This is a genomic window from Bacteroidota bacterium, assembly GCA_018816945.1.
In the GTDB taxonomy this organism is placed as follows: Bacteria; Bacteroidota; Bacteroidia; order Bacteroidales.
Genome location: JAHIVC010000028.1, coordinates 1 through 49,485, shown reverse-complemented (window position 1 = coordinate 49,485; position 49,485 = coordinate 1). Strand labels below are relative to the sequence as shown.

Genomic DNA, 49,485 nt, shown 5'->3' with positions numbered 1-49,485 from the left:
ATTAAATGGATTTATGTACAGATATAACTATCAAAGAAGGCATTCTGCTTTAAATTATAATACCCCTTTAGATAAACTGAAAAAAATCGTTAATTTGTTACCCGAATTATGAAGTATGACACAGCCGGCAGGCTGGTAATCAGATACTTCCCTCATTAATAAAAAAATTTCCAAATTGATACCTCGTTAGCATGCTGCGAAGTAATTCATTAACTTTTAATTTATTGCAGCAAAATTGAGCCTTATGCTTTCGTAAGACTTGAATATTATTCAGAAAAAAAAGCCCTTGTACCGAAAACTGGCACAAGGGCTTTTTAAAAATTACGATTATCCTATTTTTTCTCTTCTATAAAATAACCTTCTCTTGACAAAAGGTGATTTAAATTGGCAATACCAAGCACTACAACGGCAGAAACAACTGAAGAATGGTTCATGTATTCAGGAATACTCATGTTATACAGATCACGTTCAGTATGCCAAATTTCTCCGTAATTAAAATCATAGCCTTTGGGATCGGCTGTTCCAAAAGAAAGAGTAGGAACCCCATTTAAAGCGAAATATGCATGGTCAGAACCTCCGGCACTTTTTGGGCGTGGCGTTGGATTACGTTTGCTTAGGGTGAACGGGAAATCGGGATTAATATCATTTAATGGCTCACAAATTTTTTCCATATCGGCGTACATAGCTTCAGTCACACTCAAACTATTGGCAACAGTCGGCCCTCCATCGCGGTTAAAATAATTGGATATTTTGGCCCATTTGTCTTTATTATTTTCAACCCAGCTTTTCGAGCCTAAAAGTCCGAATTCTTCACCGGCCCACAAGCAAAACAAGATGGTTCTTTCCGGTTTACCGCCTGCTTTCATGATCAATCGGGCAGCTTCCATTGTAACGGCAATGCCAGTTCCACAATCCACACCTCCGGTTGCCACATCAAATGCATCCAAATGTCCGCCGATCATGACATATTCATTGGGATATTTTGTACCGGGAATAATTCCAATTACATTATGATACTTTACAGGCCCCATTTTAAAATGATTTCTGATGTCGAATTCAAGTTCGAAACGTTGTCTTTCTTTAGCCATCTGCTCGATGATTGCATATTGGTGCTCGTCTAATTTAATATCCGGAATGGTTGGAAGTGTTTCGAAAGTCATATTGTCGATATTTTTTCGATCATAAAGTGCACGGATTGGATTTGACGAAGACTGGATAATTCCTAAAATACCAGCATCTTTCATCTGACGATAAAACAAGGCCGGTTCCTCGACCAATGGCAATAGCTGTTTTTGTTCACCTTCAGGATTCCGCCGATTCTGACCCCTGATTTCACCATTCTTTTTTTCTATTTCAGCATTTACAGAGATAATGGAATCTCTATAATGATCTGCCTTTGACGAAATATCGATGGGCCAACCTTCGTTTTTACCTGAAATTAATACCCAGGCACCTTTCAACTTTCCTTTCATCCTATCGAATTCCCCTTGCGATTTGGGTTCAATAACCACATGTCCTTTTTGAACACCCTTGGTTCCTGAAGTATAAGAGGGGGTTGCAAAATGCAAAATCATCCCATTATCACTCAACATCCTGCCAAACCAAGGACCTCTGTTAAATCCTACAGGTAAAGTGCCGGAATAATCCATCTCTACTTGCATTCCCCATTCTTTGAATTTACTGGCGGCCCATTCAGCGGCATTTTCATAAGCATCCGATCCAATGAGCCGGCCCCCGAAACGGTTGCTAAAAACATCCAAATGATTCATGGTTTGATTGTCGGTATTGCCGATTTCGATGATACGGTCAACTACTTTTTTTTGTGAATACGTTGGCACATTCCACAGTAAAAAAGAAACAAATAAAAAGGTTAAAAAGCGTTTCATGTTTTTTAAATTTTAAATACAAATTCGTTTAATCCTATTTTGAATTAATTTATTGTGTGAAATTATGAAAATAATATCACTGAGATGTTTATGGGGACAAGTTTTATACAAGCCCGAAATTATATCAGCCTTACCAGCACTTATATACGACTACCGGGCATTAATTTGTTAGAACGGGGGATTTACAAACAATTCAGATATTATTGGTGTGATTATAATATCAGGTTATATTTTCATAAATTTAAGATCGCAAAGTAAAGGACATCATACTTTTTAAAATAATAATGATCAAAGACAATTAAATGAAACGAAAGGTATCATTAGTATTATCGGGTGGAGGTGCAAGGGGAATTGCGCACATTGGAGTAATTGAGGAAATTGAGAAGCAAGGTTTTGAAATTTTTTCAGTTTCCGGAACTTCAATGGGTGCAATGGTTGGGGGTATTTATGCTTTGGGAAAAATGGAAGCCTATAAAAACTGGATTTGCTCCCTCGATAAAATCAAAGTTTTCAGTCTGATCGATTTTTCATTTAGTACCCAGGGTTTGGTGAAAGGCGACAAAGTATTCAATAAAATGAAAGAGTTTATCCCCGACGTGAATATAGAAGATTTAAAAATAAACTATACTGCGGTAGCCGCTGATATTATGAACAAAAAGGAAGTGGTTTTTACCAAAGGTAGCATATTTGATGCCATCAGGGCTTCCATTTCTATTCCAACCATATTTACACCCGTTAAAACGGAAGACGGATTATTAGTTGATGGAGGGGTGATAAATAATATTCCCATTAATTATGCCCACAGAACCCCTGGCGATATTTTGATTGTTGTAAATGTGAATGCGAATATTCCTATAGATAAACCGGTCATTACGAAAAAGGAAACAGCTATTAAGCTATCTATTTATCAAAAAAAGATTAGAGATTTCTACCATCATCTGAACAAAACCCATCCCATGAGCAAGACTGAAAAACTTGGGTATTTTGAATTGATTAATAAAACCATTGGTTTAATGACCTATCATAATGCACAAATGTCACTCGAAAAGTACAAGCCTGATATTTTAATCAATATTTCACGTGATTCGTGCAGCACCTATGACTTTTACAAAGCAGAGGAATTGGTCGAAATTGGCCGACATGCGGCAATCAAGAGCCTAAAAGAATTTTATGCAAAGTAATTAAATATCAATATTGGATTATAGAAGGTTTTACCAACCATTTTTCGGTAATATGCCCTTAATAAAAAAGCAAGCTTTTTTGTGCCTGCTTTTGCCTTCCTTAAAAATGTTTTAATCAGCAAGTGCCTCCGAAAGGACTTCCCGATATCGCTACGCTTATCGGAATATTTATCCGCCAGTGGCGGATGAATCCCTGATAAAAATGTGTTTTTTAAATAGTTCAATGTCACCTGATATGAAAAATCAGTTTTCTGAGCGAGTAGTGTATAATACATTATATATTTATTGTATTATCATATAAAAATTTCTATTTTTACGTTAAGTAATAAGTGAACTACTATCGACTGATGTTTGAATAAGTCTGTATTTTAGATGAGATAATTGTTCTTTAAAGAAGATGGAAGAATACTACTTCACCTAACGGTGATTATTTTAGCAATGAATCAACTTTAATATACCCTTTATTATGAAATACAATAAAAATTTATTTTTAGTATCAATTTCATCCCTCATTGCGATGAATTCGTGTTCAATAAAAGAGGGAGAAGCAAAAAAGGAGACCTCTGACCAAGCTAAACTTAATTTTTTGTTTATTCCGGTAGATGACCTTCGTCCTGAATTAGGCTGTTATGGCGATACAAATATTAAAACCCCAAATATCGACCGATTGGCAGCACAAGGAGTTGCTTTTAACCGAACGTATTGCCAACAAGCAGTTTGTAATCCCTCAAGGGTGAGTTTACTTACAGGGCTTCGCCCTGACTCCACGAAAGTGTGGGATTTAAAAATACATTTCAGAGATATTTTACCAGATGTGGTTACTCTTCCCCAGTTTTTTAAAAATAACGGATATACCACCGTAGGTTTTGGTAAAGCATTTCACAATAACGATCCCGACACTATATCCTGGTCGGTTGTTCCGGAAAACATTGCTGGATTTCCTTTCGACCCCGATGCCGTTTATGCAAACGAAGAAAACCTTAAGATACAAGCAGAAAAGGCTAAACAACTTGAAAAAGCAGGGAAGAAAAAAGATCAATTGGGATATTGGTATGTTAAAGCAAATGCAACTGAGTGTGCGGATGTTCCTGATGATTTTTATTACGATGGAGCGCAAACTACCCGAGCCATAGAAGTGCTTAGAGAGTTAAAAACCAAAAATGAACCATTTTTCCTATCTGTTGGTTATTACAGACCACATCTTCCATTCAATGCCCCAAAAAAATATTGGGATATGTATGATCGGGAAAAAATACCTTTGGCTGAAAACCAATTTCCCCCAAAAGACAGTCCTGATTATGCGATTCATGGAGATGCAGAGTTAAGGGGATATTCTAATTCTCAGGATTTGCCTCTACCATTTGAGAAATCATGGAGCGAAGAGAAGCAAAGAAAAATCAAACATGGTTACTATGCCAGTGTTTCATATACCGATGCACAAATTGGAAGACTACTGGATGAGCTCAACAGACTTGGATTAGCAGAAAATACAGTAATTGTCCTTTGGGGAGATCATGGATGGAAACTGGGCGAGCATAATGGGTGGAGCAAACACACCAATTATGAAATCGATACTCATGTTCCCATGATTATCAGTGGAGCCGGAGTTGCAGCCAAGGGAAAACATAGCAACGCATTAACTGAATTTGTGGACATATATCCAACCTTATGCGAAATGGCCAATCTCCCTGTTCCTTCATATTTACACGGAACCAGTGTAGTTCCTTTATTAGAAAATCCTGACAAGGAATGGAAATCAGCTGCTTTTAGCCAATATCTGTTGGGCAGATACAGGCCATCACCTTATGTAAAAAAAGAGATGATGGGTTATACTATGAGAACCGATAGATATCGTTATGTAGAATGGTATGATTGGAATAAAGATGACACCAGGGGTAACTTGTTAAGTAAAGAATTATTCGATCACGATACAGATCCTCAAGAAAATCAGAACTTAGCAAATCAAACGCAATACAAGGAAATTGTTGACATGCTTTCACATCAATTGGCTGATGGTTGGCGAAAAGCTATACCAAAAAATTAATTAAAATCACAAATTTGATATACCAAAACATTAATATTTACTGGGCTTAATTTATGGATAACAGATCAGGAATAATATCTTTTAATGAAGCGTTCAAAAAGTATGAAGGAGCCAGAACTTTTACCATCATGCTAAAACCCGTTGGTTCGGTATGTAATTTAAACTGCGCTTATTGTTATTATCTTGAAAAAAAGAACCTTTATCCAAAGACCGCGAATTTTAAATTAGATGAACATCTTTTAGAAAAATTTACCCAGCAATATATTCGGGAGCAAGATGTAAATGAAATAACTTTCGTTTGGCAAGGTGGAGAGCCAGGTATTCTGGGAATTGAATATTTCAAAAATGCACTTGTATTGCAAAAAAAATATGCAGGAAGTAAAAAAATCAATAATGTTTTTCAAACAAATGGCACTTACATAGATGAAAATTGGTGTGAATTTTTTAGAGATAATAATTTTCTGGTAGGCATATCGGTTGATGGACCAGAAAAACTGCATGATTACTATCGCAAAACAAAATCAGGTAACTCTAGTTTTCACAGGGTAATGAAAAGTGTTGAATTGATGCATCGACACAGGGTTGAATTCAATACTTTATCTGTAGTCAATAATTTAACCTCAGCATATCCTTTAGAAGTTTACAATTTCCTAAAATCTATTGGCAGCACGTTCATGCAATTTATTCCAATCGTTGAACGAATTGCTGTTGCACCTGAAACGCTTCAGCTGGTTGATAATACTTATGATAAAGAGGCACATGTTACCGATTGGTCGGTTGAACCCATAAAATTTGGTCATTTTTTGTGTTCTATTTTTGATGAATGGGTTAAAAAAGATGTGGGTCAGTATTATGTACAATTATTTGATGTAACTCTGGCAAACTGGATTGGTGAGCCTCCGGGTTTGTGTGTATTTCAAGAAACCTGCGGAATGACAGCTGTGATGGAGCATAACGGTGATTTATATAGTTGCGACCATTTTGTTTATGACAAATACCGTCTTGGAAACACAAATATTACTTCGCCTGACGAATTAATGCATTCGAAACAGCATGCTGAATTTAGTAATGATAAATTGGAAAGTTTGCCAACCGATTGCCATGATTGTGAGTTTCTATTTGCATGCCACGGAGCATGCCCAAAACATCGTTTTATGGAAACTCCTAATGGGGAACAAGGCTTAAATTATTTATGCAAATCCTACAAAATGTTTTTTGAACATGTAACTCCGGCTATGAATTTTATGATGAATGAAATTAATAATAATAGAGCCCCAGCCAATATTATGAATAAGTTCCAATTTTTAAATTCTGAAGCCCAAGATAAAAAAACATGAAATTAAACATCCTCTATGCAATCTATCGATATATCATAACAACATAAAATAAACATATTCAATTAATATAAAAATCCTAAATTCAATTAACATGAAAGCTTTCAAAAACCATTTTAATTTTAGTAAAAAACCCTTTTACTATTCTAGTTTAATCCTACTAACTTCAATACTCCTTCTCGGCTTCACAATTCATCCCAACGATGCTCTTAAGTTTGGTAATTTGGAAAACATCAATGAAGAAAATACTACAATTCATTTGAATTTAAGAGTTCATATAATGCAAGATATTACAATGATTCATTCAACAGGGGTGATTATGAAGAATTGGATAACCCCTAGTGATATTAAAGAAACTATTATGCCGGAAGTTAATGCAATATGGAAGCAAGCAAATATTCAGTGGGATATTGAATCAATCATTGAAGAAAATGTTGTTAAAGGCGATACGTATGAAGAATCATTAACTTTTATTGCCGGAACCAAAAGAGATTCAGAAGGACGTTCTGATGCAGAGCGACTTCCTCACTTATACAAGCTGATGCAACCACAAAATATGAGCAAAGCAGACGAATTGGATAAAAATCTATTTCATATTTATTTATTCCCATTTATCGGGAATACTTCTCAAGGTAATGCAATGAGACCCTTTAATTGGAGCACGGTTGTAGGAACCTGGACAAATAAACATAATAGAGGAGGTATTCCGGAAAAAACAGCACTTACAGAAGATCACAACTCATTTAAGAGAGGATCACTTTCAAGAACTATTGCCCACGAAATTGGTCATGTATTGAGCCTGAAACATAATGAATGTGAGACCGGCTGTTTGATGGGAGGAAAATCTCAAGGTTATTTGCTTACAGATGAACAAATAGAAGCAGCCCGACTGACTGCATCTAAACGCCTTAAATAATTTTAAGATTTATTAACAATGAAAGCCTGCATAAGCTCATTTTTTTCAATTAAAATACGTCTGTGTTTTTCTTGTTTGCTTTTTTTGGTGTTTGTGTTCTTGAGTAGTTGTTCAAAACGTTCTAATGATGTTTTACCTGATGTTAATCCAAATGATGATGAAGAGGTTGTAGTACCAGTTTATGAATTAAATTTACGAATTCACATCATGAAAGATATTATAATGCTTCATCCGACAGGAGTAAGCATGAATACTTGGGTAACCCCCAACGATGTTAGAGAAATTATAATTCCGGAGGTAAATGCAATCTGGAGCCAGGCAAAAATAAAGTGGGTAATTGAATCAATTATTGAAGAAGATGTTGTTAAGAATGATACTTACGAGCAAGCAATTAATTATATTGTTAATTGCGGAAGAAATTCGGAAGGTGAATCAGATCCCGCTCGTCTGCCGCTATTATATTCGTTAATGCAACCACAATACAGAAGTAAACCTGATGAATTGGGCAAGAATCTATTTCATATTTATTTATTCCCATTTATTGGAAATACTTCTCAAGGTAATGCAATGACTGGCGGATTTGATGGTCATTGTGTTCTTGGAACATGGTCAAATAAACATAATGGCGGAGGTATTCCGGAAAAAACATTACTTACCGAATATCATAATGAATTTGTCAAAGGATCACTTTCCAGAACCGCTTCTCATGAATTGGGTCATGTTTTGAAATTAAAACATAACGAATGTCCTTATGATTGTTTGATGTCTGGAGGTTCCGAAGGTTATTCATTAACCAAAGCACAAATAGAAACAGCTCGACTAGAAGCACTTGAACGTAAATTAAAGTAATAAATATCTTTTATTCTTCATGAAAAATTTAAAATCTAAATAGTTGAATGATGCAAAATGTTTTTTTAATAATGGTCTCTATAGTTTATATCTTTTCGAATGGATGTGGTAGTCCGGCAAGTACTTCTTTTGAAGCTGATGTAAACACTTACGATCCTGAAGCAAAACTTGCTGCCTTAGGCATAATTTTGCCTGAACCACCCCAACCCGTTGCTAATTATGTCAATGGTGTCAGAACCGGCAACCTCATCTTTTTGGCAGGGAAAGGACCTAAGCGATCTGACGGCACAGAAATTACCGGAAAACTTGGTGTTGATGTGAGTATCGAAGAAGGGTATGAAGCAGCACGAATAACAGCGATTAATCAGTTATCTGTTTTAAAGCAAATGCTCGGTGATTTGAAAAAAGTAAAACGAATTGTAAAAGTACTGGGAATGGTCAATTCCGATCCATCATTTATAGATCAACCTAAAGTGATAAATGGTTTTTCAGATTTGATGGTAGCCGTTTTTGGAGAAAGAGGCATGCATGCACGTGCAGCAGTTGGGATGGCCTCTCTGCCTAGAGGTCAGGCTGTGGAGATTGAGATGATTGTTGAAGTTGAAGAATAAATCAATTTTGATCGCAACTTCTTTCGGCTATTCATAATCCACAAAACTTTCTGACAAAAATAAGGGCGTACATTCAAAATATACGCCCTAATAATCCTTAATAAATTCAGGAAGTAAACCCACCAGCACCTATAATTTTATTGTTTCAAGATTTAAATGCTTGAGTCTTTTATTTAACGCCGGTAAATCGTTATTTAATAATCCTTCTAGTTCATCTAAATGTATCTTTAGTTCTGCAGAGAGTTGTTCGTATACCCTTAGGTAACTTAAAGTTGGTTTCATATCACCTTCTTCAAGATGACTTCTCAATCCTGTTAAACGATCATTTAATCGAATAGGATTTGCAATTTTATCCTTCGGGCTCTGATTTTTAAGTTGATATAAATTATCAGCGATTTTGGTTATTTGTTGGATGAATAAATTGGCTTCTTTATGAAGACTTTTATTCTTTGACAGATTCAATCTATTCTCAAGCTCATTCTTTAATTTTCGATACAGAATAACTCCCTCATTTGCTGCACTTTCACAATTTTTTATTTTCATTGCAAGATCAAATTGGGCTTTCAAATCTTCATTTGAAACTTCTATCAACCTTGGATCTTTTTCCACTTTAATATTTTGTATTTGAACTTCTTTGTTAAGAGTGAGTTTCACCGAATAATTCCCGGGGGGAGCCCAAGGACCTCTTCTGGGATTGCCACCTTCGAGAATAATATTTGGAAATGAGGTTGCACCTTCATATCTGAGATTCCAAATAAATCTATACATCCCCGGATTTTGAATTTTTTTATTGAATAACTGAATCACCAAGTTTCCATCTGTATCAACAATCTCAAGTTTTACCTCACGGTCTTTATGCTTTGCATAAAAATCGATGGTTACAGGAACTGCACGTCTGATGGCATTTGTAGGTTTGAATAAATGGAATTCTTTTTCAAAAATATCTGAAGTTGAAATCTGACGAAGCAATTCAATGTTTTCCATTTTCCAAAATGAGCGTCCATGCGTTGCTATTACCAAATCATTTTGTTTTATAGCAATACCCATTACCGGAGTATTAGGTAAATTATTTGCAAAGCTTTGCCAATTCATCCCACTATTAAATGAAACATAAACTCCATGTTCAGTACCCAAAAATAATAGCCCTTCTTTTATTGGATCTTCACATATTGAATGTCCAAAATCATTTTCATCTATGCCATCGACAATTTTATTCCAGGTAAGTCCAAAATCTTCGGTTTTCCATACATAGGGTCTTCTGTCACCCATTTCATACCTTCTTGCTGTTACATAAGCAACTGCCGGATTATGAGGGGATGATTCGATTGAGCTGACCTTACTATTTATTGGCAAATCAGAAGGTGTAACATTTGACCATTTTTTCCCACCGTCGCGGGTCAAATGAATCAATCCATCATCAGAACCTACCCAAATTGTATTTGCATTATGCGGGGATGGTTCGATGGTGTAAATAGTGGCATAAATCTCTGGTCCATCCTGATCAAGAACAATTGGACCTCCTGAATTACCCATTGTACTTCGATCAGCCCGGGTTAAATCGGGACTAATTTTTTTCCAATTTTGACCTTGATCTGATGATTTCCATAAATATTGAGAGCCGACATAAATGGCATCAGGCTCTAAATCGGTTACAGCAATTGGATAATTCCAATTCCATCTTTCGGGCATAACTTCTGCAGCTTCTCCCATTACGATTCTTGGAAATGGCTGAATATCTGTTACTAAACCAGTATTTCGGTCATACCTATCCAAAGCATTGGTTCTGCCTGAATAAAAAATATTAAGTTTAGTTGGATGCTGCACAACATAGCCATTTTCACCACCACCTGCAGCATACATCATTTCTCCGGGTTCTAATCTTTCATTTCTAAGGTAGCCTCCATCAGATGGTACGACTACTGTAGAATTATCCTGCTGGCCTCCTGCAACATGATATGGGAAATCATTGGTAACACTTAAACGGTAAATCTGTGCCGTTGGATATCTCATATGAGTCCAGGTTTGTCCACCATTAACTGACACTACTCCACCTCCATCATTCCCGTTAATCATTCGCTCAGGATTAAGAGGGTCTATCCATAAGTCATGATGGTCTACATGTGTTTCAGGTAAATATTTGAAAGATTTACCACCATCCACAGATTTGATTAATTTAAAACTTAGAATATAAATTACATCACGATCATTTGGATCTGCCTGAATTCTTAAAAAGTAGAAAGCACGTTGCCATAAATCTCTATGATTGTTTATCAAAGCAAAAGTTATTCCACCGTCATCCGATCTGTATAATCCTCCATTTTCAGCTTCAATGTTTACATAAATTCTTTTCGAATCAGCGCCAGAAAGTGTAACCGTACTTTTCCCCCAAATACCTTCTGGTAATCCAGGATTTCTTGTAATTTCTGTCCAATTATCTCCACCATCAACTGATTTATAGAGGCCTGATCCAGAACCACCACTCCACAAAATCCAAGGCTTTCTATATACTTCCCAAAGAGTAGCATACATAATTTCCGGATTGTTCGGGTCAAGTACAAGATCTATTGCTCCAGTCTGATCATTTTTATACAATATTTGATCCCATGATATACCACCATCCTTTGTCCTAAAGATTCCTCTTTCCATGTTTGAAGCAAATGGATGACCCAATGCGGCAACATATACCCTGTTTGGATCGTTCGGATGAATTCGGATTCTACTGATAGCCTGAGTCTCTTCTAATCCAATATGATTCCAGCTTTTACCGGCATCTGTTGAACGATAAACCCCATCGCCTTGCAATACGTTTTGTCGCAATTGAGATTCTCCCATCCCAATATAAACTATGTCGGGATTTGATTGTGAAACTGCCACTGCACCTACTGAAGAACTTTTTAATTGTCCATCGGTTATCGGATCCCAACTATTTCCTCCATCAGTTGTTTTCCATAATCCGCCTCCGGTTGCTCCAAAATAATATTCATAAGGGCGTATAGAACTTCCTGCCACTGCAATGGACCTGCCTCCACGTTTGGGGCCAATATTTGACCATTCCAGGTTTTTAATCATTTCAGAATTAATATTATTCTGATTTTGAGCATTTGCTTCTTTTACCATAGAAAAAATGAGTGTGATAATCATCACACTCATTTTTAAAATTAACTTAACTTTATAATTACAAAACAAACTATTGGAATTTTTCATTTTAGCTACTTTCGTATTCTGAAAAAATATTTTTAATAACAATCATCGATTTAAATAATCTAATTAATGATAGAAGCAGTCGCTTTCAGAAAAATTTCAATCTCTTCTGGCGAATTATAGTGAGAGCCTGAGAGTCTTACAAAACTTGAAATCCCGAGTTGTTTTAACATGGCTGCAAAGAATGGATCATGCCCGGGGGCATGAAGCCTGAGTTGTTTTTCTTTATATAATTCACAAACTCTTTCAGATTCGATACCTTCAATATTAAATCCGACTAGCAACGATTGTTTTGTTAGATCATCTCCCATTCCATAAACTGTAACTTTTTCCATTTGATCAAATCCGGGAGTTTCATCGGTTCCTTTAAGCAAGATTGATAAAAGGCCTTCCTGATGGGCTTTAATTCTGTTCATTGCCGTTACGACAAGTTCTCTTCTGTCGAGAGAGCTGTTAAAAAAGCTCCCAAGCCAGCATAAATAATCGACAACAGCCGACCAGGCTGCATATGATTGGTGTTCAACTCCGCCTAAATCCCAGCTATTTGATGGTTTAAAAATGTATTTCCAGTGGGGCAGATTTGCTAACCTGTCTGAAGCATGGGCGTAACCACAGCCTTTAACGCCATAATTTTTATAAGGAGCCATAACGTAAGCATCAGCTCCAATATCTTCAACATCAACAAGTCCTGATGGTGTGTATTGAACACCGTCAACCATGATAAATAAATCAGGTTTAATTTTTCTTGCCTCTTCAACAATGGTTTTTACATCATATATTTCGCCTGTAACATTTGATAAGTGGGTAACGACCAGAAAACAAGTGTTTTTGTCAATTTTACTTAAAATATTTGAAATCTTAACAGAACCAGTTTCTAAATCGGGTTCTGCGATGCGTTCTTCCTTATGGTATTTTTCTGCAAATTGGGTTAATGCACTTCTTACCGAAGCGTGGTCGAGACCTGTTGTGACTACATTTGTTCCGGGAACTGATGATAACACAGCATCCGTAATTCTGTAAATAACATGACTGCTGCTCCAGCCAGGTATTGTCTGGCCTGATTTTGCACCAAAAAAAGTCATCAGGTCTGCAATTCCTTTAGCCGTAATCTCGTCTGAATGAGCTGCACCTGGATTAAGCCTTCCTTGCTGGTCGGGCAGGGCAGTTTCTTTAGCCATTGCTTCAACAACTCCTTTTGGCCGGCAAGAACCAGAAGCAGCTTCAAAAAATATGCGTTTGCCTGTATATGGATCCCAATCAACATAAACAAACTGATTTCTGATTTCTTTTAATAACTTAGCTGGGAATAATCCATTCGTATTATATTGTCTCATTTTTATTAATTAAATGTGTTAGTAAATGGCTCCTAGAGTTAATTCTTCGGGGCGTAATTATTAGCCATATTATTTAATTTGGGGCACTGTCCATTTGAGAGTTGGTAGTTCCACTTTATCGGGTAATTCAGAACGGTCACCACTTTCCACAAATCTAAGTATGCCTTTTTTAAAATCCTCTGAAACTTGCAACGCAACTTTTATTGCACCATGAGGTCCTCTTTTAAAAGGAATAAATTTAGAGTCTTTAAAGTAAGGAACTAATTCGAGTGCATTTTCATAAGGAGTGCTTCTATCCCATGTACCCTGAACAATTACTGTTGGAATATCTGTTTCAAAATTTTTACGGAAATCATCGCCTAAATCACTGTCCCAACATGGACAACCATTGATGTAACCCCATCCGGTTTCAAGAATTTGAGTAGCAGGGTCTGCCAAATGTTCTTCAAGTCGCTCTGCAGTTATTCCTGATCCGCAATCAAGCACATAATAACTTGCAGTTTTGAAAGTGCGCTCGCTATTTTTATACTTTTTAATCACATTTTCTGCGGCTTTTGTAAAGTCTCCATTATAGAGGGTTATAATGTCGGCCGGCCATGATTCCAGGCTATTTGAATATCCTCTTGAAAGTTGCCTGGCTGAATGGGCATCAAATAAAACATTTTGAACATTGCCGGTTTTAGGGTCTTTAACTTCGACTGTAATGGGTTTGTTTTCAAGTCTTTTGACAATTGTTTCGACTGCGGCAATAAGCCCGCCTTCAGGAATGAGTCCTTGCAGTTCTGGTGAATTCTCTGCTTCTTCTGCCATTCTTTTATAGACATTCCATGTGTGTCCTGGGTGATCATAAGTGTGATCAGGCCCTTCCATACCTCTAAGAATGGCACGTTCAATAATTTCAGGATGTAAACGCATCAATGACATTCCCCAATGTGATCCGAAACTTCCGCCCCATATGGTAATCTTGTCATATCCAAAAGCTTTTCGCACATCATTTACATCTTCAGCAGCTTCAAGCACTGTGAAACCTTTAAGGTCGAGCCCTAAATCTTCCCATTCCTTTCTTTCCTTTGCCAATAATTTTTGCAGACTTTCAATTGCCTGCTCGTTGTTATAGGCAACATCTGGCGGAAAAGTTTCCTGAGTGGTTTCAATTGTTGTAGTAGGTTTTGAAGGGCCAATTCCTCGTTGACTAACAATTACAACGTCAGCAACATCCAGCATGAATTGCCAATTTTTCTCAAAATTTCCAATCTCTTTTAACTGATCTTCCAAGCCCTCAAAGCTAGGCCCTCCATGAAGATAAAAAATGGGAGGTGTATTTGGATTTGCCTTTCCCGATGCTTTAAAGCGATAAACATCCAAAGATATAACATCGCTGTTTTTTACTGATCGATTTAATGGAACAAACATTGTTGCCCGTTCTGCATTATAAAATCCCCCATCTTTAAGGATTATCCGCTCAGGGAATATAAACATACTTCCGGCTTTCGGTGCAGGTGCTTTTGAAGTATGAAAAGTTTTCTTTTGGGCATTCATTGATGTGTTAATGCACAACATTAGCCCTATTATAAATAATAGTTTCTTCGATATCATGATTGTTTTGTTGTTTTTATTTATTAAGCTTCTGTTTTTTTAGAACATCGAGATAGCTGTAAACCGTAACTTTTGATATTTGCATCATTTCTGCAACCGTATCAATTGACCCTTTTATCAGAAAGACTCCCTTTTCTTCCATAAACTGTATGAGTGAAACTCTTGCCTTCCGCTTCATGCTTTTTATATCAACGTTCCCAATAATTCTTCTGATTAAATCGTTGGTAGTCTCAGTAATATTATCAGACGATTCTGGTTCGTTATCAAAGGATTCAGGAATTCTTTCAGCTAATGCAGATTCTCTTTTTACAGTTGTATTGGTTGAAACAAAATCATTGATAAAATTTTGAATCGGTTGTGCCATTGAAATATCGTAATTTATACATAGAGCTCCAATTAAGTAATTCTTAGCATCTCGAATTAAGACGGTAGAAGATTTGATCAACCTACCATCTTTAGCGACAGTTTGATAATTTGCTAAATAGTCATCTTTAAAATCTTTGGAAGACAACACAATACTTAAAAGGTGATCAAAAGGTTGACCAACTTTACGTCCAGTAACATGCCCATTTACAACAAAAACAACTGATTTTTGTGGAATTGAGAGATCATGAAGGATAACTTCACAATTTCTTCCGAAACTAGATCCAATCATTTTGGCGATGGATAAAAATGGTCTTAAGTTTTCTGCAACTATATTTTCTGTCATAACTCTTGATGGTTGTTGTACTGCAATATCACAAATTATCAGAACAATAATTCATTTCTTGACAAGTGGTTTTGATATTAATCTTCATTAGCTAAGAAATTGGTTTTAAAGTTAAGAATTTAATGGAAAATTGTTCATTTTTTGTTATCATAATTTACACCTATAAAACATAAAATTTTCTTAACTAACTTTAGGATTTAAAAGTCCCGCTAAAAGCGGGACTTTTCTACTAACCTCCCCAATTATTACCACTATTTATGAACCAAATATCTAGTAACCTGGATTTTGAATAATATTCTCATTAGCATCAATCTCAAATTTACCAATTGCTAAAACGAAACGATTATCAGGATAAGGAACAGAACACGTTGTTGATGTGCAATTATTTCTGAAAACTCCCTTTTTATTTCTGGTTAAATCCCATAATCTATGACCTTCGAATGAGAGCTCAATTCTTCTTTCAAGTAATATTTCTTCTAGAAGTGCAGCCCCTGTTGCCGTTACACTGGCGGCAGTTGGTAAACCTCTCTTACGAATAAGATTCACATCAGCCTGAGCAGCACTTGCATTATTCAAATGATAGTTGGCCTCAGCTCGGTTAAGATAAACTTCTGAGAGTCGAATTACAGGAGTATTGTCATAACCTAAAGCATTGCTATATTTATTAACCCTTAACCAGCCAAAATCCCCACCACCAAGTTTAGTATCTTCTTTGAACAATGTTTTGCGAACATCACCATTGGGAATAAGATTTACCAGATCCATGGATGGTAAGTATTCGGCATATCCTGTAGCTAAATAATTACCTGCAAGGGAACCGCTGCCATTGTTATCAGTAGGGTTCATGTCAATTTCGAAGATTGTTTCAGCGCTATGATCAGTACTGAAAATTTTGGCATAATTCGCATTGCTTACCAGAGAATATTTACCACTGTTAATGACATCATTCGCCATAGCCACTGAATTAGTCCAATCCTCTTTGTAAAGATATACTCTTGACAATAAGGCTTTTACAACATTTTTTGAAAAGTAAAAAGAGTTTTTATTGTCATTGATCAATTGAAGTGATGAATTAAAATCGGCAATTACCTGATCATAAACTTCTTTGACCGTATTACGCGCAGGTTTTGCTAATGGATCAACTGTTGTAACAATTGGCACACCCAAATGTGATGCATCTGCGGTAAAAGTATAATGCTGTGCATATATACGAACTAAATCAAAATGAGCAAGTGCTCTAAAAGCATAGGCCTGACCTTTAATTTCATTAATATTCAGATCAGTTCCTGATTCCAAAATTCTGTTAGCACGATCAATAACCCTATAACCAATTGACCAGATATTCTCAGCCAAGTTACTTCGATCGGTAGATGATCCTTGGTATGAATGCCAATCAGAAGCCCTGTTAACAAGAGCACCTCCTTTGGCATCATCACTCATAACATCGGGAGTCATAATAAAGAATTTACCATAATAGTTTCCGCTTTGCAATCCATCATAACATCCTGTAATAGCGGCATTAAAATCAGCGTTAGTTTTCAAAGCCTGACTCATTGAAACTGCTTGTTCCGGCTGTAACTCCAGAAAATCTTTTGAACATGATACCGTGAAAAACACAACCAATATTGCTATCAGCGGAGACTTTCCTGATATTTTATTTATAAGTTTTTTCATAATTGTTTATTTTAACATTTCTACAAACGATTGATTAAAATCCCACATTTACACCCAAAGTAATGGATTTGGTTTTTGGCACAGTACCATTAACAATACCATTAGTATCTGATTCAGGATCATATTGATAATGTTTTGATCTGACCCAGGTAAAATAGTTATTTGCTTGTACGAATACCCTTAATGAAGAAATATCAAGCTTTTCAGTAATTGATTTATTAAAGGTATATGCTAAAGTAAGATCTCTTAAGCGAATATATGTTGCATCATATAAGTAACGGGTACTGTTTGTTTGATTACTCTTGGATGAGTTTCCCCATACAAATTTCGGAACAAGGGCTTCCTGCCCGGGTGTAGTCCATCGGTTTTCAAATGCGTACAAATTTGTGCTTCTGGGAGCACGGGCTCCATCACTTTCAATACCTTTGGATTGGTTATTATATACCCATTTATCCCAAACAAATACAATCTGTGCACTTAAACTGAAACCTTTATAACTTAAATTGGTATTAACCCCTCCATAAGCACTTGGCAATGCTGATTTACCGGTAAAGAATGGTACAGCATCTTTTACCTTTTCTGTAATTGTGGTCATGGTTTCATCTTTATACCACTGAGCTTGACCGTTTGCAGGATTTACACCGGCCCAGTGCCACATATAAAATTCATAGTAATCACGTCCTTCTGTATGATTTTGAGCACCATCAATAATTGGTTCATCAAGTCTGGTTACCTCATTTTTCATTAAAGTAATATTAAACCCTAAATCCCAGTTAAAATCAGCTGATTTAACGATTTGGGCATTAGCCTCGATCTCAAAACCTCTGTTCAACATATCTCCAACATTTTGCAGATTACCATTAAAACCAGTAGTTTCAGATAATGGTCGATCTAATAACAGATCATTGTTTTTTCTGTGGAAATAATTAACGGTTGCACTAACCCGATCAAATACAAATAAGTCTATACCAATATCCAAAGTACTTTGGCCTTCCCAGGTAAGATAAGGATTGCCGATGTTAGAAGGTGCTGAACCTGCAATGCCATCATAGTCGTTACCAAAACCATATAAAGCAACTGCATCGAAATTACCAATGCTTGCATTACCGGTTATACCATAAGATACTCTCAATTTCAAATTATTTATCCATTTGATATCTTTCATAAAATCCTCTTGGGTAACTCGCCAGGATGTTCCAAGAGACCAGAAGTTACCCCAGCGAGAGTTCTGACCAAAACGTGAAGAACCATCACGACGGAAACTTGCAGTTGCATAATATTTTCCGGCATAATTATAAGAAAATCTGGAGAACATAGAAGCAAAAGCATAAGATGTTCCTGAACTAGTTGCCACCATTGGATTTGCAGCATTGGCTAGTGTTCTGAGCGTTGCATTTGGATAACCTTCAGCTCTGGCCCTGATCGATCTACTTTCATATTTTTGTGCTTCATAACCTAACAACGCATCGAAGCTGTGATCTTGTCCAAAAAGTTTATTGTAATTCAAGGTTTGGGTTCCAATCCAGTTAAGGGTATTCTGAGTTCCCTCATCTCCACTACCACCCACAAGTCGGGCATCCCCATATCTCGGATTCTGATATTGGAATTCGTTAACTCCAACCATGTCAAAACTCCAGGCGGATTTAAAAACTAAATCTTCACGGATTTTATAACTTGCCGTGAGGTTGTCCGTGATACGCGTTTGTTTTTGCCATCGCTCATCTTCCAATAAAACACCTAAAGGGTTGCTGCCGTTCATTCCTAAAACTAAATGATCACCATAGAATCTTCCATATTCATCATAAACCGGAATTTGTGGGGGAGTAAAATATCCTACGTGCATTGGATTAGTCCATGATGTTTTATCATCGACTCCATGAGCCATTGTTCGTCCAAGATTAATATTATTAGTAATGGTCAATTTATCGGTCAATTTAGCAACAATATTTAATCGCGATGAAAATCGTTCAAAATCAGTTCCGACCACAACACCTTCCTGGTCATAATATCCGATAGAAGCAAAATAGGTTATTCCATTAGCTCCGCCACTTACATCAACGTTATATTGTTTTGTTTTACCGGTTCGATAAATTTCGTCAATCCAGTTTGTATTTGTAGTAGCTGCCTCAGGAAACCAATCGTCGAAACGTGCAGTAGCTGTAGCAGCCGATTCGCCCCTGTTTGTATATCCTTCAATGAATAATTCTTTGTATTGGGCTGCATTAAGAGGCTCCTGCAAATTATTGTACGCATTATCGGAGAAACCGGTTGAAGCACTGAAATTAATTTTAGTTTTACCTGCTTTACCGCCTTTAGTTGTAATAAGAATTACACCATTGGCACCACGTGAACCATAAATGGCTGTTGCCGATGCATCTTTCAATACAGAAATACTTTCGATATCGTTCGGGTTCATGGTTGACATAATATTAGAGCTTTTCCCCTCATTAGAAAAATCAGTTGGTGAAGGAGAGCCAGATTGTACTGGAATCCCATCGATAACATATAATGGCTCACTGGATGCATTGATGGACCCAATACCTCTGATACGGATTTCGGCTCCTGCACCAGGCTGTCCATCAGCATTGTTCATCATAAGACCTGTAACTCCTCCTTGCAGGGCATTTTCAAGTGTGGCTGCAGGAAGCATTGATAACTTTTCACTTCCAACCACTTGAACAGCACCAGTAAGTGCTTCTTTTGTGGAAGTACCGTAACCAATAACCACAACCTCTTCGAGGCCCACAAGGTCGAGCTCTAAAGTTACATTTATGGTTGAAGCCTGACCAACAGTTATTGATTGACTTTTGAAGCCAATAAATGAAAATTTGAGTACTGCATTATTATTTGGTAAAGTTATTTGGTATTTACCATTCACGTCAGTTGTCACACCTGTTGTTGTACCAGTAACCATTATCGTTACTCCTGGGATGGTTGTTCCATCCTCAGCACTTGTAACCGTACCGGTTACAACTTTTCCTTGAGCATATGCTATTTGCATCCCGAGAAAAAAGATTAAAAAAATTGTTAATTTTCGTTTCATAAAAAAAATATTAATTTGATAATGTTTTAATTAAGTTGTAGCTTTTATTTATGCTTTACGATCGTAGATTTCAAAAACCATAAATTAGTCGTTATTTTCCATAGGCAATGAATTTGTATTTTCAAGTAATAAATTCTTTAAACCATTTTATAATCAGTTAAAAAAGTATAATCCTGCTATTTGGTTATTGCCTGAATGGTTTCAGCATACATTAAATCACCGGTTAAGCCGTTGTAATACTGGAAAATAACGTGAGGCCTTGGAAATGGTATCCATCTGTCCTTGCCTTCCTCTACAGGATTATTAAAAACGTTATTAACCTGAACCACACAATAATTAGGAATATACCTTAACGCACCAGGTACATCATTTAGAATAGCTGTTGACCAACGAATATCAACTTCACTTCCCCTTGAATTATATATTCCATTCACAGGACGATTACCTTCTGCCCCAAGAGCATGATTGCGTGAGTTGTGCGGTCCTGAAGCAAATTCCCAAACATTATTAGTCATCTTTACTGCAAAACTGTTGTGTAAATCACCGGTAAGGACAAATACAGGTTTACCCAGTGATTCCCAAAAATCGATCATTTCTGTTCGCTCTTCTACATAACTGGTCCATGCATCATCCCTGCCAATTTGCCCTGTAGCTATCTGATCTGCTGTGCTTCCGCCAGTTCCTCCCTCGTGAGGAATACTAAAATTAACCGATGAAACGACAAAGAAAAACTCAGCATCGCTTTTCAGCATTTCTGACTTTAACCAGGCTTTTTGTTCTTTGCCCATTATTGAGATTCCTTTTTTATAGGGGTCACTCGTATCATGCATGTCCTGGTGAGAGCGGACATCAAGTAAAAAGATATCAGAATTACTTACCCTCATTTTACCATAAGATCTTCGTCCGATAGAATACACAGGATTGCCATTCTTTTTTGCAGATGGATAAACACGGATTTTATGTGCATCTATTACTTCAATGATCTGATAAACCCCACTATTGGGGTTTCCGGGTTGGGTTCCTTTGGGAATGTTTCGGATTCCATCATAGGGTCCACCCCAAAATACCTGGAGGGTAGCGGCCTGACTGAGATCGAGTTTTGTGAAGTCTGTTTCTGTATCAATTAAAATATCACTACCGGCTTTGAGTTTTGCCCTGCCGAAGGTAATACCTTGAGTGAATTCAGTTGGATTACTCCATGCCAGATAATCATGCCATGCCTGAACCCCTATATCACGGTACACTGCCTTGTGGTCTACACGTCCTATTTGTCCGGCTCCATAAGTATTGTCAAAAATTTCATGGTCATCAATCGTATAAAATGAAGGAACGACACGGTGCCACTCTGCAAGATTATAACCTCTGTCGAGATATGATTTGTAATTTTCCCATACACCGACTATTTTTGGAGCAAGATCAACAACCCTTGGAGTTTGTTCCTTTGTAAGTCCAACTTGTTTTAACCAACTTTCTGCAGGATATTCTCGTTCAGCCTCGTACAACCAATCACCATTGAGAATGGCAAAATTAATCTTGTTGCTTATCTTGTCTAACATGGTCCGGAAGGTTGGAAGACTAGGGCCAAATCCATTGCTGCCCTGACTGTTTCCGCAGGCGTATTCAAAACTGAAATTGAACAATCCTTCCGGATTTACCTTAGGATCTTTCATTTCTTCTGTGTCGGGCAGGGTTCGGAACGATCCGGTACGATTAAGCATAGTGGCAGTTCCGCCTTTTACTGTTAATGCATAGTAATACTTAGTATCTGCCTTCAAATTTTTAATCAGAACCCAACCGGTATTGTCGTGCTCAATAGTTGTGGTTGCCCCATCCGATAAATAGTCCATCTTATCTGGTGAAAGCCCGTACCGAACCCAAAAAGTTCCAGGTTTAAACGTGCGTGCCCAAACACCAATCTCATGAGCACCAAGATGTCCTAGCATTGGGCCATGCGAAATTTGTGCGGCTTCTTGCGCCTTAACTTCATCTAATGAAATTGTAGCAATAAGACTGACCGCTAGAAAGATTCCCAGTAATCCGGAGTGTCTTATTCGAGAACTCCTTGATTTAAGTGATTTTTGATTGTCAAACATTTCTTTCAATTTTAATATTGTTATTTATTTATCATTCAATCTTTTAGTAAATTTTTTAAACTAATTTGGCTATTATAAATATTGTTTTTTGATAGAATATACGCGCTTTTATCTTGTAAATATATAATAAATTATACATAAAAGCAAATAAAATAGATAAATTTATATATTATTAATTTTATTCTTATTAACATGAAAACATTAATTTAAAATAACGAACATCAATTTGATCATTTAAAAAATACACAGTATTAATATTAATATCATTTCTGAATAGAATAATCCAACTCTTTTTCACTATGAGCAATAACAACGGCGGCAATAGCATCACCGGTCACATTTACCGCAGTTCGAATCATATCTAAAGGTCTGTCTATACCAAGAATTAAGGCAAGCCCTTCGGGAGGAATTCCAGCTGCATCCAAAACAATAACCATCATGATGATTCCACCACCGGGAACACCTGGAGTGCCTATGGCAGCTAGTGTTGCAGTAAGAACAATGGTCAATTGCTGTATTATCGTTAAGTCCATACCAAATACCTGCGCGATAAAAACAGCAGCAATCGCCTGATAAAATGTTACTCCATTCATATTAATCGTTGCTCCTATGGGTAGAACAAAATTCGCAACACTTCCCGATACACCCAATTCATTTGTACATTGTCGCATATTAATTGGCAATGTTGCATTACTTGAACTTGTAGAGAACGCAACCATTTGAGTAGGTAAAAGAGCCCGAAAAATGGTTTTAAGTTTCACTCTGGTGAATAATAAAATAATAGGCGGATATAAGACAAATAACAATCCGATTAGCCCAAAGCTGACTAATAAGGCATATTTACCAAGTGCCCAAAACAACCCTGCATCAGCCGAGAAATCTGAAACTAAGGCGGCCAGTAAGGCAAATACGCCAATGGGTGCAAATTTCATAATGATATCCACAATTTTTATAATAATATCATTAAGACTTTCGAATAAATTTTTAACTGACAGTACTTTATGGCTATCAAGAAGAAGCATGGATACGGCAAATAAAATGGCAAAGAAGATAACCTGCAACATTTTCGTATTATCTCCGGCAGCTTTAAGAATGTTGTCAGGAACGATGTCTTCAATAATATAAAGTGGAGATTGATTTTTAACATTTGATGCCATTTGTTCCTTTTCTTTTACATTTTGTTCGTGCATCATTTGAAATTCTGTGCGCTTTTGTTCAGGAAAAGTATCACCAGGTCTAAATGTGTTAACCAAAAATAAGCCGATTAGAACTGATATTATAGTAGTTATAATAAAAAATGACAGGGTTTTAATTCCAATCCGGGTAAGTTTAGAGACATCTGATAAACTTGTAATTCCTTTAACAAGTGAGATAAAAATGAGTGGAACGGCTATTAATTTCAACATTTTTATAAAAATCGTACCCCAAGGCTTAACCCAATCGGAAGTAAACTTTTCTAAACCAAAACTAACAGCAATAAGCCCCCATACTACTCCGAGGATCATGCCAAGAATAATTTTCAACCATAGAGGAATTTTCTTTTTCATAAAACGATCTGAATTATATGTTACTATTTTTCATATTTGCTTTTAAAAATTTTAAAGTAAAAGTTGCCTTTTGGATATTTTATCCAAAAGGCAACTTGATTGCCCAAACCAAACAACCATTCTTACCGAAACATAAACTTGTTTCTGCACTACTATGAAACGAACTACGGAACAGTTATAAAATTTATTTACAATCCAATTACACTGAGCTTGGTTGCAACATAATTACAATCAATAAAAGTGTTCCAAACCTTTAACCCTGATAACTATCCGCACCATTAAAAAAACAAAGATATAATAAATTATATATTTAATCATATATAATATAAAAAATTATATTCTATATATTTATGATTATTCTAATTTTTAATAAAGGAAAATTGAGGGTCAGATCCTAATTTAACGGCTAATATCATTTATCGTAATCAGCTCATGATCAGTTTTTTATGTTTGCCAATATCAGCTCAGAAAGGATTCCTATATTCAGAAATATTACCTTTTAACCAACATAATTGTTTTTAATGTTATAAATCATGGTGTTTACTAAAATGAATATCACAAATAGAAATACCGATCATTTATTTGCAAGGTTAGATTGATCAATAATTTGTTAATTTATTTTCAACAGTATAGATTATGGAGAATCTATTTAAAGACTTATCAAACACCCTATCTTTAGGGTCGGTTCGCCATCAATTTCAGTAAAGGAATCATCCAGTCTTTGAATATTCTGACCTAATATATTCCCAGCATTCAAAAACAAATTTAAATTTTTATTGTAGGTAAATTTCACACCCACATTTATTAACTGATAATCTTTTAATTCTCTGATTAATCCATCAGGGTTATCAAAATCATTTCCAGTAGCAGGCTTCCAGTCCCATGCACTTCGATTTTTGGTAGCCCTTAAACTAACAAAGCATGATCCATCTAATTTAGGAGATAGATTGTATTTGTATATAATTTTTGAGAAAAAAGCTTCTCCCGGAAAATATGGCAATTGTCTTCCAGTTGAACTATTCTCGTTGTATGAATAGTTATATCCACACTCCAATAAAAATTTATTATTCAATTGATATTTTACAGTTGTTTCAAGGCCATATATTTTTGCTTCATGAATATTTGTCCGAACCCATTTATCAATCACCTTATCAGGATTTGGGTTTTCCTCCCATATTCCACTATATACAGGGGTAATCATATTGCTTATCGTATTATAATATCCATGAATTAAGAGCTGAAAATTCTGTATTGGTGCATATTCAATACTAAAAGTTGATGTTATACTATATTCGGGTTGTAAATCTGGATTTCCGAAACGATAAGCTCTTCCCCCGTGACCATAACCTTCTTCATATAACTCCATAACTGATGGCGCATGAAATCCTCTGCCAAAAGAGGCTCTTAAGCGCAAATTATAATACGGCTGGTACATCACTGCAAACTTTGGTGTAAGAACAGCTTTGATATTGTCTGTTTTATCATAACGCAATGCAGCAAGAAACGACCATTTATCCAACTCAATTTCATCTTGCACAAAAGCACCAAGGGCATTCTGGTTGTGTTCCAGTACTGCAGAACGCCTAAATTTTGTATGATTTAAATCAGTTCCAAAAGTGATGATGTTATTTTTAAATTTAGTCCAACTGAAATAGATCTCAGGATTTAATACTCCATTATCCTCTTTACTTTGTTCGGCATTCCAGTGAGAATATTTTAAGCGTGCAGTTACATTTATATGATTATTAAGAATGTGCTTATAATCCATTGATGATAACAGCATTCTGCCATACACATTATCATCCCTGAATTCCATACTATTATGAGAGTAATATAAATTCGAATTTAAGGAAGATTTTGAGCTTATAACCCAACTCAAATTATTCATCGTACTGAATTTGGTATATCCCATTTTTCCAATTCGATGACTTGGTGCTAATATAGGAACACCAGCCGATTGCTCATAATTTGATAATGTAGAAACACTAACTTTATCGTTTACCGGAGTTAGAACAGATAGTGTTGTATTATAGGTATTATAGCTCCCTCCAGAAAAAGAGATACTTGATTCTGTTTTATCGGATGCTTTTTTTGTAACAATATTTACAATCCCTCCCATAGCATCACTCCCATATTGCGCTGATGCGGCTCCTTTTATAATTTCTATTCGTTCAATATTTTCAGGTGGAATAATATCGATGTTTTGTCCTGTATGTATATGTTCTGTGATTAAACGAATACCATCAACCATGATTAAAGTGTAATTGGCAGGAAATCCATCTAAACTAACGATGCTCCTTTTGGGATAGCCACTTCCAGTGCCTGATTCAATATTTACACCTGTTACGTATTCAAGTATTTCTCCCGTAGAGTTTACATTAAGCTGCTCAATATCTTTCGAAGTAATAATTTGCATTACTTCGGGTGTTTTGGTCAATAATTTTTGATTGCGTGAGGCGGTAACAACAAGCTCCTTCAAATCAGATCTTTTTAAACTATCACTTGTTTGAGAATAACCATTCAAAAGCAGAAGGATAATTACAAATACTAAAAATGGTTTCATTTCATTATTATTAAAAATTGATATTATGCTTCTTAGGTTATGGCCGTATCGCTTATACAATAATTATGATTACCTGATGACTAAATAATACCACATTACTCTGTTTAAGAATCATAAATCTTAACTTATAAAATTAGTTATAAATTTATCTGAGTTTAAGAATTGTACTATTACAAAGAGTAAAAATATAATATATTATACGTAAAACAAATAAATATATAATTAATTATACATATTGCATTTGTCTTTATACAATCCTCGATATTTTTATTATATCGGCGATAATTTAGGAGGTAGTCAACATGCTATTTTATTGACTTATTTTAATCTTAGATTAAGGATAATCTAAAAAGGTAATTTATGTAAATCGACATTTCCGCCAGAAATGATAATACCTAAATTTTTGTTGCTAAATAAATGGCTTTCCTTTATTAAAGCTGCCAATGCGACTGCACTTGAAGGTTCCACAACAATTTTCATTCGCTCCCATAATAATCGCATGGCACTTATTATCTCCTCTTCTGTTACACGTATTATCCGGTCGACATACTTTTGAATTATCGGGAAGTTTATATCTCCTAATTCTGTTTTAAGCCCATCTGCGATAGTATTTGTAGAAATATTTGACTCTATAACTCCACTTAGTAAAGACCTATATGCATCATCAGCCTCAAATGGTTCTGCTCCAATTACTTTGCAATTATTTCCGAAATATAAAGCCGCTAAAGCAGTTCCGGCAATCAACCCCCCTCCGCCAACAGGTACGAAAATATATTCTAAATCAGGTTGTTTTTCCAAAAACTCTTTACATGCCGTTCCCTGTCCTAAAATAACATCAATATTGTTTGAAGGATGAATAAAAGTAGCTCCTTCTCTTTGCTGAATTTCTTCGGCAGTAGTTTCTCTTGCTATAAGTGTAGATTCACATTCAATAATATCCACCCCATATCCCCTAACTGCATCCTTCTTGATTTGAGTTGAATTGGACGGCATGACAATAAATGCTTTAACACCTAAACTTTTGGCTGCAAGAGATAATGCTTGTGAAAAATTACCTGACGAATGTGTTACCACACCTTTCTTTTTTTGTGCATCTGTTAATTGCATTATTGCATTAGTTGCTCCTCTCATTTTAAAAGCTCCCATTTTCTGAAAGTTTTCACATTTAAATAGAAGATTTGCACCTACAATTTCATTAATATATTTTGAACTAAGTATTGCTGTATCATGAATAAATGGTTTAATTCTCTGATGGGCTATAATAAGGTCTTCTTTTTGCATAATTTTATGAGCTTATGATATGGCTGTTACTTCAATTTCAATAAGGCATCCGAAGTGTAATTCACGTGTAGGAATTATACATCTGGCCGGCTTGTGACTTTCAAAAAACAAACTATATCGATCATTTACCTTATCCCACAACTCGATACTTGGAACATAAACACGTACTTGTAACACTTTGTTTTTAGAACTACCAACTTCTTTTAATATTGTTTCTATATTTTTTAGCACCAAATCAGCTTGTTCTTCGATCGTTTCCGGAATATTTCTAGTTATCGGGTCGATAGGTAATTGTCCGGATAAATACAGAATACCATTATGTTCAATGCACTGTGAGTAATGCCCATTACTCTTGGGTATTCTTTGGCTAGTTCTAATTTTCATATTAAAAATATTTTCCTGTGTTAAAATTCCTTTTTATTTCAGTGTCCTTTTTTACGATACCATGCATAGCAATAAAAACTCCTTTTTTCATCAAGTTAGCAGTAGCTATAGCACTACCTATATTTATTGGAGCTTCAGAGTTACTAAACCTTTCCGGACGCATCGAGCCAGTAATGATAATCAATTTGTCCTTAATACGTTTTCTAAGATAGGCAGCTGTTTCCAACATCGTATCTGTTCCGTGCGTGATAATAAATTTACTTCCTTCATGATTCTGGATTAAATAAACCAGATTTGCCCTATCTTCTTCAGTAATTTCAAGGCTGTCTTTCTGACAAGATGTAAGCACTTCATAATCAAACGAAGGATTCAATTTTTCTAAAATCCTGTGTGTTGCAGGTTCTCCAAATTCAAATGCCCATCCTCTAGTTGTGTGAGGATAATCTTTATCAATTGTACCCCCTGTTTGAATAAATACTATCTTCATTTTTATTACACATTAAATATCTAATAATAATTTTCTAAGCATTTAAAAACGCCTTTTAATAAGTATTTTACAAATATACATCATTTATCTTTATATGAAGATATTATTTTGTAGTTTTGTTTAATGAAAATTTAGAAGTAATTTTTTATGAAAGAAGACAGCGACATCATAGATATATTAATTGCTGAATGGAAAAAAGAGAGGCCAGAACTTGACGTTGAATCAATGCAAGTGGTTGGTCGTATCTTAAAACTTAGCAAAATTCTTGAAAAAAGAACGAATAAAGCTCTAAAAAACAGTAATATCTATTATACAGATTTAGATGTATTAGCTACCATAAGACGGTCGGGAGCACCTTATGAATTATCTCCAAAACAATTAATGAAATCGGTTTTAATAACTTCAGGAGCTATGACTGCCTTGTTGGATAGACTTACGAAATTACAATTAATTTATCGGGCCCCGAATACACAAGATGGACGCATTAAATTGGCCGGATTAACAGAAAAGGGAATAAAAATTATTGATGAAGCAATTGTAATAAGATTTAAAGATGCTAAGTCGGTAGTAGAAGTTTTTAATAAAACTGAGCATGAAGAACTTGCAATCTTACTAAAAAAACTATTAATATTCTTAGAATCAGAATAATTTATGACACTTACCGTAGTTTTTTGCAGATGATAAAAGGATTAAGATTATTTTGGAACTTAATCTTTTTGTTGAGCTTACCCAGAAGGGATTTACATGCTTGACGAGATAAACTTCTCATCCCTAAAGTCTTCAAAAAGAATGACTCAAGGTTATAATCTTCCTTGAGCCATTTAAATAAGTGACTCCGAAGGGATTATTTCATGATCCTTTCAAATTCATTACAAGGAATTAAAACTTTAATTGCTTCGCAATTTGAAGACAAAAGCCCACTCACAAAAAAAGCAAGCTTTTTTGTGCCTGCTTTTGCCTTCCTAAAAATGTTTTAATCAGTAAGTGACTCCGAAGGGATTCGAACCCCTAACCCTCTGATCCGAAGTCAGATATTCTATCCAGTTGAACTACGGAGCCATTATTTAGTGGCGCAAAGTTAAGAATTCATTTTTGTAATTATCAAAAGAAAGTAGATTCTGATTAAAAAAATTGTTTTTATTGGTTTTTTAAAAAATACGCCTAAATTTGTCAGCAGAAAATCAAGTAACGAATGTTCAGAAATTTAAATAATAATCTTACCAATAATAACGCTAATAATCATTTATTAGGTGTCGGAAAGCTTATTTTTTAAATTGTAAAAATATTTTTAAAAAGCCTTCCGAAATCGGAGGGCTTTTTTTGTGCAAAAAAAACAGAAATGAATAACCTGAATAACAATTTCAATAATAATAATTTTTCACCTTAGCAGGTTATGCACTTTCTATGTCATAAGCCTGCTGTTTCAGCGGGCTTTTTTTATTTCATAATAAACCATAATAATAATTCGAATCATGACAAAGGTAAAACAAGAATAAAATAATAAGTTTCTATGAACACATCCTTAATCTTGCGTCTTGAATCTGAAATCTTAAATCTTAAAACATGAAAACCGACTTTTTAAAAACAGAACAATCCATTAGTTTCGTTAAAGAAACATTTGAAAAACTACTTTCAAAACAACTCGATCTCTATAAAATATCTGCACCGCTCATGGTTTTGGACGGAACCGGCATTAACGATGATTTAAACGGAATTGAAAGAGTAGTTGGATTCCCAATAAAAGCACTTCAAGACAGAAAAGCTGTTATTGTAAACTCACTCGCAAAATGGAAGCGATTGCGCTTAAAAGAATTAGGCGTTGAAGCCGATAAAGGGATACTCACCGATATGAGAGCCATCCGACCGGATGAAGATTTCTCCTCAATTCACTCTATTTATGTTGACCAATGGGATTGGGAAAAACATCTTACTGTTGAACAAAGAAGTTTATCAACTTTAACATCTGAAGTAAAAAAAATATATGAAGCCATTAAGAAAACGGAACTGTTAGTGCAAGAAAAATACCCGGAACACAAGGCAATTTTGCCCGATCAAATAACTTTTATCCATGCAGAAGAACTTTTGAATCTCTATCCTGAATTAACTCCCCGTAAACGGGAATCGGAAATTACAAAAAAGCATAAGGCTGTTTTTATTATCGGTATCGGGGACAAGTTAAGTTCGGGCGAAGCCCATGATGGACGTGCTCCCGATTATGACGACTGGACTACAAGCACCGTTAACGGTTATAAAGGTTTGAACGGAGATATTATTGTTTGGCACCCGGAGCTAAAAAATGCATTCGAACTATCTTCTATGGGCATACGCGTTGACAAAAATGCTTTGCTTAAACAGTTAGAAATGAGTGGAAAATCCGCAAGAAAGGAATTATTTTTCCATCAACAAATTTTAAATGACAAGCTCACTCAAAGCATTGGTGGCGGGATTGGCCAATCACGCTTATGTATGTTCATGCTGAAAAAGAAACATATCGGTGAGGTACAGGTAAGTTTATGGTCCGACTCCATTCGTGAGGACATGAAGAAAGAAGGCGTGTATTTAATGTGATTTGGCGTTTGGCTTGAGGAGATTGACAAAAATACTCAATCTCCTTAGTTTCATTTTTATCGAATTATTGCATAATAATTCGAAGAATCTATCTTTTTTAAACGATGAAATTGCTTATTTTTGAACTCTAATCAATCAAACCAAAACCCATGTCAGAAAAAGTATTTGATAAAGTTGCTCCCGGTGTAGTGACCGGAGATGATGTTCAGGAAATTTTTAGAATTGCAAAAGCAAATCAATTTGCCATACCTGCTGTAAATGTTGTTGGAACCAACTCAATTAATGCTGTTTTAGAAGCCGCAAAAGTGGTTAATTCTCCTGTAATTGTTCAGTTTTCGAGTGGTGGCGGGCAGTTTTATGGTGGTCAGGGAGCAAATAATGATGGTGGTAAAGCAGCTTTGCAAGGTACCATTTCGGGTGCGCTTCATATTCATCTAATGGCTGAACAATATGGAATTCCGGTAATCATTCATACCGATCATGCAGCAAAAAAACTTTTACCATGGATTGATGGATTATTGGATGCAGGTGAAAAGCATTTCAAACAATTTGGTAAACCTTTGTTCAGCTCGCACATGCTTGATCTTTCGGAAGAAACTTTGGAAGAAAATATTGCCATTTGTAAACAATATTTAACACGCATGAGTAAAATTGGGATGACCCTCGAAATAGAACTGGGTATTACAGGTGGAGAAGAAGATGGTGTTGATAATTCAGGTGTTGACAGTTCGAAATTATATACGCAACCTGAGGAGGTATCTGCAATGTATGAGGCATTAAGCTCAATAAGCAGTCGATTTACAATTGCCGCCGCATTTGGCAATGTTCACGGTGTTTACAAACCGGGAAATGTAAATTTGGAACCCATTATTTTGAAAAATTCTCAGGAGTATATCCAAAAGAAATTCAATACCAATATTAATCCCGTATGCTTTGTTTTTCATGGTGGATCAGGAAGCGAGCCTGCAAAAATCAAGGAAGCCATATCGTACGGAGTTGTGAAGATGAATATCGATACCGATACTCAGTGGGCATTTTGGTTGGGTGTTAAAAACTATGTGGAAAAATACGGCGACTACCTGCAATCTCAAATTGGTAATCCCGAAGGTGAAGATAAGCCCAATAAAAAATATTATGATCCACGAAAATGGTTAAGAGCAGGGGAATTGGCAATTGTAGATAGGCTTAAAATTGCATTCGAAAATTTGAATGCCATAAACCGAAACTAAGCATACATAATTTTATACATAAAAAAGACTCTTAATTAAGTTTAGGGTCTTTTTTTATGACTATTTGAGTGAAATTGTTTCTGAAAGAATTTTGGGATGAATACAAAGAACAGGGATCGGCGAAGTATTGATCATCTGCGAAGCATAGGGTCCTAATAGGATATTAGCGGTCGACTTTTCCTGTTCAGTCATAATTGAAATCAAATTTGCTTCAATTTTTGTTGCGTATTGAATGCTTGCCTGCGTAACATTTTCAGCATCTACAGTTGTAAGTTCAAATTCAATATCTTCTTCTTTAAAATATTCGATCACTTGATTCGCATATTTCTTCACTCTTCCGATAACCGATTCAGATTTGGATGAATTTACAGCCAATACAAACACTTTAGCTTTGAATAATCCGGCGATAATCCCGGTGAAAATTATTTTTTGTCGTGTTTCAGGGGTACTATCAATGGGTAAAACAATCTTATTCAGGTTATTTGCAATTTGCGAACTGGCAGGTATTGTAATGACCGGCAAAGTGGTCGACATTACAATTTTGTAGGCATTGCTTCCAAGCCAAAATTTTTCGAATCCTGATGAGCCATGTGTTCCGGTGATGATGATGGAAGCATTGGATTTTTCGGCCTCATCCACAATTTCACTGTAAATTTTCCCGGTCTTTATTTTATAACTTAGTTCATGCTTGAAAATCTTTACATATTTTTCGATCAAAGCTTTAAAGCGATTTTCAGCCTCATCAACAATATTTTCTGTCAGATCAACAAAAATATCCTTTGAAAAATCGGGTCGATTAACCCATACCATTACAATATTGGCAGCCGCTTTATTTCCAATATTAATTGCATGTTCAAGTGCATTTATCGAACATTTTGAGAAATCAATTGCAACCAGAATGTTTTTTATCATCTGAGAATTGAATTATGTTTAATCTAATTTGGGAAATTTGATTTTGGTTTTTATGACATATGCTGCAGGATATTTCCTTATAATTTGTTGAAGAAATTGCTCTGCTTCGATTTTTGATCTGAAATCGCCCACTCTTAAACGATAATAAGGTGAACCATAAATAACATAAGCTCCAACCTCCGGATATATTCTTAAAAACTCATCTCTTACGCTCATGGTACGGGCCTTCGAATTATTTCCGGATTCAAAAAACAAATGAATCCGATATCCTTCTATTCCGTTATGCTCTTCATTTGCCAAGCTATATTCATTTAATACACGATGAAAAGAAACCAAACTATCAATTCGTTCATCCTGATAAATTCTGACCTGCCCATTTGCACGGAATTGTTGAGAAAATATTGAGCATGAATTAATCAGGGTTATCAGTATTAAGAAATATTTTTTCAAATTCATGTTTTTACAATTACATCTTTGGCCTGATGTTCATAACCGGAATGGGCGAATTGTTAATTATTTGCCTTGCATTGGGCCCAAGAAATACGCTTGAATTCGTAACTCCTTGTTCGGTCATTATTGCAATTAAATCTACCTTTTGTAAGGTTGCATAATTAATAAGCGCTCCTGTTAAATCATCAGACATCACAGTTTCGACTGCAAATTTAACTTTATTTTTATCAAGATATTGTATGGCTTTTTCAATATTTTGATCCACTTTAAGTTTTAAAGCCTTTATCATTTGAGGATAAACCGCCAAAACGTGAACTTGGGCATCAAAAACTTTTGCCAATTCTGAAGTAAAAATCAATTTCTCAATTGAATCTTTAGTGCTATCAATAGGAATAACTATATTCTTAATCGAATTTCCAAAAGCAAATTCCTTTCGTACAATAACAACAGGGCAAGGTGCATTGGTCACAATTCTATAAGTATTACTTCCAACCCAGTATCTTTCAAAACCACTAACCCCATGGGTTCCCGTAACAATCAAAAAGGCATTATCATGCTTTGCCTGTGCAGAAACTTCATTAAAAACCTTTCCCATTCTTAGCTTATAATCAAGTTTTCCCTTGATTAATTTAGGGCGGTATTTCAAAAGAATTTCTTCAAAATAACCTTTCATTTCTTGTCTTATCGCTTGCTCTTCATGTGTGAAAACCATTTCCGGTGAAGATTGATTGTCCACCCATATCATTTTAACATTTGCATGGTGATGATTTGCGATCATAATGGCATAATCAAGTGCGTGAAGTGAGCAATTTGAAAAATCGATGGCTACAATGATTTCTTGCATAATTGTATGAATTAATATGGATATCTCCGCTAAATTAGCTAATTATTCATCCTAAAACCATGTTTTAGGTCGTAAAACTTTAAGTTTAAGATGGAATCCCTTAATTTATTACATTTGTTATTTAAAATATTGATCGATAAATGAACGAAAATTTAGATCCGGATAAAGATCATTTAAGCCCCGGTGAGAAAGAAATTGAAAAGGTACTACGACCAGCCGACTTTAGGGATTTCTTTGGTCAGCCAAAAGTAGTCGAGAACCTTAAAATTTTTGTGGAGGCTGCCAAACAAAGGGGTGAAGCGTTAGATCATGTGCTTTTGCATGGCCCACCCGGCTTAGGAAAAACCACTTTGTCCTATATTATTTCGAATGAATTGAATGTTGGGATTAAGGTTTCATCAGGACCGGTACTTGATAAACCGGGCGATTTGGCAGGTTTGCTTACCAACCTGGAAGAAAATGATGTGTTGTTTATTGATGAAATTCATCGTTTAAGCCCCGTCGTAGAGGAGTATCTTTATTCGGCCATGGAAGATTTCAAGATCGATATCATGATTGAATCCGGCCCTAATGCCCGCAGTGTTCAAATATCGCTAAATCCATTTACCTTAATTGGAGCAACAACCCGTTCCGGATTACTGACAGCTCCATTACGTTCCAGATTCGGAATCAATTCACGACTTTCGTATTACGATGCTGATACATTAAAAGCGATCATTAAAAGATCAGCCACCATATTAAATGTGAGGTTAACCGAAGATGCTGCCTCTGAAATTTCAAGAAGAAGCAGGGGAACCCCACGAATTGCAAACTTACTTTTGCGACGCGTGCGCGACTTTGCCCAAATAAAAGGGAACGGAAACATTGATTTGGCCATTGCTCAATATGCCCTGGCTGCATTAAATGTTGATAAAAACGGACTTGACGAAATGGATAATCGCATCCTTTTAACGATCATCGAAAAGTTCAAAGGAGGCCCTGTGGGAATTTCAACCATTTCAACCGCCGTTGGCGAAGAAGCCGGAACCATTGAAGAAGTTTATGAACCCTTTCTGATCCAGGAAGGATATATGATGCGTACTCCACGTGGACGTGAAGTGACAGCATTGGCTTATAAGCACCTAGGGAAAATTAAAGAAAAAGATCAGTCTTCTCTTTTTTAAATAAATGAGATTTGATGCCTGAGCAAGTAACAATTTCGGAGAAGATAAAAAACTTTGCCCTAAAAATTGGCTTTCATGCATGTGGGATCTCTAAAGCTAACTTTTTAGTCGAAGATGTAGCTTTTTTTAAAAAATGGTTGGATCAGAATCATGAAGGTGAGATGGCCTATATGAGAAATCATGTTGAAAAACGCACTGATCCCCGCCTTTTAGTCGAAAACGCAAAATCGGTTATTTCGGTTTTGCTAAATTATTATCCTGAAAAACCGCTTCATGCTGAAGATCAATATAAAATTTCGAAATATGCCTATGGCGTAGATTATCATTTTGTACTAAAAGATAAACTTACAGAACTATTAAATTTTATTGAAGAATTATGTGGCAAGAGAACTGCACGAATCTTTGTCGACTCGGCTCCTGTGCTGGATAAAAGATGGGCACAAAAAAGCGGTCTTGGGTGGATTGGGAAAAACACTTGCTTAATTACGAAAGAACAGGGTTCTTTCTTTTTTGTCGGGGAGATTATTATTGATCTGGATTTAGATGTTGATGAACCCATTGAAGATTATTGCGGCTCTTGTACCAAATGCCTCAATGCCTGCCCAACCAATGCCTTGGTTGCTCCATATCGTTTGGATGCGAGAAAATGCATTTCATACCTGACCATCGAAAACAAAGATGAAATTCCTGATCGTTACAAAAACTCTTTTAACAAATGGATTTACGGCTGTGATATTTGTCAGGATGTTTGTCCATGGAATAAGAAAGCAATCCCTACCTTAATTCCTGAATTTAGACCCTCAGAGGAGCTGTCTCGAATGAAGGCTGAAGACTGGCAAAATCTTGAAAAAGGAAAATTTAACAAATTATTTAAAAACTCCGCAGTATTGAGAACTAAATTTGCAGGACTAAAAAGAAACATCAAATTTGTTTCTGACTAAGAGATTTTCTCAAAACTAAAAAAACTATGGCTGCTACAGAAACGATACAAATACCCCTTGGGTTTACTGCTCCTAATTTTAAGCTCTTCGATCCGGTGAGTGGAGTACATAAATCCTTAGATGAACTAAAATCAGATAAAGCAACAGTAATTGCATTTATTTGCAATCATTGTCCGTTTGTCAAACACATCATCCATGAATTTATTGCGATTGCAAACAATTATATTCCCAAAGGGATTTCATTTATTGCGATCAACTCAAACGATGTGGCAAATTATCCTGAAGATAATCCGGAAAAGATGAAAGATTGGGCGACAAGTTTAAAATTTCCTTTTAGTTATTTGTACGATGAATCCCAAAACATTGCGATGAACTATAGTGCTGCTTGTACGCCTGATTTCAACGTTTTTGATGGTGATTTAAAATGTGTTTATCGCGGTCGTCTAGATGGCTCAACACCGGGAAATAATGTTCCTGTTAACGGTTCTGATTTAAGAAATGCACTTGACGCCATTGTTAATGGAAAAGAAATTAATAAGGAGCAATTCCCAAGTATCGGATGTGGCATTAAATGGAAATTGGAATAGTTTTCCGATAGAATAATTTCAGAATTTTAGACTAAAAATGCTGTTGGTTATTGGTTATTGGCTGTTAGCTGTTGGCTATTATAAATTGGGAGTTTAATACTAAGAGCTAATAGCAAACAGCTAAAGGCTATTTTAATTATTTGTTTCTGCTTGTTGTGTATTCAACAAGGGTTTGAAGGGATGTCTTGAATTCGCTTTCCGGAAATTGTTTTAAAAAATCAAGTGCCAGATTTCGGTAATGGTTCATGTGTTTTGTGGCATATTCGATCCCTCCCGATTGTTTAACTTTCTCAATGATTTCGGCAACTATTTTTGGATCCCTACTTTTGTTTTTTACCTGATAAATAATTTTTCGTCTTTCAATATAACTTGAGTTTTTTAGCAGAAAAATGAGTGGAAGGGTCATTTTTTTTTCTTTAATATCAATTCCTGCCGGTTTTTCTTTATTGGTGCTTTGCTGATAATCAAAAATATCATCTTTAATCTGGAATGCGATTCCAATATTTTCGCCGAATTCCCTGAATGCTTCCACCTGATTTGCAGGAGCTCCAACAGAAGCAGCACCGGTTGCACAACATGACGCAATTAAGGTGGCTGTTTTCTTCCTGATGATTTCAAAATAAATATCCTCTTCAATATCGAGTTTTCTTGCCTTTTCAATTTGAAGCAATTCTCCTTCGCTCATTTCCTGAACTGCATCCGAAACTATTTTCAGCAAATCATGATCATTATTTTTAACGGATAGGAGGAGACCTCTTGAAAGTAAAAAATCGCCAACCAGTACTGCAATTTTATTGCCCCATAAGGCATTCAATGAAAAAAACCCACGTCGCTTGTATGATTCATCCACAACATCATCATGAATCAGGGTAGCAGTATGTAGCAGTTCAATCAAAGAGGCTGCTCTACTCGTTTTTGCTGAAATTTCACCGCAAATTCCGGCAGATAGAAAAACAAATATTGGCCTTATTTGTTTTCCTTTCCGCTTTACCATATATCCGGTAATCGTATTGAGTAGCGGAACCTTGCTTTTCATCGACTGATTGAATTCCTTAGTAAAATCCTTCAGATGAATCTTAATGGGTGCTTTTATTTGATCGAGTGTATCCATGGTTTAATTAATCAAAATTAGTACTTTTCCGTAACTTTCAAATGATTGGAGAAAACATGAATTCTGTTTTGAAAGAAATGCAGGATATTCGCTAATTTTGCAAAAAACAAACTATGTCCGGATTTTTATTTAATGAAATAATTTTTGGCCCCGTGAAAAGCCGTCGGCTGGGAGTTTCGCTGGGAATAAACCTTTTACCGATTGATTATAAATATTGCACCTTTAATTGCGTGTACTGCGAATGCGGATGGAATGAAGAACATAAAACCAAACACTCTCCATTTCCTAAAAGAGAAGAGATCGCCTTACTTCTAAGACAAAAATCAGAGCAACTTGTTAAAGATGGAGTGGTGCCTAATAATATAACTTTCGCCGGAAATGGAGAACCAACTATCCATCCCGATTTTGCAAGAATAGTTGATGATACTATTATATTAAGGGATGAATTCTTCCCGAAAGCATCTACCACTGTTTTATCAAATGCCAGTTTGGTTCACAAGCCCGAAGTTTTTAATGCGCTTTTAAAAGTTGATAATAATATTTTAAAACTGGATGCGGGTTCTGAAACCCAATTTCAAAGAATAAATTTATCCAAGTCAAATACAAGTCTTGCCCAGCATGTTGAAAATCTCAGCCTCTATAAGGGAAACCTTATTATTCAGACTTTATTTTTAACGGGCACGGTTGATGGAAAAATTATTGATAATACTAATGAAGAAGAAGTGGGATTGTGGCTCGATCTCATCAAAAAAATTAATCCTAAAAAGGTGATGATCTATCCTATCGACCGAGAAACACCCGCACAAGACTTAAATAAAATCCACAAAGAAAAGCTAATGGAAATTGCATCAAGGGTTAATACTTTAGGAATTAAAACAGAGGTATATTAAATCATGGAAAAATATCCTGCCAAAATCTTAGTTGCATTTACAGAAACCATTGATGGAAATAAAAATATATTGGATTGGCTATTGAAAAATGGATATCCGGAATTAGCAGCATTATCAACGGCAATTAGAGGAAGCGATGAGGCAGTAAATTGGCTCATTAAAAATGGCCATTCTCAATTTGCCGCCTTGGATGCTGCAATTACAAATGATCAAAAAGCCTATCAATGGCTAAAAGATAATCACTTTGATTTATTAATTATTTTGGCGGATGCGTGCAGAGGAAAAGAAGAAGCGATTGAATGGTTTAATAATCATGACTTGCAGATCTTTACCAGAATGGCCTTCAGCATAAAAAAATTTGTCGACAGTCAGGAATTTGATTACCATAAACTGAGTTTCTAGTTCTTTTTTTGGCAAAAAAACCCGGGTAAACCAGACCCGGGCTAATTAAGTTTAAATTTAAGCGTAATGTTAACCACATTTTGAATAACCACACGATGTGCATGTTAAACAACCATCTTGATAAACAAGACCTTCATTATCCCCGCATTCCGGACAGTTTGATTTTTTCATTTCCGTTCCATCAGGAATGTATTTTTTTAATGCCCTGATTACCCCATTTTTCCAGGTATTGATCGACTCATCATCCAAGGTCAAATTATTAATAAGCTGAGTAACGAAAGGGATCGGCATACCATGTCGTAAAATTCCGGAAATTAATCTTGCATAATTCCAAAACTCCTTATTAAATGAACGTGATAATCCTTCAATAGTAATCTTATAGCCATCTTTGTCTTCAAATTGAAAGTCGTATCGGGTGACTTGTTTTTCGTTTTTATTCTTGATAACCCAACCTTTGGTAACAAATGGAGGAATAAAGAATCCGTCTGCTTTTCCGGTAAAAATTTCGTAAGGTTTTTGATCCAGAACACCAATTACCGCGATCCATTTATCATAGTCATTCTGGAATCTTACAATTTCAGCTTCCAATATTCTTGGTCGGGTTGGGGCCTTGGTTTCTTTGAATTCATTTTCGTTCTCTTTTTCTTTCTTATTGTCATCATTTGAAATAAGAACACCTGAGCGGGAACCATCACGGTATATGGTCATTCCCTTACATCCGCTTTCCCACGCAGTTTGGTAAATTTTACTTACCAAATCTTCGGTCGCTTCTTTTGGAACATTAACCGTAACACTAATTGAATGATCGACCCACTTTTGAATTGCTCCCTGCATTATAACTTTGCTTAGCCAATCAATATCATTTGAAGTAGCTTTATAATAGGGCGATTGTTTAATGATTTGGCTAAGATCTTCCTCTGAATAAGCCTGGACTTCTTCGGGGTTATAACCGTTAACACTTAACCAAGTTATGAATTTGGGATGGAATACATTATACTCTTCCCATGCATCGCCAACTTCATCGGTAAAGTTAACCGTGACATTTCTATCGTTTGGGTTAACTTTTCTTCTTCTTTTGTATGACACCATAAAAACAGGTTCAATTCCTGAAGAAGTTTGAGAGCATATACTTACGCTTCCTGTCGGAGCGATGGTCAACATGGCAATATTTCTGCGTCCATATTTTTCCATATTTTCAAAAACGATGGGAGCTGCATCTTTAATCCGATTAATGAAAGGATTGTTTCTTTCTTTTTCAATATCGAAGATAGGAAAAGGACCACGGTCTCTTGCCAATTCAACTGATGAACGGTAAACTTCTATCGCTAAGAGTTTATGCACCTCTGTTGAAAAGTCTGTTGCACCTTCAGTACCATAACGTGATCCCAAAGCAGCAAGCATATCGCCTTCTGCGGTGATTCCAATACCTGTTCTGCGTCCTTCCAAGGTTTTTTGACGGATGTTGGTCCATAAGTTCCATTCAATTCTTTTGGTTTCAAAAATCTCCGGATCGGCATCGATTTTCGCTAAAATCCCATCAATTTTTTCAACTTCAAGGTCAATGATATCATCCATTATTCGCAGAGCATGATGTGCATGTTTGCTAAATAATGAACCATCAAAACTGGCGTCTTTTGTAAATGGTTTGTCAACGTAACTGTATAAATTCAACGCGAGCAATCTGCAACTATCGTAAGGACACAATGGAATTTCCCCACAAGGGTTGGTAGAAAGTGTTTTAAATCCTTTATCTGCATATGAATCTGGAACCGATTCCCGGATCACGGTATCCCAGAAAAGGACTCCCGGCTCTGCTGATTGCCATGCATTATGGATTATTTTACTCCAAAGGCTATTTGCATCTATATCTTTAACAAAAGTAGGATTATCAGAATCTATTGGATATTGTTGTCGGTAAGTAGTGTTATTTACTACTGCTTTCATGAAATTATCATCCAATTTTACCGAAACATTGGCACCGGTAACTTTGCCTAATGCCATCTTTGCATCAATAAAGCTTTCAGCATCCGGATGCTTCACAGAAATACTTAACATCAAAGCACCTCGCCTGCCATCCTGCGCAACTTCGCGAGTTGAATTAGAGTAACGTTCCATAAATGGAACGATTCCCGTTGAGGTAAGCGCACTGTTTTTTACAGGGCTTCCAAAAGGTCGAATATGCGAAAGATCATGGCCAACTCCACCCCTGCGCTTCATTAGCTGAACTTGCTCCTGATCTACTTTCAGGATTCCCCCATATGAATCCGAATTCGTATCACTGCCAATAACAAAACAATTAGACAATGAAGAAACCTGGAAATTATTTCCAATTCCGGCCATCGGGCTTCCCTGAGGAATGATGTATTTAAAATCTTTTAATAATTCATAAATAGCATCCTCACCCAATGGGTTGGGATACTTTTTTTCTATTCTGGCAATTTCACTGGCTAAACGAAGATGCATATCATCAGGTGTCAATTCGAAAATTTCCCCTGCTGAATTTTTCAAAGCGTATTTATTCATCCAAACATTTGCAGCCAGAACATCTCCTTTGAAATATTCTGTTGCGCTTACTAAAACTTCCTCATGTGTGTACTTCATTAAAGTCTCTCTCTTCTTTTCCAAAACTGCTGCTTCCAATTTTTCGCTCCCTTTATTTTCGTTTAGTGTTTTTAGTTCCTCATGAGGAAGTTCAGGACGTATCCTTTTTTCTAAAACTTCATCGTAATAGTTTGGTGTATTTTTCTTCTCCAATTCTTTGTCAATACTGGCAAAAAGATTGTTATCCATGCTTAAAAAGTTAACTTAAAATTATAAATTTGATCTCTGATAAGTAACTGATATCCCGAAGGATAAAAAATCAAATATTTGGTTTTTTATATTAGAGCAAGATACAACAGAAAACTCGTACGGAATAAAAATGTTATTAACATGACATGGTTGAAAAATCGTAAGCCATTGACAGCAAAAAAAATATAGTATAAAAAAAATATTTAATACATTTTTATTACAGAAAATTAGAAAATGGTCAACTTTTTGCTAATGAATTTTTATTAAAAAAATGTTCAATAGTAAAATTTTTCCGAAACCTTCCAACATCACTTTAAACTCAAGTGACTAAAAACATTTAGTAAAATCAGATATGTTTTAATCCTCCGATTTCGGCTATTTTTAATTGCAAAGAAATCAATATTTTTTAGATAAATTTTATTCGCTACTAAATTTTATCTTTGTGATTTAAAAATAAAATTCATGTTACAAATTAAAATATTTGAGTTTAATGCATTTCAGGTCAATACCATCATCTTATATGATGAAACCAAAGAATGTGTAATTATTGATGCAGCCTGTTACCACGAATCTGAAGAAAATAAGCTTCATAAATTTATTGAATCGGAATCGTTAAAACCGGTTAAACTTATAAATACACACTGCCATATTGATCACATTTTAGGATGTAATTTCATGAGTGAACAATACGGGCTTGATTTAGGGATACATGAGGCAGGTAAGTTATTTATTGACGTTGCAGCAGAACACGCCTTAGACTTTGGTTTTACAATAGATCCCATACGTGTACCTTTATATTTCTTGAATGAGGAGAGTATGATAGAGTTTGGCTCTACTACTTTAAAAGTGCTTTATACACCAGGGCATGCCGATGGCAGCATTTGCTTTTTAAGCGAAGAAGACAGATTGGTTATTGTCGGAGATGTATTGTTCAGGGAAAGTATTGGACGAACCGATTTACCAACCGGTAATTTTGAGTTATTGAAAAAGAGTATCCATGAAAAGCTTTTCAATTTGCCCAATGATTATACAGTAATACCTGGACATGGCCCAAAAACAACAATTGGATATGAAAAGGAGAATAATCCTTTTGTAGGGATGAATTAACTATCCACGATCTCGCAAAGTATTCGAAACACAATCCATCAGATCCCTCGACATCGCTCGGGATTCCATCCTGCCCTTCTTCGGCGGGTATAACGTATGGCAGGAGTTCGAATAATTAATTTTGTTTCTCAAAATTTAATTCTCACTGATTAAGGATTTTCGCCATTTCATTCACATCTTGTTTATTCATGCAGTTAAAATGGGTTTTAGGACATTTGTCGAATCCAATTTTAGAACAAGGCCGGCAATTCAGGTTATCAACCTGGAACAAATGAGTTTTTTGACCAGCACCGATAGGTAAATATGGATACATTCCAAACTCGGGTATTGTATTTCCCCAAACCGAAATAATTTCTTTCTCAAAAGCGGCAGCAATATGCATCAATCCGGTGTCATTTGTAACAATTTTATCGGCTAAGGATATCAGTGAGGCTAATTGATTGAGAGAATACATTCCACAGGAATTTAACACAGGGGCTTCGGTTGCTGCTATAATTGATTCCCCGCAATGAAAATCCTCGGGTCCACCCATTAATACAACTGGTTTTTCCAACTTTTTTATAAGTTCAATTATTCTGTCTGCAGGCAATATTTTGGTAAAATGCATACCCCCGATAACAATCCCAATAAAGCCTTCTCTGAAAATTTCAGGTAAATCATTCAACGAAAGTCGATCATCTTCATGAATAAAATAATCCAGGCCTTTTCCATCGTTTTTAACTGAAAGTTTTTCAATCGCCTTAAAATAACGATCAACAATGTGATATTCGGGAAGTCTGTTTATTTTAAATCTCACCATTAACCACTTTCTGAAATTAGTTTTCGAGAAACCGGAACTTGGTCTTCGTAAGCTAAGACGTATCCCAAAAGATCTAAAATTCTTGTGCAAGTCAATAACCCGATCAAATTTTTCTTTTTTAAGTGAAGGAAGTACTTCGGCTATTTTCTGATTAATGGTATGTAAATGGTCAATATAAGGATTGGCAGACAGTATGGATTCAAATTTCTTTTTGGTCAGATAATGAATTTCAACATTCGGTATTTGAGTTTTTAAGCATCGGAGAATCGGGGTGGTAAGAACTACATCCCCAATTGAACTAAATCTTATAATCAGAATTTTTTTCAATGCTGGCTTTTATGCAAATATAAATAATATGCAATTTCAAATTCAATTTCTTCAAGCTTATATCACTTCTTTTGTGTTATTTTTGCGGCATGATACTCATTGATACGCATACCCATTTATATTTAAATGAATTTGATAACGACCGGGATCAGGTTGTGAATGATGCAATTGAGAAGGGTGTAAAGTACATGTTTCTTCCTAATATCAATAGTAAATCCGTAGCAGGAATGTTAAGTTTGGAAGAAAAATACCCTACTAATTGTTTTGCTATGATGGGACTGCATCCAACAGATGTAAATGAAGATTATGAATCAGAATTAAGCATTGTTGAAGCCTGGCTAGCAAAAAGAAAATTTATTGCCGTTGGTGAGATCGGCATCGATTTATATTGGGACAAAACTTTTATTGACGAACAAGTTAAAGCTTTTAAATTTCAGATTGAACTGGCCAAAAAATATGATTTACCAATAGTTATCCATTCAAGAGATTCGATGACAGAAATTTTATCTGTCCTTAAATCCATGAATTTAGAAAAGATCACAGGTGTTTTTCATTGTTTCAATGGAACATTGAAACAGGCAATTGAAGTAATTGAGATGGGATTTTTGTTAGGAATTGGTGGTGTGGTTACATTTAAAAATGCAGGTCTCGATAAAATTGTAGAGGCTATCGACCTGAAAAACTTACTTTTAGAGACCGATGCCCCTTTTCTGACACCGGTTCCGCATAGGGGAAAACGCAATGAAAGTGCTCATACCTATTATGTAGCCAAAAAAGTTGCAGAAATAAAACAAATATGTATTAAAAAGGTGGCAGAAATTACCACTGATAATGCCAAACGCATTTTTAAAATTGATCAGTAAATTATGACGACAAAATCTTCAATATTGGTTTTATACACCGGAGGAACCATCGGCATGATTCAGAATGAAGAAACCGGAGCTCTGCAACCATTTAATTTTGATAAAATTTACGATCAGATTCCTGTTTTAAACAGAATTGGATGCGATTTGAAGTTTCATTCTTTCGACCCACTCATCGATTCATCCAATATGCATCCCGATTTTTGGGTAAAACTTGTTGAAATTATTGATAAAGAATATAATAATTACGACGGTTTCGTTATACTTCATGGATCAGATACGATGGCCTACACTGCTTCAGCGTTGAGCTTTATGCTCGAAAACTTAAATAAACCCGTAATTTTAACAGGATCACAACTGCCCTTGGGTATGATCAGAACGGATGGTCGTGAAAACTTTATAACTGCCATTGAAATTGCAGCTTCAAAAAAGGATGGACTTCCTATTATCCCGGAAGTTGCGATTTATTTTGAAAACAAATTATTAAGGGGAAACAGAACGAGCAAAATGAATGCGGAGAATTTTAACGCTTTCTTTTCGGGGAACTACCCACCATTGGCTGAAGTTGGAGTTCATATAAAATACAATTCGAATTACATCAGAAAAGCAAATAATAAACCGCTGATTATACATACCAATTTAAATAATAAAGTTGCCATTTTAAAGCTATTCCCCGGAATTTCGCAGATGACGGTACAAGCGATTTTTAAAATACCCGGCTTAAAAGCCGTAATTCTGGAATCATTTGGGGCGGGGAATGCACCTACAGATAAATGGTTTTTAAAAGAATTGAACGATGCCATTCAAGATGGAATCATCGTTGTTAATGTAACACAATGTAAAGAAGGTTCGGTAGAAATTGGCAAATATGAAACGAGCATGAATCTTGGTAAGATAGGGGTAATTGGGGGTTACGACATAACAACAGAATCAGCCATTGCAAAATTGATGTATTTATTGGGAAATAACTTTACCCTAACTAAAACAAAAAAATTATTACAAACTTCATTACGTGGCGAACTGACAATTTAATATGTCAGCATAAAATAAAATAGAGATGAAAAATGGATTTTAGTGCGGCCTTCAGAGTTTATTTATGCAGTATAACGAGTGGTTCATGAAAAACAAATTAAAAACAGATGAAAATTTTTATATTTTTGCAACGAATAAAATAGTTATGAATCATGGAGAGGTGGCCGAGCGGTTCAAGGCGCACGCTTGGAAAGCGTGTGTACGCCAAAAGTGTACCGGGGGTTCGAATCCCTTCCTCTCCGCCATTATTTATTCTAAAAATTAGGTAAATGTTTTACTCAATTAAAATAAATATTTATATTTGCGAACTAAAAAAACCAGAAATATTTAAAAAACAGTAAATTGATCATTTTTTAAGTTTGAATTATTAAGAAAAATAAACGTTAACTATGAAAAAATTAATTGCTTTAATGACGATAGCAGGAATGCTAACCTTTGGATTTTCAAACATGGTGGTAGCACAGAGTAATATTACTGCCAATTCTGAAATGACATCTGAAACAACCCCAGTTGAAGCACAAGCAACTGATGTTGTTAACACTCTTGGAACTGAAGCTGCAGAAAGTCAGGGGTTTCAACAAGTAATAAAAGAACAATTTATCGCAGGTGACTGGCGATTTATGGGTTTAGTATTGATTACAATGGTTCTTGGTCTTGCTTTAAGCATTGAGAGAATTATTTATTTAAATCTTGCTACAACCAACAACCAAAAATTATTAAATCAGATTGAATCTGCATTGCAAACCGGAGGAGTTGAAGCTGCAAAAGACATTTGCAGAGACACAAAAGGTCCTGTTGCCAGTATTTTTTATCAAGGATTGGATCGCTATTCTGAAGGAATTGAAATCGTAGAGAAATCTATTGTTTCTTATGGTAGTGTTTTAATGGGCCGATTAGAGAAAGGATTATCTTGGATTTCATTATTCATTTCAGTTGCGCCAATGCTTGGTTTCATGGGTACTGTAATTGGTATGATCGTAGCTTTCCAAGCTATTGAAGCTGCTGGTGATATTTCTGCAAACATTGTTGCCGGAGGTATGAAAGTTGCGCTTTTAACAACCGTATTTGGTTTGATCGTAGCTGTTATTCTTCAAATCTTCTATAATTATCTTCTTGCTAAAGTTGATGGATTAATAAACGATATGGAAGATAGCACTATCACTTTTATTGACATTCTTACAAAATTCAAATCAAAAAACTAATTGATCATGACTGATACTATTAACAAGATATTACAAATTGGTCTACTGGTTGTATTTGCAATTTCAGCTGTACTATTTGTATTATTCTATATTAACGGAGAATCAATGACCGATACAGTATTAACATGGGCATATATATTATTTGCCTTTACCATCGTGTTGTTGATTGGATTCCCTATTGCTTTTTTCATTAAAAACCCTAAAAGTGGTTTAAGAATGTTATATGTAATAGTAGGATTTGCAATTCTTTATGGGATCTCTTATGCATTCGCATCAGACGCGACCAATGCAGACATCTATGAAAAAGCTCATGTAACTCCTGGCATCTCAAAATTTATAGGAGGTGGACTGATCATGACTTATATCCTGATTGGAATTACAATACTTTCATTGGCTGTAGCCAGTATTAGGAAAATGCTTAATTAACTTAAAAATATTTAGCAAAATGGCAAGGAAAACTCCGGAGGTAAATGCTGGATCGATGGCTGATATTGCATTCTTGATGCTTATCTTCTTTTTGGTTACAACAACCATGGATGTTGATACAGGAATCATCCGTCAGTTATCACCACCTCCACCAAAAGACGCCCCCATACCAGATATTAATAAGAGAAATATGATGACTATCTTGGTTAATAATCAAGATGCTCTGATGATAAATGGAAAACCTGCTGACATTAACACACTTAGAGCTGATGTTAGAGATTTTATGTCCATTCATCCAGATGATCCCGCTTATCCGGTAGTTGAATTTAAAACATTTGATTATTTGGGAGAGATACAGGTTTCAAGAGGCATTGTTTCTTTAAAAAGTTTACGTGGTACTTCATACGAGATGTATATAAAAATTCAGGATCAAATTGCTGCGGCCTTTTCTGATCTTAGAAATGAACTGGCTATGCAAAAATTTGGTAAAAAACAGGATAAACTTGTTGACCCGAATTTAGTTGATGCTATTAATAAAGCGATCAAGCTTAGCGTTTCGGAAGCTGAACCCGAAGATATAGGAGGTAAATAATATGTCAAGATTTAAAAAAGAAGGATCAAAAGATGTTCCGGCAATTAGTACTTCTTCAATGCCGGATATCATTTTTATGCTATTGTTTTTCTTCATGGTTACTACTACCATGAAAGAAACTACGGTAATGGTAAGAAATACATTACCTCAGGCATCAGAAGTTGAAAAATTAGAGAAAAAATCGCTGGTGAGTTTTATTCATGTAGGGCCACCTCAAAATAGGGCGGTTTATGGAACAGAACCCCGTATTCAATTAAATGATCGTTTTGCATTGCTTTCCGAAATTCAGGAATTCGTTACCCAAGAAAGAGATGCTCGTGATGAAGTAGATCGTAAATTCATAACAACCTCATTAAAAATTCATAATGAGACTAAAATGGGTTTGGTTTCTGATATCAAACAAGAATTGCGCAAAGCAGGTGCATTCAAGATTAACTATTCAACAAGAAAACTTGCTGCTCGTAAATAAAGCAAAATTTTAAAGTTAATAAAAAAGAGGAAATAGAATTTATTTCCT

41 protein-coding genes and 2 tRNA genes are annotated in these 49,485 nt (G+C 35.6%); 22 read left to right on the top strand and 21 right to left on the bottom strand.

Translation table 11 applies throughout. From position 1 onward, the window contains the following. Positions 1–332: 332 nt before the first annotated feature. Entirely contained in the window at positions 333–1,886 is a 1,554-nt protein-coding gene (locus tag KKG99_05870) for a M20/M25/M40 family metallo-hydrolase (GenBank protein ID MBU1012512.1), read from the bottom strand. Positions 1,887–2,188: 302 nt separating this feature from the next. Between KKG99_05870 and KKG99_05865 the strand changes: the two genes are divergently transcribed. Next, entirely contained in the window at positions 2,189–3,067 is an 879-nt protein-coding gene (locus KKG99_05865; protein ID MBU1012511.1) for a patatin-like phospholipase family protein, read from the top strand. Here the strand turns inward: KKG99_05865 and KKG99_05860 are convergent. Further along, positions 3,055–3,342 carry a hypothetical protein gene (locus KKG99_05860; GenBank protein ID MBU1012510.1) on the bottom strand — a complete coding sequence of 96 codons (288 nt, stop codon included), beginning with the start codon at positions 3,340–3,342 and terminating at the stop codon, positions 3,055–3,057. The genes KKG99_05865 and KKG99_05860 overlap by 13 nt on opposite strands. A 242-nt stretch (positions 3,343–3,584) precedes the next feature. Between KKG99_05860 and KKG99_05855 the strand changes: the two genes are divergently transcribed. The 5 genes from KKG99_05855 to KKG99_05835 all read left to right on the top strand — a co-directional run bounded on the left by KKG99_05855 (position 3,585) and on the right by KKG99_05835 (position 8,821). Further along, a complete protein-coding gene (locus KKG99_05855) occupies positions 3,585–5,111 on the top strand; it encodes a sulfatase (GenBank protein MBU1012509.1) in 1,527 nt (508 codons plus the stop codon). 53 nt (positions 5,112–5,164) lie between these two features. After that, positions 5,165–6,448 (top strand): anaerobic sulfatase-maturation protein, encoded by a 1,284-nt coding sequence (locus KKG99_05850; protein MBU1012508.1) that lies wholly within the window; start codon positions 5,165–5,167, stop codon positions 6,446–6,448. A gap of 91 nt (positions 6,449–6,539) precedes the next feature. Next, complete coding sequence (locus KKG99_05845) at positions 6,540–7,361, top strand: hypothetical protein (protein ID MBU1012507.1); 822 nt, start codon at positions 6,540–6,542, stop codon at positions 7,359–7,361. 18 nt (positions 7,362–7,379) lie between these two features. Then, complete coding sequence (locus tag KKG99_05840; protein MBU1012506.1) at positions 7,380–8,210, top strand: hypothetical protein; 831 nt, start codon at positions 7,380–7,382, stop codon at positions 8,208–8,210. Positions 8,211–8,260: 50 nt separating this feature from the next. Then, on the top strand, positions 8,261–8,821 hold the full coding sequence (locus KKG99_05835) for a RidA family protein (GenBank protein MBU1012505.1): 561 nt from the start codon (positions 8,261–8,263) through the stop codon (positions 8,819–8,821). A gap of 129 nt (positions 8,822–8,950) precedes the next feature. Here KKG99_05835 and KKG99_05830 read toward each other — a convergent pair whose 3' ends face one another. The 12 genes from KKG99_05830 to KKG99_05775 all read right to left on the bottom strand — a co-directional run bounded on the left by KKG99_05830 (position 8,951) and on the right by KKG99_05775 (position 28,733). Further along, positions 8,951–12,025, bottom strand: coding sequence for a glycosyl hydrolase (locus KKG99_05830; GenBank protein MBU1012504.1), 3,075 nt, complete (start codon positions 12,023–12,025; stop codon positions 8,951–8,953). 59 nt (positions 12,026–12,084) lie between these two features. Then, positions 12,085–13,356: an aminotransferase class V-fold PLP-dependent enzyme gene (locus KKG99_05825; protein ID MBU1012503.1), complete on the bottom strand. Its 1,272-nt coding sequence runs from the start codon at positions 13,354–13,356 to the stop codon at positions 12,085–12,087. 69 nt (positions 13,357–13,425) lie between these two features. Further along, the gene (locus KKG99_05820; GenBank protein ID MBU1012502.1) at positions 13,426–14,895 is read right to left on the bottom strand and encodes an alpha/beta hydrolase; all 1,470 of its coding nucleotides are present in this window, start codon (positions 14,893–14,895) and stop codon (positions 13,426–13,428) included. 73 nt (positions 14,896–14,968) lie between these two features. Next, entirely contained in the window at positions 14,969–15,661 is a 693-nt protein-coding gene (locus KKG99_05815; protein ID MBU1012501.1) for a helix-turn-helix transcriptional regulator, read from the bottom strand. 270 nt (positions 15,662–15,931) lie between these two features. Further along, positions 15,932–17,335: a RagB/SusD family nutrient uptake outer membrane protein gene (locus KKG99_05810; protein MBU1012500.1), complete on the bottom strand. Its 1,404-nt coding sequence runs from the start codon at positions 17,333–17,335 to the stop codon at positions 15,932–15,934. A gap of 34 nt (positions 17,336–17,369) precedes the next feature. Continuing rightward, on the bottom strand, positions 17,370–20,378 hold the full coding sequence (locus KKG99_05805; GenBank protein MBU1012499.1) for a TonB-dependent receptor: 3,009 nt from the start codon (positions 20,376–20,378) through the stop codon (positions 17,370–17,372). 176 nt (positions 20,379–20,554) lie between these two features. Then, positions 20,555–22,321, bottom strand: a complete 1,767-nt coding sequence (locus KKG99_05800; protein ID MBU1012498.1) for an alkaline phosphatase D family protein — start codon at positions 22,319–22,321, stop codon at positions 20,555–20,557. Positions 22,322–22,734: 413 nt separating this feature from the next. Further along, positions 22,735–24,018: a dicarboxylate/amino acid:cation symporter gene (locus KKG99_05795; GenBank protein MBU1012497.1), complete on the bottom strand. Its 1,284-nt coding sequence runs from the start codon at positions 24,016–24,018 to the stop codon at positions 22,735–22,737. A 649-nt stretch (positions 24,019–24,667) separates the two neighbouring features. Beyond that, complete coding sequence (locus tag KKG99_05790) at positions 24,668–26,581, bottom strand: TonB-dependent receptor (protein MBU1012496.1); 1,914 nt, start codon at positions 26,579–26,581, stop codon at positions 24,668–24,670. Between the two features lie 345 nt (positions 26,582–26,926). After that, positions 26,927–27,862 carry a threonine/serine dehydratase gene (locus tag KKG99_05785; GenBank protein MBU1012495.1) on the bottom strand — a complete coding sequence of 312 codons (936 nt, stop codon included), beginning with the start codon at positions 27,860–27,862 and terminating at the stop codon, positions 26,927–26,929. Between the two features lie 12 nt (positions 27,863–27,874). After that, positions 27,875–28,246 (bottom strand): RidA family protein, encoded by a 372-nt coding sequence (locus tag KKG99_05780; GenBank protein ID MBU1012494.1) that lies wholly within the window; start codon positions 28,244–28,246, stop codon positions 27,875–27,877. 1 nt (position 28,247) lies between these two features. After that, positions 28,248–28,733, bottom strand: coding sequence for an asparaginase (locus KKG99_05775; protein MBU1012493.1), 486 nt, complete (start codon positions 28,731–28,733; stop codon positions 28,248–28,250). A 147-nt stretch (positions 28,734–28,880) separates the two neighbouring features. Here KKG99_05775 and KKG99_05770 point away from each other — a divergent pair, with 147 nt between their 5' ends. Next, the gene (locus tag KKG99_05770; protein ID MBU1012492.1) at positions 28,881–29,381 is read left to right on the top strand and encodes a MarR family transcriptional regulator; all 501 of its coding nucleotides are present in this window, start codon (positions 28,881–28,883) and stop codon (positions 29,379–29,381) included. 337 nt (positions 29,382–29,718) lie between these two features. Here the strand turns inward: KKG99_05770 and KKG99_05765 are convergent. Next, a tRNA-Arg gene (locus tag KKG99_05765) sits at positions 29,719–29,792 on the bottom strand. 504 nt (positions 29,793–30,296) lie between these two features. Here KKG99_05765 and asnA point away from each other — a divergent pair. Both asnA and fbaA read left to right on the top strand, forming a co-directional pair. After that, positions 30,297–31,301, top strand: coding sequence for an aspartate--ammonia ligase (asnA, locus tag KKG99_05760; protein MBU1012491.1), 1,005 nt, complete (start codon positions 30,297–30,299; stop codon positions 31,299–31,301). Positions 31,302–31,450: 149 nt separating this feature from the next. Next, the gene (gene fbaA, locus KKG99_05755; GenBank protein ID MBU1012490.1) at positions 31,451–32,530 is read left to right on the top strand and encodes a class II fructose-bisphosphate aldolase; all 1,080 of its coding nucleotides are present in this window, start codon (positions 31,451–31,453) and stop codon (positions 32,528–32,530) included. Positions 32,531–32,590: 60 nt separating this feature from the next. On the opposite strand, the gene KKG99_05750 is transcribed toward fbaA, so the two are convergent. From KKG99_05750 to KKG99_05740, 3 genes are read right to left on the bottom strand one after another with little or no spacing between them, the layout of a single operon-like run. After that, positions 32,591–33,442: a universal stress protein gene (locus KKG99_05750; GenBank protein MBU1012489.1), complete on the bottom strand. Its 852-nt coding sequence runs from the start codon at positions 33,440–33,442 to the stop codon at positions 32,591–32,593. Between the two features lie 18 nt (positions 33,443–33,460). Continuing rightward, a complete protein-coding gene (locus KKG99_05745; protein ID MBU1012488.1) occupies positions 33,461–33,898 on the bottom strand; it encodes an SPOR domain-containing protein in 438 nt (145 codons plus the stop codon). A gap of 10 nt (positions 33,899–33,908) precedes the next feature. Beyond that, positions 33,909–34,736: a universal stress protein gene (locus tag KKG99_05740; GenBank protein MBU1012487.1), complete on the bottom strand. Its 828-nt coding sequence runs from the start codon at positions 34,734–34,736 to the stop codon at positions 33,909–33,911. 140 nt (positions 34,737–34,876) lie between these two features. Between KKG99_05740 and ruvB the strand changes: the two genes are divergently transcribed. The 3 genes from ruvB to KKG99_05725 are packed head-to-tail and all read left to right on the top strand — an operon-like array spanning position 34,877 to position 37,427. Further along, positions 34,877–35,899, top strand: coding sequence for a Holliday junction branch migration DNA helicase RuvB (gene ruvB / locus KKG99_05735; GenBank protein ID MBU1012486.1), 1,023 nt, complete (start codon positions 34,877–34,879; stop codon positions 35,897–35,899). A 14-nt stretch (positions 35,900–35,913) separates the two neighbouring features. Beyond that, positions 35,914–36,840: a tRNA epoxyqueuosine(34) reductase QueG gene (queG, locus tag KKG99_05730; GenBank protein ID MBU1012485.1), complete on the top strand. Its 927-nt coding sequence runs from the start codon at positions 35,914–35,916 to the stop codon at positions 36,838–36,840. A 26-nt stretch (positions 36,841–36,866) separates the two neighbouring features. After that, positions 36,867–37,427 (top strand): thioredoxin family protein, encoded by a 561-nt coding sequence (locus tag KKG99_05725; protein MBU1012484.1) that lies wholly within the window; start codon positions 36,867–36,869, stop codon positions 37,425–37,427. 136 nt (positions 37,428–37,563) lie between these two features. Here KKG99_05725 and KKG99_05720 read toward each other — a convergent pair whose 3' ends face one another. Then, entirely contained in the window at positions 37,564–38,538 is a 975-nt protein-coding gene (locus KKG99_05720) for a polyprenyl synthetase family protein (GenBank protein MBU1012483.1), read from the bottom strand. Between the two features lie 113 nt (positions 38,539–38,651). Between KKG99_05720 and KKG99_05715 the strand changes: the two genes are divergently transcribed. Together KKG99_05715 and KKG99_05710 are read left to right on the top strand one after the other, a co-directional pair. Continuing rightward, positions 38,652–39,428, top strand: a complete 777-nt coding sequence (locus tag KKG99_05715; GenBank protein ID MBU1012482.1) for a radical SAM protein — start codon at positions 38,652–38,654, stop codon at positions 39,426–39,428. A 3-nt stretch (positions 39,429–39,431) separates the two neighbouring features. Further along, positions 39,432–39,830, top strand: a complete 399-nt coding sequence (locus tag KKG99_05710) for a hypothetical protein (protein MBU1012481.1) — start codon at positions 39,432–39,434, stop codon at positions 39,828–39,830. 69 nt (positions 39,831–39,899) lie between these two features. Here KKG99_05710 and KKG99_05705 read toward each other — a convergent pair whose 3' ends face one another. Continuing rightward, complete coding sequence (locus KKG99_05705) at positions 39,900–42,431, bottom strand: adenosylcobalamin-dependent ribonucleoside-diphosphate reductase (protein MBU1012480.1); 2,532 nt, start codon at positions 42,429–42,431, stop codon at positions 39,900–39,902. Positions 42,432–43,082: 651 nt separating this feature from the next. Here KKG99_05705 and KKG99_05700 point away from each other — a divergent pair. Then, positions 43,083–43,727, top strand: coding sequence for an MBL fold metallo-hydrolase (locus tag KKG99_05700; protein MBU1012479.1), 645 nt, complete (start codon positions 43,083–43,085; stop codon positions 43,725–43,727). Between the two features lie 142 nt (positions 43,728–43,869). Here KKG99_05700 and KKG99_05695 read toward each other — a convergent pair whose 3' ends face one another. Further along, a complete protein-coding gene (locus KKG99_05695; protein ID MBU1012478.1) occupies positions 43,870–44,853 on the bottom strand; it encodes a glycosyltransferase family 9 protein in 984 nt (327 codons plus the stop codon). An 89-nt stretch (positions 44,854–44,942) separates the two neighbouring features. Between KKG99_05695 and KKG99_05690 the strand changes: the two genes are divergently transcribed. The 7 genes from KKG99_05690 (at position 44,943) to KKG99_05660 (ending at position 49,437) form a co-directional block, all read left to right on the top strand. Further along, entirely contained in the window at positions 44,943–45,716 is a 774-nt protein-coding gene (locus KKG99_05690; protein MBU1012477.1) for a TatD family hydrolase, read from the top strand. Between the two features lie 3 nt (positions 45,717–45,719). Continuing rightward, entirely contained in the window at positions 45,720–46,748 is a 1,029-nt protein-coding gene (locus KKG99_05685) for a type I asparaginase (protein MBU1012476.1), read from the top strand. Positions 46,749–46,902: 154 nt separating this feature from the next. Beyond that, positions 46,903–46,993 (top strand) — tRNA-Ser (locus KKG99_05680). A 144-nt stretch (positions 46,994–47,137) separates the two neighbouring features. Continuing rightward, complete coding sequence (locus tag KKG99_05675) at positions 47,138–47,950, top strand: MotA/TolQ/ExbB proton channel family protein (protein ID MBU1012475.1); 813 nt, start codon at positions 47,138–47,140, stop codon at positions 47,948–47,950. A gap of 6 nt (positions 47,951–47,956) precedes the next feature. Further along, positions 47,957–48,376 (top strand): hypothetical protein, encoded by a 420-nt coding sequence (locus KKG99_05670; GenBank protein MBU1012474.1) that lies wholly within the window; start codon positions 47,957–47,959, stop codon positions 48,374–48,376. A 19-nt stretch (positions 48,377–48,395) separates the two neighbouring features. After that, on the top strand, positions 48,396–48,968 hold the full coding sequence (locus KKG99_05665) for a biopolymer transporter ExbD (protein MBU1012473.1): 573 nt from the start codon (positions 48,396–48,398) through the stop codon (positions 48,966–48,968). Position 48,969: 1 nt separating this feature from the next. Further along, positions 48,970–49,437: a biopolymer transporter ExbD gene (locus tag KKG99_05660; GenBank protein MBU1012472.1), complete on the top strand. Its 468-nt coding sequence runs from the start codon at positions 48,970–48,972 to the stop codon at positions 49,435–49,437. Positions 49,438–49,485: the final 48 nt, after the last annotated feature.

What these genes read in the sequence shown, in the direction of transcription:
- KKG99_05870 (MBU1012512.1), bottom strand. Translation starts at nt 1,886, where the DNA reads ATGAAACGCTTTTTAACCTTTTTATTTGTTTCTTTTTTACTGTGGAAT.
- KKG99_05865 (MBU1012511.1), top strand. Translation starts at nt 2,189, where the DNA reads ATGAAACGAAAGGTATCATTAGTATTATCGGGTGGAGGTGCAAGGGGA.
- KKG99_05860 (MBU1012510.1), bottom strand. Translation starts at nt 3,342, where the DNA reads ATGTATTATACACTACTCGCTCAGAAAACTGATTTTTCATATCAGGTG.
- KKG99_05855 (MBU1012509.1), top strand. Translation starts at nt 3,585, where the DNA reads ATGAATTCGTGTTCAATAAAAGAGGGAGAAGCAAAAAAGGAGACCTCT.
- KKG99_05850 (MBU1012508.1), top strand. Translation starts at nt 5,165, where the DNA reads ATGGATAACAGATCAGGAATAATATCTTTTAATGAAGCGTTCAAAAAG.
- KKG99_05845 (MBU1012507.1), top strand. Translation starts at nt 6,540, where the DNA reads ATGAAAGCTTTCAAAAACCATTTTAATTTTAGTAAAAAACCCTTTTAC.
- KKG99_05840 (MBU1012506.1), top strand. Translation starts at nt 7,380, where the DNA reads ATGAAAGCCTGCATAAGCTCATTTTTTTCAATTAAAATACGTCTGTGT.
- KKG99_05835 (MBU1012505.1), top strand. Translation starts at nt 8,261, where the DNA reads ATGCAAAATGTTTTTTTAATAATGGTCTCTATAGTTTATATCTTTTCG.
- KKG99_05830 (MBU1012504.1), bottom strand. Translation starts at nt 12,025, where the DNA reads ATGAAAAATTCCAATAGTTTGTTTTGTAATTATAAAGTTAAGTTAATT.
- KKG99_05825 (MBU1012503.1), bottom strand. Translation starts at nt 13,356, where the DNA reads ATGAGACAATATAATACGAATGGATTATTCCCAGCTAAGTTATTAAAA.
- KKG99_05820 (MBU1012502.1), bottom strand. Translation starts at nt 14,895, where the DNA reads ATGAATGCCCAAAAGAAAACTTTTCATACTTCAAAAGCACCTGCACCG.
- KKG99_05815 (MBU1012501.1), bottom strand. Translation starts at nt 15,661, where the DNA reads ATGACAGAAAATATAGTTGCAGAAAACTTAAGACCATTTTTATCCATC.
- KKG99_05810 (MBU1012500.1), bottom strand. Translation starts at nt 17,335, where the DNA reads ATGAAAAAACTTATAAATAAAATATCAGGAAAGTCTCCGCTGATAGCA.
- KKG99_05805 (MBU1012499.1), bottom strand. Translation starts at nt 20,378, where the DNA reads ATGAAACGAAAATTAACAATTTTTTTAATCTTTTTTCTCGGGATGCAA.
- KKG99_05800 (MBU1012498.1), bottom strand. Translation starts at nt 22,321, where the DNA reads ATGCTAGGACATCTTGGTGCTCATGAGATTGGTGTTTGGGCACGCACG.
- KKG99_05795 (MBU1012497.1), bottom strand. Translation starts at nt 24,018, where the DNA reads ATGAAAAAGAAAATTCCTCTATGGTTGAAAATTATTCTTGGCATGATC.
- KKG99_05790 (MBU1012496.1), bottom strand. Translation starts at nt 26,581, where the DNA reads ATGAAACCATTTTTAGTATTTGTAATTATCCTTCTGCTTTTGAATGGT.
- KKG99_05785 (MBU1012495.1), bottom strand. Translation starts at nt 27,862, where the DNA reads ATGCAAAAAGAAGACCTTATTATAGCCCATCAGAGAATTAAACCATTT.
- KKG99_05780 (MBU1012494.1), bottom strand. Translation starts at nt 28,246, where the DNA reads ATGAAAATTAGAACTAGCCAAAGAATACCCAAGAGTAATGGGCATTAC.
- KKG99_05775 (MBU1012493.1), bottom strand. Translation starts at nt 28,733, where the DNA reads ATGAAGATAGTATTTATTCAAACAGGGGGTACAATTGATAAAGATTAT.
- KKG99_05770 (MBU1012492.1), top strand. Translation starts at nt 28,881, where the DNA reads ATGAAAGAAGACAGCGACATCATAGATATATTAATTGCTGAATGGAAA.
- asnA (MBU1012491.1), top strand. Translation starts at nt 30,297, where the DNA reads ATGAAAACCGACTTTTTAAAAACAGAACAATCCATTAGTTTCGTTAAA.
- fbaA (MBU1012490.1), top strand. Translation starts at nt 31,451, where the DNA reads ATGTCAGAAAAAGTATTTGATAAAGTTGCTCCCGGTGTAGTGACCGGA.
- KKG99_05750 (MBU1012489.1), bottom strand. Translation starts at nt 33,442, where the DNA reads ATGATAAAAAACATTCTGGTTGCAATTGATTTCTCAAAATGTTCGATA.
- KKG99_05745 (MBU1012488.1), bottom strand. Translation starts at nt 33,898, where the DNA reads ATGAATTTGAAAAAATATTTCTTAATACTGATAACCCTGATTAATTCA.
- KKG99_05740 (MBU1012487.1), bottom strand. Translation starts at nt 34,736, where the DNA reads ATGCAAGAAATCATTGTAGCCATCGATTTTTCAAATTGCTCACTTCAC.
- ruvB (MBU1012486.1), top strand. Translation starts at nt 34,877, where the DNA reads ATGAACGAAAATTTAGATCCGGATAAAGATCATTTAAGCCCCGGTGAG.
- queG (MBU1012485.1), top strand. Translation starts at nt 35,914, where the DNA reads ATGCCTGAGCAAGTAACAATTTCGGAGAAGATAAAAAACTTTGCCCTA.
- KKG99_05725 (MBU1012484.1), top strand. Translation starts at nt 36,867, where the DNA reads ATGGCTGCTACAGAAACGATACAAATACCCCTTGGGTTTACTGCTCCT.
- KKG99_05720 (MBU1012483.1), bottom strand. Translation starts at nt 38,538, where the DNA reads ATGGATACACTCGATCAAATAAAAGCACCCATTAAGATTCATCTGAAG.
- KKG99_05715 (MBU1012482.1), top strand. Translation starts at nt 38,652, where the DNA reads ATGTCCGGATTTTTATTTAATGAAATAATTTTTGGCCCCGTGAAAAGC.
- KKG99_05710 (MBU1012481.1), top strand. Translation starts at nt 39,432, where the DNA reads ATGGAAAAATATCCTGCCAAAATCTTAGTTGCATTTACAGAAACCATT.
- KKG99_05705 (MBU1012480.1), bottom strand. Translation starts at nt 42,431, where the DNA reads ATGAAGTACACACATGAGGAAGTTTTAGTAAGCGCAACAGAATATTTC.
- KKG99_05700 (MBU1012479.1), top strand. Translation starts at nt 43,083, where the DNA reads ATGTTACAAATTAAAATATTTGAGTTTAATGCATTTCAGGTCAATACC.
- KKG99_05690 (MBU1012477.1), top strand. Translation starts at nt 44,943, where the DNA reads ATGATACTCATTGATACGCATACCCATTTATATTTAAATGAATTTGAT.
- KKG99_05685 (MBU1012476.1), top strand. Translation starts at nt 45,720, where the DNA reads ATGACGACAAAATCTTCAATATTGGTTTTATACACCGGAGGAACCATC.
- KKG99_05675 (MBU1012475.1), top strand. Translation starts at nt 47,138, where the DNA reads ATGAAAAAATTAATTGCTTTAATGACGATAGCAGGAATGCTAACCTTT.
- KKG99_05670 (MBU1012474.1), top strand. Translation starts at nt 47,957, where the DNA reads ATGACTGATACTATTAACAAGATATTACAAATTGGTCTACTGGTTGTA.
- KKG99_05665 (MBU1012473.1), top strand. Translation starts at nt 48,396, where the DNA reads ATGGCAAGGAAAACTCCGGAGGTAAATGCTGGATCGATGGCTGATATT.
- KKG99_05660 (MBU1012472.1), top strand. Translation starts at nt 48,970, where the DNA reads ATGTCAAGATTTAAAAAAGAAGGATCAAAAGATGTTCCGGCAATTAGT.